This window comes from Pseudomonas sp. UBA6562, assembly GCF_002434265.1.
Lineage (GTDB): Bacteria > Pseudomonadota > Gammaproteobacteria > Pseudomonadales > Pseudomonadaceae > Aquipseudomonas.
The window spans coordinates 288,358-344,509 of the sequence record NZ_DJJS01000006.1 but is presented as its reverse complement, the minus strand read 5'-3'; the positions used below and the strand labels follow the sequence as shown (position 1 = coordinate 344,509).

Annotated in this window: 52 protein-coding genes, 1 pseudogene and 1 riboswitch (2 of these 54 running past the window's edge); of the genes and pseudogenes, 16 read left to right on the top strand and 37 right to left on the bottom strand. The window is 63.8% G+C overall.

Features of this window, described 5'->3' with window-relative positions:
• The 11 genes and pseudogenes from B4M43_RS09085 to ubiE all read right to left on the bottom strand — a co-directional run.
• Positions 1-512, bottom strand: partial view of a HAMP domain-containing methyl-accepting chemotaxis protein gene (locus B4M43_RS09085; protein WP_296266258.1) — the start only. The gene continues 1,441 nt to the left of window position 1, outside the view; 512 of the gene's 1,953 nt are visible here — the first part of the coding sequence; its start codon is at positions 510-512; its stop codon lies beyond the left edge, outside the window.
• A gap of 166 nt (positions 513-678) precedes the next feature.
• A complete protein-coding gene (locus B4M43_RS09080) occupies positions 679-2,595 on the bottom strand; it encodes a methyl-accepting chemotaxis protein (RefSeq protein WP_296266256.1) in 1,917 nt (638 codons plus the stop codon).
• Between the two features lie 103 nt (positions 2,596-2,698).
• On the bottom strand, positions 2,699-3,406 hold the full coding sequence (locus tag B4M43_RS09075; protein ID WP_296266254.1) for a 16S rRNA (uracil(1498)-N(3))-methyltransferase: 708 nt from the start codon (positions 3,404-3,406) through the stop codon (positions 2,699-2,701).
• Positions 3,403-4,188, bottom strand: a complete 786-nt coding sequence (gene tatC, locus B4M43_RS09070) for a twin-arginine translocase subunit TatC (RefSeq protein WP_296266252.1) — start codon at positions 4,186-4,188, stop codon at positions 3,403-3,405. Before tatC ends, B4M43_RS09075 begins: the two co-directional genes overlap by 4 nt.
• Entirely contained in the window at positions 4,185-4,655 is a 471-nt protein-coding gene (gene tatB / locus B4M43_RS09065; protein ID WP_296266249.1) for a Sec-independent protein translocase protein TatB, read from the bottom strand. The genes tatC and tatB overlap by 4 nt, the downstream gene beginning before the upstream one ends.
• A 261-nt stretch (positions 4,656-4,916) precedes the next feature.
• Positions 4,917-5,168: pseudogene (locus tag B4M43_RS09060) on the bottom strand (twin-arginine translocase TatA/TatE family subunit); the annotation flags it as partial.
• Between the two features lie 99 nt (positions 5,169-5,267).
• Positions 5,268-5,603 (bottom strand): phosphoribosyl-ATP diphosphatase, encoded by a 336-nt coding sequence (locus B4M43_RS09055; protein ID WP_296266247.1) that lies wholly within the window; start codon positions 5,601-5,603, stop codon positions 5,268-5,270.
• A 1-nt stretch (position 5,604) separates the two neighbouring features.
• Complete coding sequence (gene hisI / locus B4M43_RS09050; RefSeq protein WP_296266245.1) at positions 5,605-5,997, bottom strand: phosphoribosyl-AMP cyclohydrolase; 393 nt, start codon at positions 5,995-5,997, stop codon at positions 5,605-5,607.
• Between the two features lie 158 nt (positions 5,998-6,155).
• Positions 6,156-7,766, bottom strand: a complete 1,611-nt coding sequence (gene ubiB, locus B4M43_RS09045; protein WP_296266243.1) for a ubiquinone biosynthesis regulatory protein kinase UbiB — start codon at positions 7,764-7,766, stop codon at positions 6,156-6,158.
• Positions 7,763-8,386, bottom strand: a complete 624-nt coding sequence (locus B4M43_RS09040; RefSeq protein ID WP_296266241.1) for a ubiquinone biosynthesis accessory factor UbiJ — start codon at positions 8,384-8,386, stop codon at positions 7,763-7,765. The genes ubiB and B4M43_RS09040 overlap by 4 nt, the downstream gene beginning before the upstream one ends.
• Positions 8,386-9,156: a bifunctional demethylmenaquinone methyltransferase/2-methoxy-6-polyprenyl-1,4-benzoquinol methylase UbiE gene (ubiE, locus tag B4M43_RS09035; RefSeq protein ID WP_296266240.1), complete on the bottom strand. Its 771-nt coding sequence runs from the start codon at positions 9,154-9,156 to the stop codon at positions 8,386-8,388. Before ubiE ends, B4M43_RS09040 begins: the two co-directional genes overlap by 1 nt.
• A gap of 123 nt (positions 9,157-9,279) precedes the next feature.
• Here ubiE and B4M43_RS09030 point away from each other — a divergent pair, with 123 nt between their 5' ends.
• Positions 9,280-9,555 (top strand): polyhydroxyalkanoic acid system family protein, encoded by a 276-nt coding sequence (locus tag B4M43_RS09030; RefSeq protein WP_296266238.1) that lies wholly within the window; start codon positions 9,280-9,282, stop codon positions 9,553-9,555.
• A 12-nt stretch (positions 9,556-9,567) separates the two neighbouring features.
• On the opposite strand, the gene B4M43_RS09025 is transcribed toward B4M43_RS09030, so the two are convergent.
• Positions 9,568-9,945 (bottom strand): DUF971 domain-containing protein, encoded by a 378-nt coding sequence (locus B4M43_RS09025; RefSeq protein ID WP_296266236.1) that lies wholly within the window; start codon positions 9,943-9,945, stop codon positions 9,568-9,570.
• A 284-nt stretch (positions 9,946-10,229) separates the two neighbouring features.
• Between B4M43_RS09025 and B4M43_RS09020 the strand changes: the two genes are divergently transcribed.
• Positions 10,230-10,730 carry a hypothetical protein gene (locus B4M43_RS09020; protein ID WP_296266234.1) on the top strand — a complete coding sequence of 167 codons (501 nt, stop codon included), beginning with the start codon at positions 10,230-10,232 and terminating at the stop codon, positions 10,728-10,730.
• Between the two features lie 178 nt (positions 10,731-10,908).
• Here B4M43_RS09020 and hslU read toward each other — a convergent pair whose 3' ends face one another.
• The 9 genes from hslU to gshB form a co-directional block, all read right to left on the bottom strand.
• Positions 10,909-12,252: an ATP-dependent protease ATPase subunit HslU gene (gene hslU / locus B4M43_RS09015; protein ID WP_296266232.1), complete on the bottom strand. Its 1,344-nt coding sequence runs from the start codon at positions 12,250-12,252 to the stop codon at positions 10,909-10,911.
• A 76-nt stretch (positions 12,253-12,328) separates the two neighbouring features.
• On the bottom strand, positions 12,329-12,859 hold the full coding sequence (gene hslV / locus B4M43_RS09010; protein WP_296266229.1) for an ATP-dependent protease subunit HslV: 531 nt from the start codon (positions 12,857-12,859) through the stop codon (positions 12,329-12,331).
• Between the two features lie 107 nt (positions 12,860-12,966).
• Positions 12,967-14,238, bottom strand: coding sequence for a dihydroorotase (locus B4M43_RS09005; protein ID WP_296266228.1), 1,272 nt, complete (start codon positions 14,236-14,238; stop codon positions 12,967-12,969).
• Entirely contained in the window at positions 14,235-15,239 is a 1,005-nt protein-coding gene (locus tag B4M43_RS09000) for an aspartate carbamoyltransferase catalytic subunit (protein WP_296266226.1), read from the bottom strand. The genes B4M43_RS09005 and B4M43_RS09000 overlap by 4 nt, the downstream gene beginning before the upstream one ends.
• Positions 15,240-15,250: 11 nt before the next feature.
• Complete coding sequence (gene pyrR, locus B4M43_RS08995; RefSeq protein WP_296266224.1) at positions 15,251-15,769, bottom strand: bifunctional pyr operon transcriptional regulator/uracil phosphoribosyltransferase PyrR; 519 nt, start codon at positions 15,767-15,769, stop codon at positions 15,251-15,253.
• Positions 15,770-15,814: 45 nt separating this feature from the next.
• A complete protein-coding gene (ruvX, locus tag B4M43_RS08990; protein WP_296266222.1) occupies positions 15,815-16,240 on the bottom strand; it encodes a Holliday junction resolvase RuvX in 426 nt (141 codons plus the stop codon).
• Positions 16,240-16,809: a YqgE/AlgH family protein gene (locus B4M43_RS08985; protein ID WP_296266220.1), complete on the bottom strand. Its 570-nt coding sequence runs from the start codon at positions 16,807-16,809 to the stop codon at positions 16,240-16,242. Before B4M43_RS08985 ends, ruvX begins: the two co-directional genes overlap by 1 nt.
• Before the next feature lie 61 nt (positions 16,810-16,870).
• A complete protein-coding gene (locus B4M43_RS08980; protein WP_296266219.1) occupies positions 16,871-17,770 on the bottom strand; it encodes an energy transducer TonB in 900 nt (299 codons plus the stop codon).
• Positions 17,771-17,981: 211 nt separating this feature from the next.
• The gene (gene gshB, locus B4M43_RS08975) at positions 17,982-18,944 is read right to left on the bottom strand and encodes a glutathione synthase (protein WP_296266217.1); all 963 of its coding nucleotides are present in this window, start codon (positions 18,942-18,944) and stop codon (positions 17,982-17,984) included.
• 251 nt (positions 18,945-19,195) lie between these two features.
• Between gshB and B4M43_RS08970 the strand changes: the two genes are divergently transcribed.
• The 7 genes from B4M43_RS08970 (at position 19,196) to trhA (ending at position 28,720) form a co-directional block, all read left to right on the top strand.
• Positions 19,196-19,597 (top strand): response regulator, encoded by a 402-nt coding sequence (locus tag B4M43_RS08970; RefSeq protein ID WP_296266215.1) that lies wholly within the window; start codon positions 19,196-19,198, stop codon positions 19,595-19,597.
• Positions 19,598-19,643: 46 nt separating this feature from the next.
• Positions 19,644-20,009, top strand: coding sequence for a twitching motility response regulator PilH (gene pilH, locus B4M43_RS08965; RefSeq protein ID WP_296266213.1), 366 nt, complete (start codon positions 19,644-19,646; stop codon positions 20,007-20,009).
• Positions 20,006-20,560: a chemotaxis protein CheW gene (locus B4M43_RS08960; protein WP_296266211.1), complete on the top strand. Its 555-nt coding sequence runs from the start codon at positions 20,006-20,008 to the stop codon at positions 20,558-20,560. The genes pilH and B4M43_RS08960 overlap by 4 nt, the downstream gene beginning before the upstream one ends.
• A 47-nt stretch (positions 20,561-20,607) precedes the next feature.
• Positions 20,608-22,632, top strand: a complete 2,025-nt coding sequence (locus B4M43_RS08955) for a methyl-accepting chemotaxis protein (protein WP_296267292.1) — start codon at positions 20,608-20,610, stop codon at positions 22,630-22,632.
• 10 nt (positions 22,633-22,642) lie between these two features.
• Positions 22,643-27,556: an Hpt domain-containing protein gene (locus tag B4M43_RS08950; protein ID WP_296266209.1), complete on the top strand. Its 4,914-nt coding sequence runs from the start codon at positions 22,643-22,645 to the stop codon at positions 27,554-27,556.
• A complete protein-coding gene (locus tag B4M43_RS08945) occupies positions 27,549-28,007 on the top strand; it encodes a chemotaxis protein CheW (protein ID WP_296266207.1) in 459 nt (152 codons plus the stop codon). Before B4M43_RS08950 ends, B4M43_RS08945 begins: the two co-directional genes overlap by 8 nt.
• Before the next feature lie 95 nt (positions 28,008-28,102).
• Positions 28,103-28,720, top strand: a complete 618-nt coding sequence (gene trhA, locus B4M43_RS08940) for a PAQR family membrane homeostasis protein TrhA (RefSeq protein ID WP_296266205.1) — start codon at positions 28,103-28,105, stop codon at positions 28,718-28,720.
• Positions 28,721-28,777: 57 nt separating this feature from the next.
• On the opposite strand, the gene B4M43_RS08935 is transcribed toward trhA, so the two are convergent.
• Entirely contained in the window at positions 28,778-29,497 is a 720-nt protein-coding gene (locus B4M43_RS08935) for a 16S rRNA (uracil(1498)-N(3))-methyltransferase (protein ID WP_296266203.1), read from the bottom strand.
• Positions 29,498-29,649: 152 nt separating this feature from the next.
• The gene (locus B4M43_RS08930) at positions 29,650-31,056 is read right to left on the bottom strand and encodes an adenosylmethionine--8-amino-7-oxononanoate transaminase (protein WP_296266201.1); all 1,407 of its coding nucleotides are present in this window, start codon (positions 31,054-31,056) and stop codon (positions 29,650-29,652) included.
• 194 nt (positions 31,057-31,250) lie between these two features.
• Between B4M43_RS08930 and B4M43_RS08925 the strand changes: the two genes are divergently transcribed.
• From B4M43_RS08925 to B4M43_RS08915, 3 genes are all read left to right on the top strand, one after another.
• On the top strand, positions 31,251-33,221 hold the full coding sequence (locus B4M43_RS08925) for a flavin monoamine oxidase family protein (RefSeq protein ID WP_296266200.1): 1,971 nt from the start codon (positions 31,251-31,253) through the stop codon (positions 33,219-33,221).
• A gap of 340 nt (positions 33,222-33,561) precedes the next feature.
• A complete protein-coding gene (locus B4M43_RS08920; protein WP_296266196.1) occupies positions 33,562-34,113 on the top strand; it encodes a cytochrome b in 552 nt (183 codons plus the stop codon).
• 35 nt (positions 34,114-34,148) lie between these two features.
• Entirely contained in the window at positions 34,149-34,727 is a 579-nt protein-coding gene (locus tag B4M43_RS08915; protein ID WP_296266194.1) for a YceI family protein, read from the top strand.
• A gap of 262 nt (positions 34,728-34,989) precedes the next feature.
• Here the strand turns inward: B4M43_RS08915 and B4M43_RS08910 are convergent, their stop codons facing one another.
• From B4M43_RS08910 to ahcY, 4 genes are all read right to left on the bottom strand, one after another.
• Positions 34,990-36,861, bottom strand: a complete 1,872-nt coding sequence (locus B4M43_RS08910; protein WP_296266192.1) for a DEAD/DEAH box helicase — start codon at positions 36,859-36,861, stop codon at positions 34,990-34,992.
• Positions 36,862-37,082: 221 nt separating this feature from the next.
• Complete coding sequence (locus B4M43_RS08905; RefSeq protein WP_296266191.1) at positions 37,083-37,868, bottom strand: substrate-binding periplasmic protein; 786 nt, start codon at positions 37,866-37,868, stop codon at positions 37,083-37,085.
• A gap of 319 nt (positions 37,869-38,187) precedes the next feature.
• Positions 38,188-39,033: a methylenetetrahydrofolate reductase [NAD(P)H] gene (metF, locus tag B4M43_RS08900; RefSeq protein WP_296266188.1), complete on the bottom strand. Its 846-nt coding sequence runs from the start codon at positions 39,031-39,033 to the stop codon at positions 38,188-38,190.
• 155 nt (positions 39,034-39,188) lie between these two features.
• The gene (ahcY, locus tag B4M43_RS08895; RefSeq protein WP_296266186.1) at positions 39,189-40,598 is read right to left on the bottom strand and encodes an adenosylhomocysteinase; all 1,410 of its coding nucleotides are present in this window, start codon (positions 40,596-40,598) and stop codon (positions 39,189-39,191) included.
• A 20-nt stretch (positions 40,599-40,618) separates the two neighbouring features.
• A riboswitch (S-adenosyl-L-homocysteine riboswitch) is annotated at positions 40,619-40,715 on the bottom strand.
• A gap of 187 nt (positions 40,716-40,902) precedes the next feature.
• Here ahcY and B4M43_RS08890 point away from each other — a divergent pair.
• A complete protein-coding gene (locus B4M43_RS08890; RefSeq protein ID WP_296266182.1) occupies positions 40,903-41,304 on the top strand; it encodes an acyl-CoA thioesterase in 402 nt (133 codons plus the stop codon).
• Between the two features lie 396 nt (positions 41,305-41,700).
• Here B4M43_RS08890 and B4M43_RS08885 read toward each other — a convergent pair whose 3' ends face one another.
• From B4M43_RS08885 to B4M43_RS08855, 7 genes are all read right to left on the bottom strand, one after another.
• Positions 41,701-42,426 carry a phosphocholine cytidylyltransferase family protein gene (locus B4M43_RS08885; protein WP_296266180.1) on the bottom strand — a complete coding sequence of 242 codons (726 nt, stop codon included), beginning with the start codon at positions 42,424-42,426 and terminating at the stop codon, positions 41,701-41,703.
• Entirely contained in the window at positions 42,423-43,025 is a 603-nt protein-coding gene (locus B4M43_RS08880; RefSeq protein ID WP_296266177.1) for a gamma-glutamyl-gamma-aminobutyrate hydrolase family protein, read from the bottom strand. Before B4M43_RS08880 ends, B4M43_RS08885 begins: the two co-directional genes overlap by 4 nt.
• Positions 43,022-45,385, bottom strand: a complete 2,364-nt coding sequence (locus B4M43_RS08875; protein ID WP_296266175.1) for a PEP-utilizing enzyme — start codon at positions 45,383-45,385, stop codon at positions 43,022-43,024. The genes B4M43_RS08880 and B4M43_RS08875 overlap by 4 nt, the downstream gene beginning before the upstream one ends.
• Positions 45,386-45,438: 53 nt before the next feature.
• The gene (locus B4M43_RS08870; RefSeq protein WP_296266173.1) at positions 45,439-46,755 is read right to left on the bottom strand and encodes an ATP-grasp domain-containing protein; all 1,317 of its coding nucleotides are present in this window, start codon (positions 46,753-46,755) and stop codon (positions 45,439-45,441) included.
• Positions 46,756-46,769: 14 nt separating this feature from the next.
• Positions 46,770-47,387 (bottom strand): CDP-alcohol phosphatidyltransferase family protein, encoded by a 618-nt coding sequence (locus B4M43_RS08865; RefSeq protein ID WP_296266171.1) that lies wholly within the window; start codon positions 47,385-47,387, stop codon positions 46,770-46,772.
• 34 nt (positions 47,388-47,421) lie between these two features.
• A complete protein-coding gene (locus tag B4M43_RS08860) occupies positions 47,422-48,588 on the bottom strand; it encodes a hypothetical protein (protein WP_296266169.1) in 1,167 nt (388 codons plus the stop codon).
• A 1,147-nt stretch (positions 48,589-49,735) separates the two neighbouring features.
• A complete protein-coding gene (locus B4M43_RS08855) occupies positions 49,736-50,971 on the bottom strand; it encodes a cation:proton antiporter (RefSeq protein ID WP_296266168.1) in 1,236 nt (411 codons plus the stop codon).
• A gap of 215 nt (positions 50,972-51,186) precedes the next feature.
• Here B4M43_RS08855 and B4M43_RS08850 point away from each other — a divergent pair, with 215 nt between their 5' ends.
• Together B4M43_RS08850 and B4M43_RS08845 are read left to right on the top strand one after the other, a co-directional pair.
• Complete coding sequence (locus tag B4M43_RS08850; RefSeq protein WP_296266166.1) at positions 51,187-52,020, top strand: EamA family transporter; 834 nt, start codon at positions 51,187-51,189, stop codon at positions 52,018-52,020.
• Positions 52,021-52,045: 25 nt separating this feature from the next.
• Positions 52,046-52,432: an MAPEG family protein gene (locus B4M43_RS08845; protein ID WP_296266164.1), complete on the top strand. Its 387-nt coding sequence runs from the start codon at positions 52,046-52,048 to the stop codon at positions 52,430-52,432.
• Positions 52,433-52,434: 2 nt separating this feature from the next.
• Here B4M43_RS08845 and B4M43_RS08840 read toward each other — a convergent pair whose 3' ends face one another.
• Complete coding sequence (locus B4M43_RS08840; RefSeq protein WP_296266162.1) at positions 52,435-53,589, bottom strand: murein transglycosylase A; 1,155 nt, start codon at positions 53,587-53,589, stop codon at positions 52,435-52,437.
• 114 nt (positions 53,590-53,703) lie between these two features.
• On the opposite strand from B4M43_RS08840, the gene B4M43_RS08835 reads away from it, so the two are divergent.
• Positions 53,704-54,150 carry a c-type cytochrome gene (locus B4M43_RS08835; protein ID WP_296266160.1) on the top strand — a complete coding sequence of 149 codons (447 nt, stop codon included), beginning with the start codon at positions 53,704-53,706 and terminating at the stop codon, positions 54,148-54,150.
• Between the two features lie 30 nt (positions 54,151-54,180).
• On the opposite strand, the gene B4M43_RS08830 is transcribed toward B4M43_RS08835, so the two are convergent.
• Positions 54,181-54,576: a DUF1090 domain-containing protein gene (locus B4M43_RS08830; RefSeq protein ID WP_296266158.1), complete on the bottom strand. Its 396-nt coding sequence runs from the start codon at positions 54,574-54,576 to the stop codon at positions 54,181-54,183.
• A 133-nt stretch (positions 54,577-54,709) separates the two neighbouring features.
• On the bottom strand, positions 54,710-56,152 hold the 3' portion of the coding sequence (gene ligB / locus B4M43_RS08825; RefSeq protein WP_414707825.1) for an NAD-dependent DNA ligase LigB. 258 nt of this gene lie beyond the right edge of the window; 1,443 of the gene's 1,701 nt are visible here — the last part of the coding sequence; the start codon falls outside the window, past its right edge; the stop codon is at positions 54,710-54,712.

The window sequence follows — 56,152 nt, the reverse complement described above, 5'->3', positions numbered from 1 at the left end:
AAGGCGCTGGGGGCGCTGGACTCGCCCAATAACGTCATCAGGCGTTCGCGCAAGGTATCGAGCCTGGCGGCCAGGCGGTCGGCCTGCTGCGCCTGGTCCTTCTGCAGTTGCTGGCGCTCGGCGACGTGCTGTTGCAGGGTGGCGAAGGCGCTGTGGTAAGCCTGCAGATCCCGTTGCTTATCGGCGATCAGGCGCTGCACTTCGGGGTCGTGGTAGCGCCGTTGCATGTCTTCGGCCAGCGCATCGAGACGCCCCAAGGTGCTGTCGATCTGTTTGCGGCTGACCTCGTCGGCGAGCACCCGGTAGGTGATGCGTTCGCTGCGCAGGTCCTTGCTGTAGTCGCTGAAATGACCGATCTGGATGAGCTTTTCCGAGCTTTCGATGGCGTCGTCCAAGGCCAGCCAGCCGCTGAGGGTGGTGACCAGGGTGAACAGCAGCACCGTGGCGAAGCCCAGGGCGAGCTTGACGCGCACGCTGAGGTTGCCGAGAAATCTGTCCAGTAGTCCTAACATGAGCGCTTCTCCAGGGATGGGTCAGAAGACGCCAGCGATCGGACGTGGCGTCGAGTCTTACTCATCGGCGGGATGCGCGTCAGACTGGACCTGCAAATGCTGTGGGAAATTTCCACTTAGCTTGTAGGAAGCAGGACTGCCTAACGCAGCCCTGCCCCTGTGCGGTCTACAAGCGGAAGCGCGCCACCAACCCCTGCAAATGCGTGCCCAGCCGCGCCAATTCCACGCTGGAACTGGCGGTCTGCTCGCTGGCCGCTGCCGTCTGGTCGGAAATGTCGCGCACGTTCATCACGCTGCGGTTGATCTCTTCGGCCACCGCGCTCTGCTCCTCGGCGGCCGTGGCGATCTGCTGGTTCATCGCCTGGATCGACGATACGGTGCGGGTGATGGTGCCCAGCGCGCCGCCGGCGCGACGGGTCAGCTCGACGCTGCTGTCGGTCAGGCCGCGGCTGGCGTCCATCACGTCGGCCACGCGCTGGGTGCCCTGTTGCAGGTTAGCGATCAGCTCTTCGATCTCTTCGGTGGACTGCTGGGTGCGCTGCGCCAGGCTGCGTACCTCGTCGGCGACCACGGCGAAGCCGCGTCCGGCCTCACCGGCGCGGGCGGCTTCGATGGCGGCATTGAGCGCCAGCAGGTTGGTTTGCTGGGCCACCGACTTGATCACGTCGAGCACGCTGCCGATCTTGTCGCTTTCCTGCTTGAGCTCGCCCATGGCCTCGCTGGAGTTGTTCACTTCATGGGCCAAGCGCTCGATCTGCGCGACGGCTTCGCCAACCACCCGATCACCCTCGCGGGCCTGCTGGTCGGCCATCAACGCCGCCTCCGAGGCCTGCTCGGCATTGCGCGCCACTTCCTGCACGGTGGCGGCCATCTCGTTCATGGCGGTGGCCACCTGGTCGGTCTCGACTTTCTGGCCGTTGACCCCGGCGCTGGTCTGGCCGGTGACCGCCGACAGCTGTTCGGCGGCGCTGGCGATCTGCGTGACGCTGTCGCCGATGCCGCCGATCAATTGCCGCAGGCCTTGGGTCATGTGCTGCATGCTGGCCTGCAACTGGCCCAATTCGTCGCGCCGGGTGACCTGCGCTTGCAGGCTCAGATCGCCATTGGCCACGCGCTCGGCGGCGCTCAGGGTCTCGCGCAGCGGCACGGTGATCTGCCGGGTGATGATCCACGCGGCAATGATGCCCAGCACCACCGCCACCAGTGTGCTGAGGGCCAACAGCAGACGCGCTTGCTGGGCATCCTGGTCGCGCACCTGGGTTTGGGTTTCGGTGAGCTGCCGACTGTTGTCGAACATCACCTGACCTTGGTCGGCCATGCGTTGCAGCGCCTCTTCGCTGGCACTCTGCGCACTGGCCACCTGGTTCACCGCGGCGCGGTAGGTGGCCAGGGCCTGGCCGGCGGCTTGCAAGTCCGCTGCATAGCCGGCGGGCAGGCGCGTGGCAACCTCGCTCAGCACCGCCGAAGCCTTGTCGATGGCCACCAGCGCGGTCTGCTGGCGCTCGGCCTCGCCGCTGTAGGTGTAGCCACGCACTTCGAAGCGGGCGCGTTGCAGCTCCTGACCGGCCAGGACGGCGCTGGCGTATTGGCCGATGTCGCCGGCCTGCTGCAAGCGCTGTTCGAGGGTGGCGAGCAGGGCAGCGGCCTGGTCGGCGCTGTCGCCCAACACGGCACGGCTGCTTTCGCGGCGTTGGGCGGCTTGTTTGAGCTGATCGAAGGCTTGCCGGTACTCGACGACGGCGGCACGTTGGCGCTCGACCCGTTGCAGGTCGGCCGGCTGGGCCAGACGTTCGGACACCCCTTGCAGGCGTTGTTCGAGCTGGTCGAGGGTGGCGTCCATCTGCGTGATGGCGTCCGGGTTGCCTTTGCGTTGGTACTGCTGGCGGGCGATGCGCAGGTCCTGGGTCAGTTGCAGGACTTCGGAAATGTTGCCCAACTTGTCGCCCCGCTCGATGACGTTGCGCAGGCCCATCCAGCCGGTGGCGGCGGCGACCAGGGTCAATAACAGGACCAGGCCGAAGCCCATGGCGAGTTTACGGTTGACGCTGATGTTGCCTAACAGTTGGCTTAAACGTTGATTCATGGCCGATTACCCCTTGTTTATTGGCTGCCGGACGTCCATTGCGGGCTGTCAGGTTCATCGGCCTTGGGGGCATAAACTTTATAGGCACACGGCTTGTAGTGGCTTAGAACAGGCGCGAAAGCAGCGCGGTGACCGCCGTTTCGACCCGCAGGATACGTGCGCCCAGCTGCACGGGCTGCAAGCCTGCCCGGCCGAGCAAGTCGACCTCGTAGGGGATCCAGCCGCCCTCGGGGCCGATCGCCAAGGTCACCGGTTGCTCCACACCGCGCGGGCAGGCCGGGTAATCGCCCGGATGGCCGACCAGACCCAGGGTGCCTTGGGCAATGGCCGGCAGGCGGTCTTCGACGAAGGGCTTGAAGCGCTTTTCGATGATCACCTCGGGCAGCACCGTGTCGCGTGCCTGCTCCAGGCCCAGGATCAGGTTGTCGCGGATGCTCGACGGTTGCAGGAAGGGCGTCTGCCAGAAGCTTTTCTCGACCTTGTAGCTGTTGAGCAGAATCAGCCGCGGCACGCCCAGGGTGGCGACGGTCTGCAACAGGCGGCGCATCATCTTCGGCCGCGGCACGGCCAGCACCAGGGTCAGCGGCAGCTTGGCCGGCGGCGGCTGGTCGAAGCCGACCTGCAGCTCCGCTTCGCGGGCTTCCAGACGCAGCAGGGTGGCGCTGCCCATCAGGCCACCGATACGGCCCACGCGCAGGATATCGCCCACGCAGGCGCGGTGGATCTCTTGCAGGTGGGTCAGGCGCCGGTCGCTCAGCAGCACGCGGTCGGGCGCGACGAAGTCGGCCTCTTCCAGCAGTAACAGGTTCATGGTTGTTTCGCAGGCGGCTGTGGCGCGTCGGCATCACCCTCAGCGGCTACCCGGCGCTTGCGCACCAGGGTGGCGAACAGCACGCCGATCTCGAACAGCAGCCACATCGGCACGGCCAGCAGCGTCTGCGAGAAGATGTCGGGCGGGGTCAGGATCATGCCGACCACGAAACAGCCGATGATCACGTAGGGGCGGATCCCCTTCAGGTACTTCACGTCGACCACGCCGATCCACACCAGCAGCACCACGGCCACTGGAATTTCGAAGGCCGCGCCGAAGGCGAAGAACAGGGTCATGACGAAATCGAGGTAGTTGGCGATGTCGGTCATCATCGACACGCCTTCGGGGGTGGCGGCGGCGAAGAAGCCGAAGATCAGCGGGAACACCAGGAAGTAGGCGAAGGCCATGCCGGCATAGAACAGGAAGATGCTGGAGACCAGCAGGGGAATGGCAATGCGCCTTTCATGGCGGTACAGCCCCGGCGCGATGAACCCCCACACCTGCTGGAGGATGAACGGCATGGCCACGAACAGCGAGACGATCATGGTCAGCTTGAACGGCGTCAGGAACGGCGAGGCCACGTCGGTGGCGATCATCGTGGCGTTGGCCGGCAAGTGGTCGCGCAGCGGCGCCGAGACCAGGGTGTAGATCTGCTGGGCGAAGGAGAACAGACCGATGAAGATCGCGAAGATCACGCCCACGCAGCGCAGCAGGCGGGTACGCAGTTCGGTCAGGTGCGAGACCAGCGGCATGGGCTGGTCGTGGTCCGGGATTTCGCTCATGGGGCTCGTGGTGGCTGTGGCTGGTCGGAGGGCATGGGTGGCGTGGCCGGTGACGCGGGCGCGGGGGGTGTCGGCGCGGCGGTCGAGGTGTCAGGCGCGTGCGAGGCTGCGGCTGCGGGCGGCACGAAGGGCACGCTCTGGTTCGGTGCTGCCGGAGCCGTGGCATCGGCCGGCATCGCAGGCGGTGCGTCGGCAGGCTCGGCCGGTTTGGCCGGGGAAGCCTTGGGGTCGAGGATGCGCCGGGCTTCCTGCTCCATCGACAGAATGTGCTCGTTGTGCAACTGACGGCGGATGTCGTCGGCGCCGATTTCGCGTTCCACTTCCATTTTGATGCTGTTGAAGCTGCGTTTCAGACGGCCGATCCACAGCCCTGCGGTGCGCGCCGCGCCCGGCAGGCGCTCGGGGCCGAGCACCAGCAGAGCCACCAGGCCCACCAGCAGGAGTTCGCCAAAACTGATGCCGAACATGGCTCAGTCTTTCCTCAAAGGGTCTTGAACGGGGGTGGCCTGGCCCTCGAAGGTCTGGCCTGGGGGCAACGGCATGTGGGGCTGGGCCGGTTGGGCGGGTGCTGCCTGGGGCTGCGCAGGGGCTGGCGGGATGGGGCTGGCGTGCGGTTGAGCCGGTGCAGGCTGGGTCGGTGCCGCCTGGGGCTGCGCAGGGGCTGGCTGGGCAGGCGCTACCGGGGTGGGCACCGAGTACGGTTGAGCCGGGGCCGGCGCGGCTGGAACCGCCTGGGGCTGGGCTGGCGCCGATTGAACCGGCGCCACCTGTGGCTGGACCGGTGCAGGCTTCACGGGTTGCGCGGTGTGCACCGGCGCGGTGGGCTCGGCGGGCTTGTGCTCTTCGTCGCTCATGGCTTTGCGAAAGCCCTTGATCGATTCACCCAGGTCGCCGCCGAAGTTCTTCAGCTTCTTGGTGCCGAAGACCAGGACCACCACGATCAGCAGGACGATCCAATGTTTCCAGTCGAAAATACCCATTGCGTACTCCAGGAACAAACGTATCGGTTGTGTCGCGAGAGGCGCATCCGCCCCCTCGCGCTCGCATTCAGACCCGCATGGGCCAGGCCGTTGCCGGTATCAGGCCGACGGCTGGCGCGCGGCCTTTTCCTCGTGCCCGGACAAGCCGAAGCGCCGCTCCAGTTCGTCGAGCACCGCCTGCGGATGCTGGCCCAGCGCGCTGAGCATGACCAGGCTGTGGAACCACAGGTCGGCGGTTTCGTAGATGACGTCGCTGCAATCGTGGCTTATGGCGGCGTCCTTGGCGGCGATGATGGTTTCCACCGACTCTTCGCCGAGCTTTTCCAGGATCTTGTTCAGGCCCTTGTGGTGCAGGCTGGCCACGTAGGAGCTGTCGGGGGCCGCGTGCTTGCGGGCCTCGAGGACTTCGGCCAGGCGGGTGAGGGTGTCGCTCATGTCAGTGTCCTGCGTGGTAGATGGCGTGCGGGTCTTTGAGCACCGGATCGACGATGTGCCATTGGCCGTTTTCGTAGACGCGGTAGAAGCAGCTCTGCCGACCGGTATGGCAGGCGATCTCGCCCAGTTGCTCGACCATCAGGATGATCACGTCGGCATCGCAGTCCAGGCGCATCTCATGCAGTTTCTGCACATGCCCGGATTCCTCGCCCTTGCGCCACAGCTTGCCACGCGAGCGCGACCAGTAGATGGCACGCTGCTCGGCGGCAGTCAGGGCCAGAGCTTCGCGGTTCATCCAGGCCATCATCAGCACGCGCCCGGTCTTGTGGTCCTGGGCGATGGCCGGTACCAGCCCGTCGCTGTTCCAGTTGATCTCGTTCAACCAGTCTTTCATCTCTCACTCCAGAACAGGCCCCAGGGAGACGAGGGGGCCTTGTGCATCGGTCGCGGCGTGTGGGGCGCTCGGGCCGCGACCGCCATCGCGGACAGACCGGAGCACCGCCTTGGCCGCTCCTACAGGCGGGCTAGTGTGCCAGCCGTCGCGGCCTCTGGCTATCGACGCACGATCAGGTACAACCCCGCCGCGAGCATCAGGTACGCCGGCCACACGGCCGGGGCGGTCAGGCTGGCCGCCCCGGCGGCCAGGGTCGCGCCGCCGCCGAGCAGGCCGGCGCCGAGCAGACGCAGGGCCCAGTGGTCGCCGCGGTTGCGCTGGTCGGGCAGGCGCGGGTCCTTGCGGTGCGGCTGCGACAGGCGCTCCAGCAGGTCGCGGGTCATGCCGGCGAGGTGCGGCAGCTGTTCGACCTGGCTGTAGACGTTGCTGAGCACCGCCTTGGGGCTCATACGCTGGCGCATCCAGCGCTCCAGGTACGGCTTGGCGGTGGTCCACAGGTCGAGTTCGGGGTGCAACTGACGGCCCAGGCCTTCGATGTTGAGCAGGGTCTTTTGCAGCAGCACCAGTTGCGGCTGCACTTCCATGTTGAAGCGTCGTGCGGTCTGGAACAGGCGCATCAGTACCTGGCCGAAGGAAATGTCCTTGAGCGGCTTTTCGAAGATCGGCTCGCACACGGTGCGGATCGCCGCCTCGAATTCGTTGACCTTGGTGTGCGCCGGCACCCAGCCCGAATCGATGTGCAACTGCGCCACGCGGCGGTAGTCGCGTTTGAAGAAGGCGATGAGGTTGCGCGCCAGGTAGTCCTGGTCTTCGTCGGTGAGGCTGCCGACGATGCCGCAGTCGATGGCGATGTATTGCGGGCTCCAGGGGCGCACGGTACTGACGAAGATGTTGCCCGGGTGCATGTCGGCATGGAAGAAGCTGTCGCGGAACACCTGGGTGAAGAACACTTCCACACCGCGTTCGGCCAACAGCTTCATGTCGGTGCCCTGGTCGGCCAGGGTCGCCATGTCGGTGACCGGCACGCCATAGATACGCTCCATCACCAGCACCTTGGGCCGGCAGTAGTCCCAGTACACCTGGGGCACGTACATCAGGTCGGAGCCTTCGAAGTTGCGTCGCAACTGGCTGGAGTTGGCGGCTTCGCGCAGCAGGTCGAGCTCGTCGTAGATGGTCTTCTCGTAGTCGCCGACCACGTCTACCGGGTGCAGGCGACGGGCGTCGGCCGACAGCCGCTCGGCGGCCTTGGCGATCAGGAACAGCCAGGCCAGGTCCTGGGCGATCACCGTTTGCAGGCCGGGGCGCACCACCTTGACCACCACTTCCTCGCCCGTCTTGAGCTTGGCCGCGTGCACCTGGGCCACCGAGGCCGAGGCCAGCGGCTCGACGTCGAAGCGGCTGAACACCTGCTCGATGCGCGCGCCCAGCTGGCTTTCGATCAGCTCCACGGCGCGCTTGGGGTCGAACGGCGGCACGCGGTCCTGCAGCAGCATCAGTTCGTCGGCGACATCGGTGGGCAGCAAGTCGCGGCGGGTCGAGAGCAACTGCCCGAACTTGATGAAGATCGGCCCCAGGTCCTGCAGCGCCATGCGCAGGCGCGCACCGCGAGAAACCTCGGCGGGCTTGCGCGGCAGCCAGCGCCAGGGCATCAGCAGGCGCAGGCTCATCAGCCACCAGGGCAGGGGCATGGCGAACAGCAGGTCATCGAGGCGGTAGCGAATCACCACGCGCTGGATGCGAAACAGACGGCGGACGGCGAGCAGCTTCATGCGTTATCGCTGGTATCAAGGGGGCGGGAAAGGCGGCGGATGCGCGCCTCGAGTCGTTCGATGTCGAGCTTCAGCGCATCGAGTTCGCTGAAAGCCGCTTCGGCTTCGCGCTGGCCCACCAGGGTGCGCGATTCTTCGGCCAGGTATTCGGAGAGGTTCTGGCCGAAACGCGCCAGGCCCTGGCGCGTCCAGCCCGCGCGCTGGCGCAGGTGCCCGGCCAGCAGCGAGGTGGCCACCGGGCCGAGCCAGCGCGACAGCTCGTACTCCCAGTCCAGCTCCAGGTCTTGCAGCACGCCGAACAGGTCGAGCAGGGCGGCGCTGTCGCCGTGCAGCTCGACCTCGGGGCTGTGCAGGACGGCGGTCTTGTTGCGGCTCAGGGCCAACCGCGCCAGGCTGCTGGCCGGTGCGCGCAAGGTGCAATGCACGTCGCCCTCCCAATGGCCGGCGAGCATCAGGCCGTCTTCGTCGGGCAGTACGAACACCCGCAGCGCAGGTTGGCGGCAGTCGATGGCGATGACCTTGCCTTCAAGCGCAGCCAGGCGCGGCAGGGCCGTGCTGTCCATGCGCAGCACGCGGTTCAGGCCATGCTCGACGCTGGCGAGCACCCCGGCCAGCAGCATCAGGGCTTGATCCCCCGGTGCACGGCCACGATGCCGCTGGTCATGTTGTGGTAGGTGACGCGGTCGAAGCCGGCCTCGACCATCATGCCCTTGAGGGTTTCCTGGTCGGGGTGCATGCGGATCGATTCGGCGAGATACCGGTAGCTTTCCGAGTCGTTGGTGATCAGCTTGCCGGCCAGCGGCATGAAGGCGAAGGAGTAGGCGTCGTAGGCCTTGGACATCAGCTTGTTGGTGGGCTTGGAGAATTCCAGCACCAGCAGGCGACCGCCGGGTTTGAGCACGCGCAGCATCGAGCGGATGGCGGCGTCCTTGTGGGTGACGTTGCGCAGGCCGAAGGCGATGGTCACGCAGTCGAAGTGGTTGTCCGGGAACGGCAGCTTCTCGGCGTCGGCCTGGACGAACTCGATGTTGCCCGCCACACCGCGGTCGAGCAGGCGGTCGCGACCGACCTTGAGCATCGACTCGTTGATGTCGGCCAGCACCACCTGGCCGGTGGGGCCGACCAGGCGCGAGAACTTGGCGGCCAAGTCGCCGGTGCCGCCGGCGATGTCCAGCACCCGGTTGCCGCTGCGCACGCCCGACAGCTCGATGGTGAAGCGCTTCCACAAGCGGTGCATGCCGCCGGAGAGCACGTCGTTCATCAGGTCGTACTTGGCCGCGACGGAGTGGAAGACCTCGGCGACCTTCTTGGCCTTCTGGCTTTCCGGAACGTCGCTGTAACCGAAATGGGTGGTGGGTTCGGCGGCATCGCCTTTGCGCTGATCGTTCATATCGCTCACCGGGGAAAAATTACCGCCATTCTAGGGCGAACCGGCGGATTTGTCTTGGCGGGGTGTGCCCTCTGGCAGGGGCAGGCATAATGGCCAGCTTGTCTCAGCTTCAGGACCCCACGCATGACCCAGATCAGCGTCGAACGCAAACACAGCCTCGGCCGCGAAGCCGCCCGCGCCAAGGCCGAGGCCCTGGTGGAGAAACTCTCCAGCCAATACGACCTCAAGGCTAACTGGGACGGCGACCGCGTCGACATCGCGCGCAGCGGCGCCAAGGGCAGCGTGCACATCGGCGACGAGTCGATTCGGGTGGATTTGAAGCTGGGCATGATGCTGTCGATGATGAGCGGCACCATCGAGGGGGAGATCGAGCGGGCCTTGGACAAGGCGTTGGCGTGAGGGGCGGGTGCCTCAAAGCATCAGTTTGACCACCGATTCCACCGGGTCACGGCTTTTACCGGCCAGGCGCAGCTGCTCCAGATAGTCCTCCCACAGCGCCTCCTGGCGCAGGCACAACTGCTCCAGGTATTCCCAGGTGAACAGCCCGCTGTCGTGGCCATCGTCGAAGATCAGCTTCAGCGCGTACTGCCCGGCCGGTTCCAGGCCCGTGAGCCCCACGTTGACCTTGCCGAATTGCAGAATCGGCTTGCCATGACCCTGCACCTCGGCCGACGGCGAGTGCACCCGCAGGAACTCCGCCGGCAGGTGGTACACCTCGTCGGGGGCATAGGTCAGTGACAGGGTCTTGGAGGCTTTGTGCAGGTTGATGGCGGTAGGCAGGCGCGGCATGGCGGCGGTCTCTGGGGTAGCGGATGGCCAAGCTTCGGGCTTCGGCCGGGGAGATTCAAGCGGTCGTCTTGGGGCAAAGCCGCCATGCACTGTCGTTGCGGAGAAAAATGTGTAGGCCATGGCCGTAAGATTGGGCTCTGCAAAGAGTGCGAATCCGCCATTGGCCTAGGCGAGCCTTCGCTAGCCGCCGCAACAGTGTTGGAAACCAATTTGCCGACCGATGCCGTATGATCTGCACGGTATGACCCAATCGCAGGCACTCGCCGAACACTAAAAGGACTTCCATGCGCGCTTGCCCTCGTTTCACCGCCAAACACATCGGCATTTCGCTTTTTTCCTTAATTGCATGGCCCCTCGCCCTCACGTTCAGTGGCTCAGCAGTGGCTTCCGATTACGCGTGTGACGGGTTCGTTGGGAACTTCGCCGTCGGGTCCAGGGATGAAGCGACGTTGAAAATTGTGAAAGAAGGCGCTGGTTTTACAGCGATGTTCGAAGGTGACACCCCAGACGATTGGGAGCGCGTATCGCTGAAAATCGGAGTGCCCGAGGATAAAGAAGAGGAGATGCTCGCGGAAGGCGGGAGAATGCGTAAGCAGCTGACGTGCGCGTTATGGGCCGACGGCCTTTTTCTTTTTCAGCTCCGGCCAGGCAGTGCGGATAATCCGTCCGAAAGCGACAGCCGCAACTCTTCCCAGTACCCACGGAAGACCCCCTATCTGATGGTCGTGCGCGCCGGTCCGGCCGTTGGACAGGCCGGCCTTTACCGCGTGGCTGCGCAAGACTGATGGCCGTGAGGGCGGGGCTGCCGGTCCGCTGCTCGAGGGTCGCCGCGGCCATGGGAGTTGTTGCGTAACCGACCGCAAGCGTCGATGAGTCTCATTCCCACAGAAACAGCGCACACAACTTACTCGCCGCGATAAACACCAAGGGCCGCAAAAGCGGCCCTTGGCATCATTACGATACTTACAGGATGTAGCGCGACAGATCTTCGTTCTGCGCCAGATCGCCCAAGTGCGTGTCCACGTAGTCGGCATCGATACGGATCGGCGCCTCGGTGTGGCTGCTGGCCAGATCCCCAGCGCTGAACGACACTTCTTCGAGCAGACGTTCGAGCAGCGTGTGCAGACGACGCGCTCCGATGTTCTCGGTCTTCTCGTTCACCTGGTAAGCGATCTCGGCCAGACGCTTGATGCCCGAATCGACGAACTCGATGTTCAAGCCCTCGGTCTTGAGCAGCTCGCGGTACTGCTCGGTCAGCGACGCATGCGGCTCTTGCAGGATGCGTTCGAAGTCTTCCGGAGTCAGCGCCTTGAGCTCCACGCGGATCGGCAGACGGCCTTGCAGCTCGGGCACCAGGTCGCTCGGCTTGCTCAAGTGGAACGCGCCGGAGGCGATGAACAGGATGTGGTCGGTCTTGACCATGCCCAGTTTGGTGTTGACGGTGCAGCCTTCGATCAGCGGCAGCAGGTCGCGCTGCACGCCTTCGCGGGACACGTCGGCGCCGCCGACGTTACCGCGCTTGGCCACCTTGTCGATCTCGTCGATGAACACGATGCCGTGCTGCTCGACCGACTCCAGGGCCTTGGCCTTGAGCTCTTCCTCGTTGACCAGGCGGCCGGCCTCTTCGTCGCGCACCAGCTTGAGCGCTTCCTTGACCTTGAGTTTGCGCGACTTGCGCTTACCCTTGCCCATGTTGGCGAACAGGTTCTGCAACTGGCTGGTCATCTCTTCCATGCCCGGTGGCGCGGCGATGTCCACACCGGCCGACTCGGCCACTTCGATCTCGATGTCCTTGTCGTCCAGCTCGCCCTGACGCAGGCGCTTGCGGAACAGCTGGCGGGTGTTGGAATCGGTGCTGGTCTGTGCGGCTTCCTCGCTGAAGCTGGTGGCGCGCGCTTGGGGCAGCAGGGCATCGAGGATGCGGTCTTCGGCCGCATCTTCGGCGCGGTGGCGCACACGGACGATCTCCTGCTCGCGCAGCAGTTTCAGCGCGGCGTCGGCCAGATCGCGGATGATCGACTCGACGTCGCGGCCCACATAGCCGACCTCGGTGAACTTGGTGGCCTCGACCTTGATGAACGGGGCGTTGGCCAGCTTGGCCAGGCGCCGGGCGATTTCGGTCTTGCCGACGCCGGTGGGGCCGATCATGAGGATGTTCTTGGGCGTCACTTCCGCGCGCAGCTCGGCCGGCAGCTGCATGCGCCGCCAGCGGTTGCGCAGGGCGATGGCCACGGCGCGCTTGGCGTCGTCCTGGCCGATGATGTGGCGGTTGAGTTCGTGGACGATTTCGCGGGGGGTCATGGACATAAGAATGATGGTCCTCGTGCGCGGTGGTTCAGCGTGGAAAAGCCCAGCCGCCGGGGCTGGGCGCCAGAACAGCTGATCACTCGGCCAGGTCCTGCTCCTCGATGGTCAGGTTGTGGTTGGTGAACACGCAGATGTCGCCGGCGATGTTCAGGGCGGTCTCGGCGATCTCGCGAGCGCCCAATTCGGTCTTGTTCAGCAGCGCGCGGGCTGCCGCCTGGGCAAAGGCACCGCCCGAACCCATGGCGATCAGGCCGTCTTCGGGTTCGACCACGTCGCCGTTGCCGGTAATGATCAGCGAGGCGTCCTTGTTGGCCACGGCCAGCATGGCCTCCAGGCGGCTCAGGGTGCGGTCGGTACGCCATTCCTTGGCCAGCTCGACCGCAGCGCGGATCAGGTGGCCCTGGTGTTTCTCCAACTGGCCTTCGAAGCGCTCGAACAGCGTGAAGGCATCGGCGGTGGCACCCGCGAAGCCGGCGATCACCTGGCCGTGGTACAGGCGACGGACCTTCTTGGCGTTGCCTTTCATCACGGTATTGCCGAGCGACACCTGGCCGTCGCCAGCCATGACGACTTTACCGTGGCGGCGAACTGAAACGATGGTAGTCAAGGGGACGTCTCCATGCAGCGGGGGCGAAAATGCCTGATGGAAACTGATATGGGGATGGGGGGAAGGATTTCAACCGGCAGGAGCGGGTAAACCCGCTCCTATCGGATTCAAACCTCGTGGCAGATGCGCCCATCGACCAGGGTGTAACGCACCGCTCCCGGCAGACAGTGCCCGACGAATGGGCAGTTCTGCCCCTTCGAGAACCATTGCTCGCCCACCACCGTGGACGCCTGCGGATCGAACACCACGACATCCGCCGCACCACCGACCTTCAGCTCACCGGCCGGCAGACGCAGAGCTTGGGCGGGGCCGTGGCCGAGGCGGGCGAGCAGGGTCGGCAGGTCGAGCAAGCCGTCTGCGACCAGGGTCATGGCCAGCGGCAGCAACAGTTCGACGCTGCTGATGCCCGGCTCGGTGGCGCCGAACGGCGCCAGCTTGGCGTCGCGCTCGTGCGGCTGGTGGTGGCTGGAAATGGCCTGGATCACCCCGGCCTTCACCGCGGCGCGCAGGCCGTCACGGTCGGCGGCGGTGCGCAGCGGCGGCTGCACGTGGTAGAGGCTGGAGAAATCGCGCAGCGCCTGGTCGGTCAGAATCAGCTGGTACAGCGCCACGTCCGCCGTCACCGGCAGGCCGCGGGCCTGGGCCTGGGCGATCAGCTCGGCGCCGCGGGCGCTGGTGATCTGGCTGAAGTGGGCGCGCACGCCGGTCTGCTCGACCAGCAGCAGGTTGCGCGCCAGGGCCACGGTTTCGGCGGTCTCGGGGATGCCCGGCAGGCCGAGGAAACTGGCCATCGGGCCTTCGTGGGCCAGCCCGCCCTGGGCCAGGTCGCGGTCCTGGGAGTGGATGACGATGCTCAGGTCGAAGGTGGCGGCGTAGTCCAGGGCGCGGGCCAGGGTGCGGTTACTGGCCAGTTCGTTCAGACCGTTGCCGAAGGCCACGCAGCCGGTGTCGCGCAGGGCCACCAGTTCGGCCAGCTGCTCGCCTTCCAAACCACGGGTCAGGGCGCCGATGGGATAGACCTTGGCGTTGCCGGCGTCGCGTGCGCGGTCCAGCACCAGTTCGGCCACGGCCGAGGTGTCGAGCACCGGGCGCGTCTGCGGTGGGCAGCACAGGCTGGTCACGCCACCGGCGACGGCGGCGCGGGTTTCGCTGGCGATGCTGCCCTTGCGGCTGTAGCCCGGCTCGCGCAGGGCCACGCTGAGGTCGACCAGGCCTGGTGCGGCCACTAGGCCGCTGGCCTGCAAGGTGCGCTCAGGGGTGAAGCCAGCCGGCGCGGCGCCGAGGGCGAGGATGCGTCCCTGGTCGATGTGCAGGTCGCCGACCTGGTCCAGGCCGCTGCTCGGGTCGATCAGCCGGGCGCCAAGAATACTCAGGCTCACAGCGCGTTCTCCTGCTCGAATTGACGTTGCGTGTGCTGGCCGCTCATGGCCATCGACAGCACGGCCATGCGCACGGCGATGCCATAGGTGACCTGGTTGAGGATCACCGAATGGCTGCCGTCGGCCACCGCCGATTCGATCTCCACGCCGCGGTTGATCGGCCCGGGGTGCATGACGATGGCGTCGGGCTTGGCGCCGGCCAGGCGTGCGGTGGTCAGGCCGAACAGGCGGTAGAACTCGCCCTCGCTGGGCAACAGGCCGCCGGTCATGCGTTCGCGTTGCAGGCGCAGCATGATCACCACGTCGACGTCTTTGAGGCCTTCGCTGAGGTCGGTGTAGACCTTGACGCCGTACTGCTCGATGCCTATCGGGATCAGGGTTTTCGGGCCGACCACGCGGATGTCCGGGCAGCCCAGCGCCTTGAGCGCGAGCATGTCCGAGCGCGCCACGCGCGAGTGCAGGATGTCGCCGACGATGGCCACCGAGAGGTTTTCGAAGTTGCCCTTGTGGCGGCGGATGGTGAGCATGTCGAGCATGCCCTGGGTCGGGTGCGCGTGGCGGCCGTCGCCGCCGTTGATCACCGCCACGTGCGGGCAGACATGCTCGGCGATGAAGTGCGCGGCGCCGGAATCGGAGTGGCGCACTACGAACATGTCGGCGGCCATGGCTTCGAGGTTGCGCAGGGTGTCGAACAGCGTCTCGCCCTTGCTGGTCGAGGAGGTCGAGACGTTGAGGCTGATCACGTCGGCCGACAGGCGCTGGGCCGCCAGCTCGAAGGTGGTGCGGGTGCGCGTGGAGTTCTCGAAGAACACGTTGCACACGGTCTTGCCGCGCAGCAGCGGCACTTTCTTGACCGCGCGCGCACCGACTTCGAGGAACGAGTCGGCGGTGTCGAGGATTTCGGTCAACAGCTCGCGGGGCAGGCCGTCCAGCGAAAGGAAATGGCGCAGCTGGCCCTGGTCGTTGAGCTGCAGCGGGCGCTTGGCGTCGAGTGGCGTCATCGCGGGGACTCTCAAAGGGCGGATGCGGTGGTCAGGTTTTGCAGTTCGAGCACGAGCGGCTCGGGGCCGGTCAGTTTGACCCGCTGGTCGGCGGCCAGCGCCAAGGTGGCGCCGAGCACGTTGGGGCGGATCGGCAGCTCGCCGGCGTCCAGGTCGAGCAGGCAGACCAGGGTCACGCTGGCCGGGCGGCCGTAGTCGAACAGCTCATTGAGCGCGGCGCGGATGGTGCGGCCGCTCATCAGCACGTCGTCGACCAGCACCAGGTGCTGGCCTTCGATCTCGAACGGCAGCTCCGAAGGGCGCACCTGTGGGTGCAAGCCGTTCTGGCTGAAGTCGTCGCGGTAGAACGAGACGTCCAGGGTGCCCAACGGGCTGTCGTCGCCCAGTGCCGCTTGCAGAGCCTGGGCCACCCAGACGCCGCCACTGCGGATGCCGATGAAGCGCGGCTCACCGATCTGGCGACGGGCAAGGTGGGCGCCGAGGTCGAGGGCCATCTGCCGAATCAGCGCGGCAGGGTCGGGAAGGCTCATTGCGGACTCCTTGGAAGAGGCCGGACGCAGCCGGCCGTAAAGCGGTCAGGTGTTGGCTTCCAACCAGCCCTGCAAGAGCAGGGCGGCGGCGATGGCGTCGACCGGGTTGTCACGGAAACTGCCGCGCTGGCCGCCCCGGGCCTGGCGTTCGCCCTTGGCCTCGAAGGTGGTCAGGCGTTCGTCGTGGGTGTGCACCGGCAGATTGAAGCGGCCGTTGAGACGGCGGGCGAACTTTTCGGCGCGGGCGCTCATCTCGCTGGGGGTGCCGTCCATGTTCAACGGCAGGCCTACGACGATGGCGTCGGGCTTCCATTCGTCGACCAGCTTTTCCACCTGGGCCCAATCGGGCACGCCGTTCTGCGCCTTGAGGGTGCACAGCTCGCGGGCCTGACCGGTGATGACCTGGCCGACGGCAACGCCGATCTGCTTGGTGCCGTAATCGAAGCCCAACAGCAGGCGCAACTCGGCCATCAGGCGTGGCCCGCCTGGTTGGTGAGCAGGCTGAGGGTCACGCCCAGGCTGGTCGCGGCCACCTCCCGGCGCAACTCGCTGGGCGTGGCGAAGAGGATTTCGGGATCGAACGTGCAGTTGAGCCAGGCGTTGTCGGCCAGCTCCTCTTCCAGCTGGCCGGCTTCCCAACCGGCGTAGCCGAGGGTGATCAGGCTGCGCTGCGGGCCGGTGCCGGCGGCAATGGCGAACAGCACGTCTTGCGAAGTGGTCAGCGACAGGCCGGGCAGCTCGACCGTGGCCTGGTAGCTGCACTCGGGGCTGTGCAGCACGAAGCCGCGGTCGGTCTGCACCGGGCCGCCCAGGTAGATGGGGACGTGGGAGGTGCCGAGCGGCGGCTCCTCGTCCGGGCGCAGTTGCTCGAGAATGTCCGCCAGGCTCAGTTCCTGCGGGCGATTCACCACCAGACCCATCGCGCCATTGGCGTTGTGCTCGACGATGTAGGTCAGGGTCTGGGCAAAGTTCGGGTCGCTCATGTGCGGCATGGCGATCAGGAACTGATGCTTGAGGTAAGTCGGGGTGTGTTTTTTCATGGACGGTAGTGTGGCGCCAGGCAGCGAGGCTGACAAGCCAATCGCGGCCGCCATGGCGCTATCAGTTGCTTGAAAGTCTGTCGCCGCGGGCGAAGCGCCAGGTACGCACGATTTCCAATCGGTCGAATTCGGCCAGGTCGCCGGTGAACGGCGCGAACGGCGCCGACATGCGCACGATGCGCTGCGCCGCCTGGTCGAGCAGCGGTTGCCCGGACGATTCGAGCACCAGCACTTCGTGCAGCGAGCCGTCGCGGTTGATCGACACCATCAGGCGCAGGCTGCCGTACAGCTTCTGGCTGCGCGCCTGCTCGGGGTAGTTGAGGTTGCCGATGCGCTCGATCTTCTTGCGCCAGTCTTCCTTGTACCAGGCGCCCTTGTCGCGCGCGGTGGAGGCGGCGTTGAGGCGGTGGATGCGCGGGCGCTTGGCGTACAGCTGCTGCTCCTGCGACAGCTCCGCCTCCAGGCTGGCGATCTGGCTGGACAGCTGCGAGCTGTCGAATTCGGGCGCAGGCGCCGCCGGCTTGGGTTGCGGCTTGCTCGGCTTGGGCTGCGGCTCGACCTTCTGCGCCTTGGGCGCCTTGGTGCTGACCACGGCCTTGGCCGGCGCGGGCGGCACTTCGGGGCGCGCGGCCGGCGGCGGGGTGATCTTGTTGACCTTGCTGTCCTGGAACGGCGCCACTTCGGTGGTGGTGGGCAAGGCTTTCTTTTCCAGCGTGCCGCTGCCTTGCTGGTTGTCCTGGGCCAGGTAGTCGGCTTTTTCCGGGGCCTTCTCGCTCTTGAAGGTGGACAGGGTGAAGTCCATGGTGTGGCGGATCTGCTTGGGCGTGCTGACGCTGAAGCCCACCCCGAGGATCAGCGCGATGTGCAGCAGGGCCGCCAGGAACAGGGTGAAGCCCAGCCGGTCGACCGGGCGCACGCGCGGTTGCAGCAGATCGGAGGAAAGGTCGGCGGACAGCGTCATCGGGGGTCCAGAAGCGGTAGCGAGCCAGAAGCGGCAATTTTCAAGGGGTTCGGCGCGGGCTGCAAGTGCGCGTCATCCGGCGCCGGGCGAGGGCAGGCGCGTCGGCTATGAACTACGCGTCCAGCGCACGGGCGCTGGCGCGGACATGCGCGGCGGATCGGCGCGGGCTGCGCCAAGGGCAGGCCCGTGCCGAATGGCGCGTAGGAATCGCTTACAGCTTGCCGCCCGTCTCGAGCAGGCGCGCGATGGCGCCCATCAAGCGGCCGCCGATGTCGGTGTCGAACGCGGCGTCGATCTCGCGGATGCAGGTTGGGCTGGTGACGTTGATTTCGGTGAGGCAGTCGCCGATCACGTCCAGGCCGACGAACAGCAGGCCCTTTTCGCGCAGGGTCGGACCGACCTGGGCGGCGATCCAGCGGTCGCGCTCGGTCAGTGGCCGCGCTTCGCCACGGCCGCCGGCGGCCAGGTTGCCACGGGTTTCGCCGCTGGCCGGAATGCGCGCCAGGCAATAGGGCACCGGCTCGCCGTCGATCATCAGGATGCGCTTGTCGCCATCGACGATGGCCGGCAGATAGGCCTGCGCCATGATCTGCTGCTTGCCGTGCTGGGTCAGGGTTTCGAGGATCACCGAGAGGTTCGGGTCGCCCTGGCGGTGGCGGAACACCGAAGCGCCGCCCATGCCGTCGAGCGGCTTGAGGATCACGTCGCCGTGGGTCGCGGCGAACTGGCGCAGGATGTCGGCGCGGCGGCTGACCAGGGTCGGCGCGGTGCACTGCGGGAACAGCGTGGCGAAGAGCTTTTCGTTGCAGTCGCGCAGGCTCTGCGGGCGGTTGACCACCAGCACGCCGTCACGCTCGGCCTGCTCCAGCAGGTAGGTGCTGTAGACGAACTCCATGTCGAAGGGCGGGTCTTTGCGCATCAGCAGCACGTCGAGTTCGGCCAGCGGTGCGTCCTGCTCTTCGCCCAGCTCGAACCAGCGCGCCGGGTCGGCGAACACCTTCAGCGGGCGCATGCGGGCGCGGGCCTTGCCTTCGCCCTGATAGAGGTCGGCCTGCTCCATGTAGAACAGGCTCCAGCCCCGGGCCTGGGCGGCCAGCAGCATGGCCAGCGAACTGTCCTTCTTGTAGGAGATGGACGCGATGGGGTCCATGACAATCCCGAGGCGAACGCTCATGGGGTAGTTCCTCTTGGCGGCGCGCGGCCGCGACGGTTGGAAATGAAAAGGTTGGCAATGAAAAGTCGCTCAGGGTGGCCCCGCGCGCGCCCTCGGTCAAGGGGCGGGCAGATGGAACGGCCTCCTGGAGTGTGCTAAAAATGCCCCCCAGCATCACGTCGCAAGCGCCGAGCTCCGTGCAGGCCCCAAAGGCCTGTGCGACGCGCCCGGCCTTGCGCTCCCTTCGCGAGCCGCCACGGTAGTACAACGTTATGGAACAGCCCCTGAAGGTCATGGTGATCGACGATTCGCGCACGATCCGCCGTACCGCCCAGTTGTTGCTCGGCGAGGCCGGCTGCGAAGTGATCACCGCCAGCGACGGCTTCGATGCCCTGGCCAAGATCGTCGACCACCATCCGCAGATCATCTTCGTCGATGTGCTCATGCCGCGCCTGGACGGCTACCAGACCTGCGCGGTGATCAAGCAGAACAGCACCTTCAAGGACACCCCGGTGATCCTCCTGTCGTCGCGCGATGGCGTGTTCGACAAGGCCCGCGGCCGGGTGGTGGGCTCCGACCAGTTCCTTACCAAACCCTTCAGCAAGCAAGCGTTGCTCGACGCCATCCGCGCCCACGTGCCGGCGTTCGTCGAGCAGCCCCAACACGCCTCCTGAGGCCGCCGAGCATGGCGGCCTCGCCCTTTTCCGACGGGGACACAGCATGGCCCGAGTTCTGATTGTCGACGACTCGCCGACCGAGATGTACAAACTCACCGAATGGCTGGAGCAACACGGCCACGTGGTGTTCAAGGCCAACAACGGTGCCGATGGCGTGGCCCTGGCCCGCCAGGAAAAGCCCGATGCGGTGCTGATGGACATCGTCATGCCCGGCATGAACGGCTTCCAGGCCACCCGCCAATTGAGCAAAGACCCCGAAACCAGCGCCATCCCGGTGATCGTGGTCACCACCAAGGACCAGGAAACCGACCGCATCTGGGCCACCCGCCAGGGCGCCCGGGCCTTCCTCACCAAGCCGGTGGAAGAGGCGGCGCTGATCAGCGTCGTCGACGAAGTGCTGGGCGCTTGACCACCCGGCCCCAAGGCGCGTCGCTGACCGCCTTCGAGCTGCTGCTGGACATCGACCGGCGCTGCCGCCTGCTGGTGGCCGACCAGCCGTTCGACGACGCCCCCTTGCAGGACTGGAGCGGCATCGGCTTTCGCATCGCCGGCCAATGGTTCGTCGCGCCCATGGGCGAGGTGGCCGAGGTGTTGCGCGAGCCGCGCAGCAGCCGCGTGCCGGGCGTACGTCCCTGGGTGGTGGGGGTGGCCAACCTGCGCGGGCGCCTGCTGCCGGTGATGGACCTGTCGCACTTTCTGGGCCTGGGCCCGGTCGCGGCCGGCAAGCAGCGGCGGGTAATGGTGCTCGACCACGACGACCTGTTCGTCGGCCTGTTGGTCGACGAAGTGCTGGGCTTGCAGCACTTTCCCCTGGCCAGCCTGCAAGCGGCGCCCCCGCAGCCGCTGCTGCGCAGCGCCGCGCGTTTCGTCCAGGGGCACTTCCCCGGCGAGCGCACCTGGGCGATCTTCAGCCCATCCGCTCTGGCCCAGGCGCCAGGTTTCATCGACGTGGCGTTGTAGAGGATGCCTTCGTGAGCAAGTCCACCCCAGGCGTCAGTGCCCCCGCGATGACCCAGCGCAGCCGCAGCAGCCTGCAGATCACCGTACTGTTCGTGGTGCTGATCCTGTCGATCGTGCTGCTGTTCGCCAATTCCGCCTACCTCAACACCCAGTCGACCTACGACAAGCAGTACATCGGCCACGCCGGCGAGCTGCGCGTGCTGTCCCAGCGCATCGCCAAGAACGCCACCGAGGCGGCGGCGGGCAAGGCGTTGGCGTTCAAGCTGCTGTCCGATGCGCGCAACGATTTCGAACGGCGCTGGGGCTACCTGCGCCACGGCGACAGTGCCACCGGACTGCCCGCCGCGCCTGCGCGGGTGCATGAGGAAATGGCCGCCGTGCACCAGGACTGGGAAACCCTGCGGCACAACACCGACACCATCCTGGCCAGCGAGCAGACGGTCTTGTCGTTGCACCAGGTGGCCGCGACCCTGGCCGAGACCGTGCCGCAGTTGCAGGTCGAGTACGAAAAGGTGGTGGAAATCCTGCTCAAGCGCGACGCGCCCGCCAGCCAGGTGGCGGTGGCGCAGCGCCAGTTGCTGCTGGCCGAGCGCATCCTCGGGTCGGTCAACACGGTGCTGGCCGGCGATGCCACCACTGCCCAGGCCGCCGCCACCTTCGGCCGCGACGCCAATCGCTTCGGCCAGGTGCTGCAAGGCATGCTCGACGGCAACCCGGCGCTGCAGATCAGCCAGGTCGAAGACGCCGATGCGCGCGCGCGGCTGGCGGACATCGCCGAGCTGTTCCAGTTCGTCGCAGGCTCGGTGGACGAAATCATCGAGACTTCGCCGGAACTGCTGCGCGTCCGTGAGGCGGCGGGCAACATCTTCAGCGGTTCGCAGACCCTGCTCGACGAGGCCTCGCACCTGGCCAACGGTTTCGAGAACCTGGCCGCCAGCCGCCTGTTCAACACCGTGGGCGGTTATGGCCTGGTGCTCTTGGCCCTGGCCTCGATCATCCTCATCGGCTCGATCATGGTCCGCGCCACGCGCCGCCAGTTGCGCGAGACCGCGCAGAAGAACGAGCGCAACCAGCAGGCGATCATGCGCCTGCTCGACGAAATCGAAGAGCTGGCCGACGGCGACCTGACCGTCACCGTGTCGGTCACCGAAGACTTCACCGGGGCCATCGCCGACTCGATCAACTATTCGGTCGACCAATTGCGCGACCTGGTCGCCACCATCAACCACAGCGCCGAGCAGGTCGCCGCCGCCGTGCAGGACACGCAGAACACCTCGCGGCAACTGGTCAAGGCGTCCGAGCACCAGGCCGAGCAGATCACCGAGGCGTCGCTGGCGGTGGGCGACATGGTCGAATCCATCGACCGGGTCTCGGGCCACGCCTACGAATCGGCCAAGGTCGCCGAGCGTTCGGTGGCCATCGCCAACAAGGGCAACGAGGTGGTGAACAACACCATCGAAGGCATGAACAACATCCGCGAGCAGATCCAGGACACCGCCAAACGCATCAAGCGCCTGGGCGAATCGTCCCAGGAGATCGGCGACATCGTCAGCCTGATCGACGACATCGCCGAGCAGACCAACATCCTCGCCTTGAACGCCGCGATCCAGGCCTCGCTGGCCGGCGAAGCCGGGCGCGGTTTCGCTGTGGTGGCCGACGAAGTGCAGCGCCTGGCCGAGCGTTCCTCGTCGGCCACGCGGCAGATCGAAGCGCTGGTGCGCACCATCCAGGCCGACACCAACGAGGCGGTGATCTCCATGGAGCAGACCACCGCCGAAGTGGTGCGCGGCGCGCGCCTGGCGCAGGACGCCGGGGTGTCGCTGGCCGAGATCGAAGGCGTGTCGCAGACCCTGGCCGAGCTGATCCTGAGCATTTCCGACGCTGCGCAGTTGCAGACGTCTTCGGCGGGGCAGATTTCCCACACCATGGCCGTGATCCAGCAGATCACCGCACAGACCTCGGCCGGCTCCACCGCCACCGCCGACAGCATCCGCCACCTGGCGCGCATGGCCAGCGAAATGCGTCGGTCGGTGTCGGGCTTCAACCTGCCTGAACAGGCCGCACGCACATGAGGGGGCGCACATGGCGGCCACGCTGACCCTGCACCGGCACGACACCGTGGCGCTGGCCTGGACCAAGGGCGCGTTGCTCGAGTGCCTCGGCGACGCACGCCAAGCCTTGGAGCAGTTCGCCCGCGAGCCGGGCGAGGCGGCGTCTATGACGGCGTTCGACGAATGTTTGCAGCGCGTGCGCGGTTGCCTGGACATGCTCGAGTTGCGCGGCGCCGCGCACCTGGCCGAGGAGATGCAGCTGCTCGGCGCCGCCATGGCGCGCACTGGCAAGGGCACCGCCGCCGAGCCTTCGCGTGGCGAATGCCTGGGCGTGTTGTTCCGCGCCCTGGAGCAACTGCCCGCCTACCTGGAACGCCTGCGCGGCGCGCGCCACGACCTGCCGCTGGTGATGCTGCCGTTGCTCAACCAACTGCGGCACTGCCGCGGCCTCGAACCCCTGGCCCATGAAAATCCGCTGACCGGGGCCGGGGCGGGGCAGCGCTCGGCGGACCTGGCCGATCTCGACCTGTCGCTGGGCAATTGGCGCGAGCACCTGCAAGCGGGGCAGGGCCACGACGCGCTGCGCTCGGTGGTGATCGCCCTGTGCGACGACCTGATGCGCATCAAGGAACGGCTCGACCATTTCGTGCGCAGCGACCGCCACGACCGCAGTGCCCTCGACAGCGTGGTCACGGCGCTGCGGCAGATCGCCGACACCTTGGCCGTGCTGGGCTTCCAGCAACCGCGGCGGGTGATCGTCGACCAGGTGCTGGCGCTGCAAGGCGTCAGCGAACAGCGTCGGGAGGCCGACGATGCCTTGCTGATGGACGTGGCCGGTGCCCTGCTGTACGTCGAGGCCACGCTCAACGGCATGACCGGCCCACTGGAAGACGGCCCTGCCAGCCTGCCGGGTTCGGACGTGCTGGAAATCCGCCAGCAGGTGTTGGGCGAGTCGCTGTCGGTAGTGCAGCAGGTCAAAGAAACGATCGATGAGTGCCTGGCCACAGATTGGTCCTGGCAACGCCTGCAAGCCGTGCCGGGCCTGCTGCAACAGGTGCGCGGGGCGCTCTGCATGCTGATGCTCTACGACGCCGCTGCGGTCTTCGGCGCCTGCGCACGGTACGCACAGGGTTGGCTCGAACAGATGCCGCAGGCGCCGCAAGGGGCGGCGCTCGAGCAGTTCGCCGAGGCCCTGTGCGCGGCCGAATGTTATGTGCAGTGGCGCCTGGCCGACCCGCTGGCCGATACCGGGTCCTGGCTCGACCAGGCCTGCGCGCGGCTCGCGCAACTGGGCGTGGCCTGCCCGCGCGAAGTTGCGCCTGTCCCTGTCGCCTCCGCCGATGTCGGCGTCGACGACGAACTGCGCACGGTCTTTGTCGCAGAGGCCCACGAACTGTTGCAGACCTGCAAGCGCGAGTGGTTGCGCTGGTGCGCCGATCCTTCGGCACGCCAGGCCCTGGTCGAACTGCGCCGCGCCCTGCACGCGCTCAAGGGCAGCGGCCGCATGGTCCGGGCCGAGGCCTTGGCGGCGCTGGCCTGGGGCGGCGAGCACCTGCTCAACCGCGTACTGCAAGGGCGCATCGAGTTGGGCCACGAGCATCGGGCCGCCTTGCAGCAGGTATTCATGCGCTTGCCGGATGTGCTGGACGATGTCGCGGCCGGACACATGCCACCGCCGCGCGACGTCGAGGCCCTGGCGGCGCATCTGCATGCCCTGGCCGACCGCGCACCTGCCGCACCCAGCGAGGCGGACGGCCTCGATCCGCGTTTGCTGAGCATCTTCGCCGCGGAGGCGACCGGGCATTTGCAACAGCTCGACGCTTTCCTGCAAGCCGCCCAAGGCGCATCCAGCGCGGTCAGCGACGAACTGCAAAGGGCTTTGCATACGCTCAAGGGCAGCGCAGCCATGGCCGGTGTGTTGCCGGTGGCGGAGCTGGCCACGGCGCTGGACCGCCTGGTCCGCGAGCATCAGGCGCATGCCTGGGCCTTGCAGGCCGACGACCTCGCGCACTTGCAGGCGGCGAGCGGTTTGCTACACCAGGCCCTGGCGCGCGTGGAACATGCGCCGTTGCAACCCCTCACAGGCGCCACCGAACTGATCGAAACGCTCGGTCAGGCGCTCGACGCGCGCCTGGCCGATCCACCCGCACCGGCGAACGCTAGCCCCGCCCGCGATGCGCAGGCCACCGGGCAATGGCTCGGCGAGGCCATGGACCGCCTGCTCGAAGCCGAAACCCTGCTTGCCCGTTGGCAGGCGCAGCCGGCGCAGCGCGACGCCCTGGAGGCCTTGCTCGACGAGTTGACCGCCTTGGGCCATGCCGCGCACCTGGCCGATCTGGCCGCGCTGGACGAGGTCTGCGAAGCCTTGCTCGACCTGCTCGGCGCCGTCGAGGAAGGCAGCCTGGCACCGACGCCACGCCTGTTCGCGCTGGCCGAAGAGGGGCTTGCGGCGTCGATGGACATGCTCGACGAACTGGCCGCCGGCCAGGCCATCGCCCCACGCGCCGCCTTGCTCGCCGACCTGCGCGGCGCCCACGACGAAGCGCTCGACCCCGGCAGCCTCGGCGTGGTCGGCGCGCACGGCGTGCGCCCGCTGGCCCCCGTGCCGCCGCCCATCGATTCTGATCCCGAAACGTCGGCTTTGGACGACACCCCGGACGACGCCGCGCTGCTGGAAGTCTTCCTCGAAGAAAGCTCGGACATCGTCGAAAGCGCTGCCACCGCGCTGGCCCGCTGGCAGGCCGAGCCCCGCGACACCACCGAGGCCGAGAACCTGCTACGCGAGCTGCACACCCTCAAGGGCGGCGCGCGCATGGTGCAGATCGGCGCCATCGGCGACCTGGCCCACGAGCTGGAGTCGCTCTATCAACTGCTGGCCGCCGGGCGCCTGCCGCCGAGCCCGGCCTTGTTCAGCCTGTTGCAGAGCTGCCACGACCGTCTGGCACACATGCTCGACGCCGTGCGCCTGGGCCAGCCGCTGCAAGCGGCCACGGCGCTGATCGACTACATCCGCAATTTCTCCAGCGCCGCGCTCCACGACGGTGTGGCCGACGTGTCGGCCAGCGAAGCGGCGCCCACCGAGGTGCCGGTGGCCCCCCAGGAGCGCGCTGCGGGCGACATGGTCAAGGTCGATGCCGAACTGCTCGACGACTTGGGCAACCTGGCCGGCGAGCACGCCATCATCCGTGGGCGCATCGAACAGCAGGTCAACGATGCGCAGATCGCCCTCAACGAAATGGAGACTACGCTCGAGCGCATGCGCGACCAGCTGCTGCGCCTGGACAACGAGACGCAGAGCGGCCTGCTCGGTCGGCACACGGTCGAAGGCGACGCCTACGACGACTTCGACCCGCTGGAGATGGACCGCCATTCGCAATTGCAGCAACTGTCGCGGGCCTTGTTCGAATCGGCTTCGGACCTGCTCGACCTCAAGGACACCCTGGGCCAGCGCGCGCAGCTCACCCATGGCCTGCTGTTGCAGCAGGGGCGCATCAACAGCCAGTTGCAGGAAGGCCTGACCGCCACGCTGATGGTGCCCTTCGAGCGCCTGGTGCCGCGTTTGCAGCGCGTGGTGCGGCAGGTGGCCAGCGAGCTGGGCAAGCAGGTCGAGCTGGTGGTGGGCAACGCCGAGGGCGAGTTGGACCGCAGTGTGCTCGAACGCATGGTGGCGCCGCTGGAGCACATGTTGCGCAACGCCGTCGACCATGGTCTGGAAACCGGCGCGGCACGGCGCGCGGCAGGCAAGCCCGAGCAGGGCACCATCCACCTGAACCTGCTGCACGAAGGCGCCGACATCGTCATCGAGATGAGCGACGACGGTGCCGGCGTGCCCCTCGAAGCGGTGCGCAGGAAAGCCATCAAGCGCGGCCTGCTCGACCCCGAGGCAGCGCTCAGCGACCACGAAGTGTTGCAGTTCATCCTGCGGCCGGGGTTTTCCACCGCCGAGAAGATCACGCAGATTTCCGGGCGCGGGCTGGGCATGGACGTGGTGCACGAAGAGGTCAAGCAACTGGGCGGGGCCATGAGCATCGAGTCCAGCCCCGGCAAGGGTGCGCGCTTCCTGATTCGTCTGCCGTTCACCGTGTCGCTCAACCGCGCACTGATGGTGCACCTGGGCGAGGAGCAGTACGCCATCGGCCTGAACACCATCGAAGGGGTGGTGCGCGTGCCGCCGGCCGAGCTCGACGCCTGCTACCAGCTCGACCCGCCGCGCTACACCTATGCCGGCTTCAGCTACGACCTGCGCTACCTGGGCGAACTGCTGCAAGATGCCCCGCGCCCCAGCCTGCTGGGCCTGAGCGTGCCGCTGCCGGTGCTGCTGGTGCATTCGCAGGAGCGCTCGTTCGCCATCCAGGTCGATGGTCTGTCGCCCAGCCGCGAGATCGTGGTCAAGAGCCTCGGTCCGCAGTTCGCTGCCGTGCCGGGCCTGGCCGGGGCGACCTTGCTCGGCGACGGCCGGGTGGTGTTGATCCTCGACCTGCTCGGCCAGCTGCGCGGCCAGCAGCGACGCCGGGCGCGCCTGCCTTCGGCGGGCCGCATCGCCCCGCAACTGCCGGGGCCGGCGGCGCAGCGGCCGTTACTGGTGATGGTGGTGGACGATTCGGTGACCGTGCGCAAGGTCACCAGCCGCTTGCTGGAGCGCCACGGCATGAGCGTGCTCACGGCCAAGGATGGCGTCGATGCGATGGCGCAGTTGCGCGAGCATCAGCCCGACGTGTTGCTGCTGGACATCGAAATGCCACGCATGGACGGCTTCGAAGTGGCGACCCGCATTCGCCAGGACGAGCGCCTCAAGCACCTGCCGATCATCATGATCACCTCGCGCAGCGGGCAGAAGCACCGCGACCGGGCCATGGCCATCGGCGTCAACGAGTACCTGGGCAAGCCGTACCAGGAGTCGGTTCTGCTCAACAGCATCGCCCATTGGAGCGCGCCCCATGCTTGAACACATCGTCGGCCAGCGCAGCCAGTTGACCGGACTGCTACTGCCCCTGGGCGACCGCACCCTGGTGCTGCCCAACGTGGCGGTCGCCGAACTGGTGGGCCAGCGCCGGCTCAGTTGCGAGCGCGGCGCCGTGGACTGGCACATGGGCTGGCTCGACTGGCGCCAGCACCGGCTGCCGCTGATCGGCTTCGAGGCCGCTTGCGGTGGGCACACGCCTTGCGGCGAGCGGGCGCGCATCGTGGTGCTCAATGCTCTGGGCGATACCGGCCTGCGTTACCTGGCGCTGCTGCTGCAAGGCATCCCGCGCTCGTGCAAGCTCGACAGCCAGCTCAATTACGTGGACGTGCCATTGGCCTCGTTGGAACTGGCCGCCGTCCAGGTGGCCGAACAGGTGGTGCGGGTGCCGGATCTGGCCGGTCTAGAGCGGCTGGTGCGGGATGCGCAGTTGTGATGGGTAGCCCTGTAGGCTGAGAGGGGCTACGGCGCAGTCCATCCAAGCACACACGCACACCTTGGAACACATCCAACCCAGGAGGCCTTCGCTCGATGTATCACGGTGAACGTTTCAACGCCTGGACCCACCTGGTCGGCGCCATGCTGGCCGCGTTGGGCGCGCTTTGGCTGATCATTGCCGCGGGATTGCAGGGCGACCCGTGGAAGATCGTCAGTTTCTCCATCTATGGCTTCACCCTGCTGTTGCTCTACAGCGTCTCGACCGTCTATCACAGCACCCGCGGCCGGGCGAAGGTGATCATGCGCAAGCTCGATCACTTGTCCATCTACCTGCTGATCGCCGGCAGCTACACGCCGTTCTGCCTGGTCAGCCTGCGCGGCCCCTGGGGCTGGAGCCTGTTCGGCGTGGTCTGGGGGCTGGCGCTGATCGGCATGCTGCAAGAGATCAAGCCGCGCTCCGAAGCGCGCGTGCTGTCGATCGTCATCTACGCCTTGATGGGCTGGATCGTGCTGGTGGCGGTCAAACCGCTGCTGGCGACCCTGGGCGCGGCGGGCTTCGCCTGGCTGGCAGCCGGTGGCGTGTTCTACACGGTGGGCATCATCTTCTTCGCCCTGGACCGACGCCTGCGCCATGGGCACGGCATCTGGCACCTGTTCGTCATCGCCGGCAGCCTGCTGCATTTCATCGCGGTGTTCTTCTACGTCCGTTGAAAGCCCGTCCGGCCTACGGCAGTGGCGCGCCGTAGGCCGCGAAGGCTGCGCCCGCGTCTAGAAGTCGCCCCACAACTGCTGCGCCACCGACAGCGCCACCACCGGTGCGGTCTCGGTGCGCAGCACCCGTGGGCCGAGGCGTGCGGCGTGGAAGCCGGCTTCGCTGGCCTGCGCCACTTCGGCATCGTTCAAGCCGCCTTCCGGCCCGATCAGAAACGCCAGGCGCGCAGGCTTGGGGTGGCTGGTCAGCGGCTCGGCCACAGGGTGCAGCACCAGCTTGAGGTCGGCGTCGACGTCGCCCAGCCATTCGGCCAGGGTGCGCGGCGGATGGATCAGCGGCAGGGTCGAGCGCCCGCACTGCTCGCAGGCGCTGATCGCCACCTGGCGCCAGTGGGCCAAACGCTTGTCGGCGCGCTCGTCCTTCAGGCGCACTTCGCAGCGTTCGCTGACGATGGGGGTGATCTCGTTGGCGCCCAGTTCCGTGGCCTTTTGGATCGCCCAGTCCATGCGCTCGCCGCGCGACAGGCCTTGGCCCAGGTGCACGTGCAAGGACGAGTCGGGCTGGCCGGGCAGGGCTTGGTCGAGGCTCACCCGCACGGTCTTCTTGCCGACTTCGAGCAGGTGGCCGAGAAACTCCTGGCCGCCGCCGTCGAACAGTTGCACGGCGTCGCCGGTGGCCATGCGCAGCACACGGCCGATGTAGTGGGCCTGGGCTTCGGGCAGGGTGTGCTCGCCGAGGGAGAGGGGGGCATCGATGAAGAAACGGGACAGGCGCATGTAGGGCTCGGATAAGAAAGGCTTGGACTGTGCTTGGCGCAGGCGGGCGGCGCTGGACTGGCCCGCCGCCGCGCCGCGCTTGGCGAGGCATTGTGGGCGCTACCGCTCACCGCCGCGAACGGCCGTCGCTGCGACGGCGTGTAGCGCAAGCATCAACCCGGATCACGGAAATCGGGATGGAAATCGGCCGGCACGGCCACGCTGACCTGCTCGCGGGTAGCGAGGTCGATGCCTTCGCTGGCCACTTCGGCGAGGAAGTCGATCTGCTCGGGGGTGATCACGTAGGGCGGCAGGAAATACACCACGCTGCCCAGTGGCCGCAGCAAGGCGCCGCGGCTCAAGGCGTGCTCGAACACCTTCAGGCCGCGGCGCTCCTGCCAGGGGTAGGCGGTTTTGCCCGGTCGGTCCTTGACCATCTCGATGGCCAGGGCCATGCCGGTCTGGCGGATCTCCCCGACGTGGGGGTGTTCGGATAGGTGCGCGGTAGCGCTGGCCATGCGGCTGGCCAAGGCCTTGTTGGCCTCGATCACATCGTCTTCGGCGAAGATGTCCAGGGTCGCCAAGGCGGCGGCGCAGGCCAGCGGGTTGCCGGTGTAGCTGTGCGAATGGAGGAAGGCGCGCAGGGTCGGGTAGTCGTCGTAGAAGGCCTGGTAGACCTTGTCGGTGGTCAGGCAGGCGGCCAGCGGCAGATAACCGCCGGTCAGGGCCTTGGACAGGCAGAGGAAGTCCGGGCGGATGCCGGCCTGCTCGCAGGCGAACATTGTGCCGGTACGGCCGAAGCCGACCGCGATCTCGTCGTGGATCAGGTGCACGTCGTAGCGGTCGCAAGCCTCGCGCAGCAGCTTGAGGTACACCGGATGGTACATGCGCATGCCGCCGGCGCCCTGGATCAACGGCTCGACGATCACTGCGCTGATGGTGTCGTGGTGTTCGGCCAGGGTCTGTTCCATGGCGGCGAACAGCGTACGCGAGTGTTCCTCCCAGCTCACGCCCTCGGGACGGTGGTAGCAGTCGGGGCTCGGCACCTTGAGGGTGTCGAGCAGCAGCGCCTTGTAGGTTTCGGTGAACAAGGGCACGTCGCCCACCGACATGGCGGCGATGGTCTCGCCGTGGTAGCTGTTGGTCAGGGTGACGAAGCGTTTCTTCTGCGGCCTGCCGACGTTGTGCCAGTAGTGGAAGCTCATCTTCAATGCCACTTCGATGCACGACGAACCGTTGTCGGCGTAGAACACCCGGTCCAGGCCGTCGGGCGTCAGCGCCACCAGGCGCTCGGAAAGCTCGATCACCGGTTGGTGGCTGAAGCCTGCGAGGATCACGTGCTCGAGCTGATCGACCTGGTCCTTGATGCGCTGGCCGATGCGCGGGTTGGCGTGGCCGAACACGTTGACCCACCAGGAACTGACCGCATCGAGGTAGCGTTTGCCTTCGAAGTCTTCCAGCCAGACGCCTTCGCCGCGCTTGATCGGGATCAGCGGCAGGTGCTCGTGATCTTTCATCTGGGTGCAGGGGTGCCACAGGACCTCGAGGTCACGTTGCATCCACTGTTGATTGAGCCCCATTGGCGGTTCTCCTGGCGGTATGGCGATGTGAGAGCGCGTAAGCCTAAGAGAACCGGGCGGTAGGAACAACCCATGTAAGTGATGCCAGGGTGCTAGCAGGGCAGCCGGGGCTCACGTATTCTAGGCGGCTCTTTGCGCGGGGCAGTCCGCTCCTGCGCGTCTTCACGTTTTTTTCTGATCTGGAGTCTGCCTCGATGGCTGCTGCTTGGGTGCGCGTGTGCGCGGTGATCATGATTGGCCTGTCCAGCGCCGCTGCGCAGGGGCAGGGCAAGGCTCCGACGGCCATCGTCGTCGGTGGCGGCCTGGCCGGCCTGACGGCGGCCTACGAGCTGCAGAACAAAGGCTGGCAGGTGACCTTGCTCGAAGCCAAGGCCAACCTGGGTGGGCGCTCGGGCCTGGCGACCAGCGAATGGATCGGTAGCGACAAGGTGCAGCCGCTGCTCAACCAGTACCTGCAACAGTTCAAACTGCAGACCCTGCCGGCTCCCGAATTCGTGCGTACGCCCGGCTACCTGATCGACGGCGACTACTTCACCGAAGCGGACCTTGCCCTCAAGCAACCGGCCACCGCCGAAGCGCTCAAGCGTTACGAAAAGACCGTCGACGACCTGGCGCGCTCGATCGACGATCCGCTCAATCCGGCGGCCAACAGCACGCTGTTCGCCCTCGACCAGATCAACGTCGCCAACTGGCTCGACCGCCTGCAACTGCCGACCACAGCGCGCCAGTTGATCAACCAGGAAATCCGCAGCCGCTACGACGAGCCGTCGCGCCTGTCGCTGCTCTACTTCGCCCAGCAGAACCGCGTGTACCGCGGCGTCGACGACCGCGATCGGCGTGCGGTGCGCCTGCCGGGTGGCAGCCCGGTGCTGGCCCAGGCCTTCGTCAAGCAGGTCAAGACCATCAAGACCGACGCGGCGGTGACGTCCATCGTGCAGGACAAGAACGGCGTGACGGTCAAAGCCGGCAACGTCGGCTACACGGCCGACTACCTGGTCATGGCCGTGCCGCTGCGCGCCCTGGCCAAGATCCAGATGACGCCTGCGCTGGACAACCAGCACATGGCTGCGATCAAAGGCACCAACTACGGCTGGCGCGACCAGATCATGCTCAAGTTCAAGCAGCCGGTGTGGGAAAGCCGTGCGCGCATGTCGGGTGAGATCTACAGCAACGCCGGTTTGGGCATGCTGTGGATCGAGCCTGCGCTCAAGGGCGGCGCCAACGTGGTGATCAACCTCTCGGGCGACAACGCGCGTCTGCTGCAAGCCTTCGGCGACAAGCAGATGGTCGACCAGGTGCTGATCCGCATGCACGCGTTCTACCCCAAGGCCCGTGGTGCGTTCAGCGGTTATGAGGTGCGTCGCTACAGCACCGATGCCAGCACGGGCGGCGCCTACCTGGCCTACGGGCCGGGGCAGATCAGCAAATACTGGCGGCTGTGGGAGCGGCCGGTGCAACGCGTAGCCTTCGCCGGCGAGCACACCGATGCGCTGTACCCCGGCACCCTGGAAGGCGCCTTGCGCAGCGGCCAGCGCGCCGCCAGCCAGGTGCAGGACCTGGCCGCAGGCAAGTCGTTCGAGCCGGTCAAGTCGGTGGCGGCTACGGCGGCGGCCGGTACTGCCAGTGCTGCCGGTGCGGCGGCGGCGAGCAAGCCGGGCTTCTTCGCCAACCTGTTCGGCAAGGGCGACAAGGCCGAGAAAGCGCAAGCGGCGCCAGAGGCCAAGGCCGAGCAAGGCAAGCCGGGCTTCTTCTCGCGGTTGTTCGGCGGTGCTGACAAGGCCCAGAACGCGCCGGCCAAGCCTGACGACAAAACCCCATCGGCCAGCGCCGAGCCGGCCAAGCCAGGGTTTTTCTCGCGCCTGTTCGGCCGCGGCGAGCCTGAAGCCAAGCCTGCGGCGGTCAGCCAACCGACGCCTGCCGCACCTGCGGTAGCGCCTGCTCCGGCACCGGCTGTGGCCCCTGTCCCGGCACCGGTCGCAGCGCCTACTCCGGCCAAACCTGCGGCCAAACCGGCGCTCAAACCTACGGCCAAGCCTGCTACGCACAAGCCGGCAGCCCACAAGAGCCCACCGGCCCACAAGCCTGCCAAGGCGGCACCGGCCAAAAAGCCGGCAGAGCCTGCGCAGAAGAAGCCAGCGGTCAAGCAGGATCAGGCTGGCGCCTGACGGCGGCTGCTCGGGACCCGTGCGGGTAGCCGGCGCTCCGGTTCACCCGCAGTGGGCAACGGCGCTGTCGCCATCCGGGCGAACCCATGTCGCCTTGCGAATCCGATCGCAACCTTTGGCCCGCTTCGCGGGCCATTGCGCATAAAGGGCGATGCCAGATCGCTGCTGCGCGACTGTCATGGATCACCTATTAAAAAACCATCCAGGGTTAACGTTTCCTTAATAGTGCTTGCAGACAATTACTATCGGTTTATTCGATATTTCAAAGCAGTTTTTTCTGCTTTTATTCGATACGTTAACGGGTAGTCTTGCCACAGCTTCCACGGGGAACGACAGCATCATGCAACTTCGCAATTCATCTTCTCGCTACGGTGCAGTCAGCATCGTATTGCACTGGGGCGTAGCGCTCACCGTCTTCAGCCTGTTCGGGCTGGGCTTGTGGATGGTCGGGTTGGACTACTACGACCCGTGGCGCAAGGCCGGCCCGGACCTGCATAAAAGCATCGGTCTGGTGCTGCTGGCGGTCATGGTCCTGCGGGTGTTGTGGCGCCTGCTCAGTCCACCCCCACCGGCGCTCGCCAGCCATGGTCGCTTCACGCGGATCGCGGCCCACTTGGGCCACCTGGGGTTGTACGCCGGGCTGTTCGCCGTGATGCTCGCCGGCTACCTGATCTCCACCGCCGATGGCGTGGGCATCCCGGTGTTCGGTCTGTTCGAAGTGCCGGCGTTGGTCAGCAACCTGCCCGACCAGGCCGATCTTGCCGGCGAAGTTCATTTCTACCTGGCCTGGGGGCTGGTGATTTTCGCCGGCCTGCATGGTCTGGCTGCACTCAAGCACCATTTCATCGACCGTGACGCCACTTTGCTGCGCATGCTCGGTCGCAAAGCCTGAAACACCCACTCAATCGCAACGGAAGGAATCAAAGGATGTTGAAAAAGACCTTTGCCGCACTGGCGCTCGGTACTGCCCTGTTCGCTGCCGGTCAGGCCATGGCCGCCGACTACAAGATCGACAAGGAAGGCCAGCACGCTTTCGTCGACTGGAAGATCAGCCACCTGGGCTACAGCTTCATCCACGGCACCTTCAAGGACTTTGACGGCAGCTTCACCTGGGACAGCGCCAAGCCCGAAGCCAGCAAGATCAACGTCGATCTGAAAACCGCCAGCCTGTGGTCCAACCACGCCGAGCGTGACAAGCACATCGCCAGCGCCGACTTCCTCGACGTGAAGAAATATCCGGACGCCAAGTTCGTCTCCACCGCCGTCAAATCGACCGGTGACAAGACCGCCGACGTGACCGGCGACCTGACCCTGCACGGCGTGACCAAACCGGTCACCTTCAAAGCCACCTTCAATGGCGAAGGTAAAGATCCATGGGGCGGCGAGCGTGCAGGCTTCAACGCCACCACCACGCTCAACCTGAGCGACTTCGGCATCAAGGGCCCAGGCCCGACTTCGCAGACCCTCGACCTGAACATCAGCCTCGAAGGCGTGAAGCAGAAGTAAGCGTGCCGGCCGTGGCGCCGCCAGGCGCTTGGTCTAGCGCTGAGGTGCTGGTCACGTCGCCGAGCGACTGAGCGGCCCCTGACACCCACGGGTGGAAACAAAAAATCCGCAGCCAGTGATGGCTGCGGATTTTTTTATGGGCTAACCGTAGAAAACGGCTGCACGGCGAACCCGATGACTCAGCGCGTGGCCACTGCGGCGAAGCACATGCCTGCAGTGGCCTCGCGCAGTGGCCTTCACGAACAGGCCAGTACGCGTGAACTCAGCGGTTACGCGTCAACAGCGCCGGGCGTTCGCCACGCGGACGGTTCGGCAGGTCGTCGAGCTGCTCGGGCGTCGGGTAGCGCTCCAGCTTGGACTCCTTGCGGATGATCACTGGCTGGTTCTGTGGCTCGCGCGGGTTGCGCACGGCAGGCTCCTGGCGAGGGCTGTCGTCGCGGCGAGTGCGGCCACCGCCGTCACGACGTGCTCCACCGGCGTTGGCGTTGTTGCGCGGACCTTTGTCGCCGCCGGTGCGTGGGCCGTTGTTGCGCGGTTGACCGGTACCTTGGCTGCGGCCCTGGCCCTGAGTCTGACCACCTGCCGCTGCGCCCGGGCGACGGTTGCGGCCCTGGTTCTTGGCGTTCTGGTAAGGGCTGACGTAGTCGGCGCGGTTGCCGAAGTTGTCCACGTCGTCATCGAGGAAGGCTTCCGGGTCACGGTTGCCGTTGTCAGACGGCTTGCTGGCCTGTGCCGATTGTTGCGTGCGCGGCTTCTGCTGCTCGCGCGGTTTGCGCGGCTGCTGGCCCTGGCGCTGCTCGCCGGACTTGGCCTTTTCCGCAGGCTTATCGGCGCTGGCTTGTCGCGTCTTGCCTTTGTCCTTGCCCTTGTCCTTGCGGCCGCCGCTGCCGGCATTGGCGCCGTCGCCACGGCTCTGGCCGTTGCGCCCGCCGCGTGCGTTGGGCTGGGCGCGCTCGCGCACTTCCGGCTTCTCGACTTCGATCTTGCTGGCGTCGAAGCCCATCCAATCGCCGTCGGCGATCTTCTGCCGGGTGACGCGCTCGATGCTCTTGAGCAGCTTCTCTTCGTCGGGCGCGACCAGCGAGATGGCCTCGCCCGAGCGCCCGGCACGACCGGTACGGCCGATGCGGTGCACGTAGTCTTCTTCGACGTTGGGCAGTTCGAAGTTGACCACGTGGGGCAACTGGTCGATGTCCAGGCCACGGGCGGCGATGTCGGTGGCGACCAGCACGCGTACGGTGTTGGCCTTGAAATCGGCCAGGGCTTTGGTGCGCGCGTTCTGGCTCTTGTTGCCATGGATCGCGGCGGCGGTCAGGCCGTGTTTTTCCAGGTACTCGGCCAGGCGGTTGGCGCCGTGCTTGGTACGGGTGAAGACCAGTACCTGTTCCCAGGCGCCGAGGGTGATCAAGTGCGCCAGCAAGGCGCGCTTATGGCCGGCCGGCAGGCGGTAGATGCGTTGTTCGATACGCTCGACGGTGGTGTTGGGCGGCGTGACCTCGATACGCTCGGGGTTGTGCAGCAGCTTGTCGGCCAGGTCGGTGATGTCTTTGGAGAAGGTCGCCGAGAACAGCAGGTTCTGGCGCTTGGACGGCAGACGCGCGAGGACTTTCTTGACGTCATGGATGAAGCCCATGTCGAGCATGCGGTCGGCTTCGTCGAGCACCAGGATTTCCACGTGGGACAAATCCACGCTGCCCTGGCCGGCCAAGTCGAGCAGTCGGCCCGGGCAGGCGACCAGCACGTCGACACCCTTGGCCATGGCCTGCACCTGGGGGTTCATACCGACACCGCCGAAGATGCAGGTACTGACCAGGCTCAGGTTGCGGGCGTACAGCTTGAAGCTGTCGTGGACCTGGGCAGCCAGTTCGCGGGTGGGCGTGAGCACCAGCACGCGCGGTTGACGCGGGCCGTGGCGCTGGGATTTGTCGGGATGGCCGGCGGGGAACAAACGCTCCAGGATCGGCAGCGCAAAACCACCGGTCTTGCCGGTACCGGTTTGGGCGGCGACCATCAGGTCGCGGCCTTGCAACGCGGCGGGAATGGCCCGCTGTTGCACGGGAGTGGGCTGGGTATAGCCCGCGGCCTCGATAGCGCGGACAAGTGCCTCGGAGAGACCGAGGGAAGCAAAGGACATGGGCAATCCTGTTCTCGTGTGGGCTGAGCCCGATGGGATGATCTGCCTGGCGCGACGGGCATCTGAGGAATGCGATCGCGTCCGGTCCAGCTGGGCATGTACTGCGCATCGTGCGGGCGGCGAAGACGCATGGAGCTGCGTTTTTACCGATCGGGATGCCTGCTACGAGGCCGAGCGTCCGGGCGTGAGCCTGGCGGGAAGGCTCGAGTATAACAGAGCAATCAGCGTGTGCTGACCCCCTGTTGCTCAACGGCAGTGGCAAGGCTCGGATTCTGCTCGCCATAACGGCTCATGATATGGGCGTAGGCCGGTTCGCGCTTGAACGCGCGCAGGGTTTGCGAGAACGCCTCGGCCAGGGCTTCACGGCCGGGCTTACGGGCCAGGCCCAGGTATTGCGGCATGTCGTTGATCACCATCGGCAAGGCTTCGATCTGCTGCTCCAGGCCCAGGCGTTGTAGCAAATAGCGGCCGACGTGGAGATCGGTCACCACGAGGTCCACCCGACCAAGCGCCAGCTTGCCTAGATTGGCGACATGGGTGGGCGCCGATTCCCGACGGAAGTTGGCTGCGGTTTCGAAGGCCGTACCGTAGTCATAGCCCGACGACGTGCCCACCGTGAGCCCGCTCAAGTCTTGCAGCGTAGTGACCGAGTGTGGGCGTGCCAGGGCTTGGAACAGCACGAATTCGACCTGCGACAACGGCTCTTCGGGGTACAGCATGAACGGTTCGCGGGAGGCCAGTTTGAACACGCCCAGAATACCGTCGGCCTGGCCCTGTTCGACCACGGCCAGGCAACGCTTCCACGGCATGAACCCCCACTCCACGTCGATGTGCAGACGCTTGAACACTTCGTTGGCCACCTCGTAGTGCAGGCCGCGAGGCTGGCCGTTTTCCTGATAGATGTAGGGCGCCCAGTCGTCGCTGACGATGCGCAGCCGTTCGGCCTGGGCCAACGGGCTCAGGCAGGTAAGCAGCAAGATGCCGAACAGGGTCAGGAAGATGCGCATGTCGGCAGACTACCTGGGTGCTTCATGGATGAACAGACGCGGGATCTGTGTGAGTGCCAGCGCTGTGAACGGGCCAGCAAATGCGCTCATCCCGCAGCGGCGCAGCCTTGGAAGCAGGGCATACCGCACTGGCGACCCAGGCATGCCGAGGCAGGTTTCGCTGGCTGCATGACCGCACGCGTCGCGGACGTGCGGGAACGGGAGGGCAGGGTGTGTGGGCGGTGGTGCCCCGCTGCACCTGTTCGCGATGGAGGCAGTCGAGGCACGAGCATTCTGCCTGTGCCTCCACTGCCCGCTAAACAGGTGCGAGCCGATGTTTTCAGCGCGGCAGGTTCAGGTTGTTCCAGATCGCCAGGCTCGGCTCGGCCTGGTTCAGCGTGTAGAAGTGCAGGCCCGGCGCGCCGCCGTCCAGCAGCTGCTCGCACATGCGTGTGATCACTTCTTCACCGAAAGCCTGGATGCTGGCGCTGTCGTCGCCATAGGCTTCCAACTGCTTGCGGATCCAGCGCGGCAGTTCGGCGCCGCAGGCGTCGGAGAAGCGCGCCAGCTTGCTGTAGTTGGTGATCGGCATGATGCCGGGCACCAGCGGAATGTCGACGCCCAGCTTCTGCACGCGCTCGACGAAGTGGAAGTAGCTGTCGGCGTTGAAGAAGTATTGGGTGATGGCGCTGTCGGCGCCGGCCTTGGCCTTGGTGGCGAAGTTCTTCAGGTCGGCTTCGAAGCTATGCGCCTGGGGATGCATCTCCGGATAGGCCGCCACTTCCAGGTGGAAGTGGTCGCCGGTTTCCTCACGGATGAACCGCACCAGGTCGCTGGCGTAGCGCAGATCGCCTGCGGCCATGCCCATGCCCGAAGGCAGGTCGCCACGCAGGGCGACGATGCGCTTGATGCCGGCCGCCTTGTATTCGGCGATCAGGGCGCGCAGCTCGGCCTTGGTGTCGCCCACGCACGACAAGTGCGGCGCGGCGGGCACTTGCACTTCGTTTTCCAGTTGCAGCACGGTGTTGAGCGTACGGTCGCGGGTGGAGCCACCGGCGCCATAGGTGCAGGAAAAGAAGTGCGGGTTGTACGTGGCCAATTGGCGGGCAACGGCCATCAGCTTGTCGTGGCCGGCTTCGGTCTTGGTCGGAAAGAATTCGAAACTGTAATTGCGGGGTTTGGACATCGGCTTTTTCCTGAGCAGCGAACCACGCGCTGCTAGTTGCAAGCTGCAAGTAAAAGCCAGGGCGACATGGGTCGGCCTGGCTGAACATCATTCCAATACTGCCTGTACAGCTGCAAGCGGGCGCACCCGAGGGTGCGCCTACCCGCAGTGGCCGCTTAGTAGCGGTAAGCCTCTGGCTTGAACGGACCTTCGACGGTCACGCCGATGTACTCGGCCTGCTGCGGGGTCAGCTGGGTGACCACGCCGCCGAAGCCGCGGACCATTTCCAGGGCCACTTCTTCGTCGAGTTTCTTCGGCAGCACTTCAACGGTCAGACGCTCGGCTTTCTTCGCGGCGTCCAGTTCGGCGTACTTCTGCTCGAACAGGAAGATCTGCGCCAGCACCTGGTTGGCGAATGAGCCGTCCATGATCCGGCTTGGGTGACCGGTAGCATTGCCCAGGTTCACCAGGCGGCCTTCGGCCAGCAGGATCAGATAGTCGTCGTTCTGCGCGTCGAAGCTGCCGGCGCCGGTGCGGTGGATCTTGTGCACCTGCGGCTTGACCTCTTCCCAGGCCCAGTGCTTGCGCATGAAGGCGGTGTCGATCTCGTTGTCGAAGTGGCCGATGTTGCACACTACGGCGCGCTTCTTCAGGGCCTTGAGCATGTTGGCGTCGCAGACGTTGACGTTACCGGTGGTGGTGACGATCAGGTCGATGCGGCCGAGCAGGTCACGGTTGATGCCGTCTTCGGTGCCGGTGTTGATGCCGTCCTTGAACGGCGAGACCACTTCGTAGCCGTCCATGCAGGCCTGCATGGCGCAGATCGGGTCGACTTCGGTGACCTTGACGATCATGCCTTCCTGACGCAGCGACTGCGCCGAGCCCTTGCCCACGTCACCGTAGCCGATGACCAGCGCCTGCTTACCCGACAGCAGGTGGTCGGTGCCGCGCTTGATGGCGTCGCTCAGGCTGTGACGGCAGCCGTACTTGTTGTCGTTCTTGCTCTTGGTGACCGAGTCGTTGACGTTGATCGCCGGGACTTTCAGTTCGCCCTTGGCCAGCATGTCGAGCAGACGATGCACGCCGGTGGTGGTCTCTTCGGTCACGCCGTGGATCTTTTCCAGCATGGCCGGGTATTTCTTGTGCAGGATTTCGGTCAGGTCACCGCCGTCGTCCAGCACCATGTTGGCGTCCCATGGCTGGCCGTCCTTGAGGATGGTCTGCTCGATGCACCACTCGTATTCTTCTTCGGTCTCGCCTTTCCAAGCGAACACCGGGATGCCGGCGGCAGCGATGGCGGCGGCGGCCTGGTCTTGGGTGGAGAAGATGTTGCACGACGACCAGCGCACTTCGGCGCCCAGCACGACCAGGGTTTCGATCAGCACAGCGGTCTGGATGGTCATGTGGATGCAGCCGATGATCTTCGCGCCCTTGAGCGGAAGTTCGCCCTGGTATTTACGGCGCAGGCCCATCAGCGCGGGCATTTCCGATTCGGCGATGATGACTTCCTTGCGACCCCAGTCGGCCAGGGAAATGTCGGCGACTTTGAAATCGGAAAAACCGGCAGGCGTGTTTACAGCGCTCATCAAGAGCCTCCATTCGTCATGTCGAATGGGCGCCGTTGTGCGTTAGGCGTCCGCGAACGCGGACAACGCCCCATCCGAGCCTGACAGGATCGACCTGCTGCAGCGCCCCTCGGACGGGTGGCGGGCATGGCCGCGCAGGGGGCGACCATGTGAAACGGCAGCGATTATAGCCGCGCGGGTGACAGAGCCCAAGGTTTTCTGTCGAATCGTTCGCGACCATGGTCCAAGACGCATGCACGGCCCCCGACCGCTCTGCCATCATGGCCCCATCCCGATCCCGCCCTTTCAGTCACGAGGAGCACCGATGAATTTCCACACTCGCAAATGGGTCAAGCCCGAAGACCTCAACCCCAACGGCACACTGTTCGGCGGCAGCCTGCTGCGCTGGATTGACGAAGAAGCGGCGATCTATGCCATCGTCCAGCTGGGCAACCAGCGCGTGGTGACCAAGTACATGTCGGAGATCAACTTCGTCAGCGCCTCGCGCAAGGGCGACATCATCGAACTGGGCATCACCGCTACGGAGTTCGGTCGGACGTCGATCACCTTGCGCTGTGAGGTGCGCAACAAGATCACGCGCAAAAGCATTTTGACGGTGGATCGCATGGTGTTCGTGAACCTGGGTGAGGATGGACTGCCGGCGGCGCATGGGCGGACGCAGATCAAGTATTTGCAGGATCAGTTTCCGGACAGTGCGGTGGAGTGAATCACAGGGCCGCTCAGGCGGCCCCTGATTTCTCGAGCATCTGGGATTGAGCTAGGATTTCAAATTCATCTACCCGCGCATGAAAAATTGAACTGGGCGTTTGTACCTCGCCTGTACAGCATCGGACCCTGTCCAAAAGCAGACACATAATTGTCGTTGCTGTGGAATATTAAGAATTGTGAGATAGACCGGTTCATGTGAGATCTCTTTTTAGACAGATCGAACTAAAGCGTAAAGACTAGTAAGCTGAGCAGGTACTGCATGTCTCAGATTTACGAAGAAAGGTGTATATCGATAGCTTAATGGAAGCGAGGAGGTTCTTGGCGACGCGTAGGATGTCCAGATTTTTGTGATTTCAAGGCCTTTCAGTAGAGAGGAACTTCAGGAAAATCCATCTCACAATTCAGGGTAAATCCGTTCATATAGTCCTATGTCGCTTGGGCAGTCTACCTCGCCCCATGGAGCATAAGTAGCGACTCCAGCGATGGGGAAGTTGACGTTGATCAGGGCGTTCAGCAAGGAGGTCATGTCGATTTCATCGCGTATTGCGGGCGGCAATAGGTTCAACTGTTCTTTAAGCGCGCGCCACCCCTTAGGTGTTATTTTAAAAATTCCCATGTACTGACCGTTCAAGCGCTCAAGATTCTTCGCACGTTTACCGATGACCCTAACGCGTCCATTCCTTATATAAAAATTTTCCAAATCGGCGAGCGGCTCATCGAAGCGCTGTCGCCATAGGTCTACTGCCGCAGGGTCATAGCCGACTACAATATCGCCGGGGTGCTGGATAAGGTCACTTACCAGACTACTTTCGTAGAAAATATCGCTATAGCTAATTATGCAAGGCTCCTGGCTTAGCCAGCTATCAGCGCATGTTAGCGAAGTCATTATGCCTGTCTGTGCCCAACGAACGTTTTGGAACGATTTGTCTGCAAAGCCTTCAAGCATTGCGCCTCTGTAGCCCACGACGATACCTATCTCGCTTACCTCAGTTCTGCGCAGGGCAGCGATCATGCGTTCCAATAGCGTTGCACCGTTGATAGGCACTAAGGCTTTGGGACATTCAGCGGTAAGCATTTGCAGTCGGCTTCCGCGTCCTGCTGCGAGGATAATGGCCTTCATGGAGCAACTCCGAATGATTGTAATACGCGCTGAATATCCAAAGCATGCGCCGCAGGTGAACGTTCTGGATGCCACATGATTCCGGTGTGGCGTAGCTGAGGGTGGCATACCGCCTCCACCACACCGTCGTCCGACATGGCGAGTACGTCATACCCACTAGGCACGTGGCGAAACCCGTAGTCGTGGAAAGAATTGACCTGTCGATGCTCCTCTGCCTCAACGATCATGTGTTTTCCCACATGATCTGAAACGCTTTCAAGTGTGCCGCCCGCACGTGTCAGCATGACCTGCATACCGCGACATACTCCAAGTACTGGTAGCAGCAGTTCACCTGCGAGATCGAGCAACGCCTGCTCGGTTGTATCGCGGTTATCCAGGGCGCCGGTCACTGCACTACAGTCGCCACCGCCAGTTAGTAGCAGCCCATGGGGACGCAGCTGCTTTACGAGAGCCGTGCTGATATCAGGATCATTCGGTAGATAGAGCGGTGTTAGGCCGCACTGAGTGAGGAATACTGACCAACGCTGGTCCAAGGCGTCGTGCCAGTCTCCGTGTCTTGTGTTTAAGTGTCTGAGCATGGTCAAGCCGATTAGGATCATGCAAGCACCTGAATGCGCCGTTCAGCGCAGTCGAGTCGCAGCCGTTTTGCTTTCGAAAGGATTTTGAAGCGAGCTTCGCCTACGCCAATGGCCGCTGGAATCGAAAATTCTCGGGCTCGAATAGCCATGTGCGAGTTTTCCCCGCCGTAGGCTGTGATGAATCCTGCGATACGGTGTGTAAATATCCAGTCAAAGCCTGGATCCGCGTGCTCAATCAGGACGATACAGTCTTTGATGCCAAACGCTGAATTTTCCGCGCGGACCTCCGCCACGTGCGCATCCCGGAGGCTTCGAGTGATAAAGTTTGGATGTGCTGCTTGCGCGTGATGGCTAAAGATGTCGTGCGGTTTGCTAAGAAGACTGGGCGTACGAATCAACTGTGTCTCCAGCCAACGCTGACGGTTGCTGACGATATGCTCGCGCAACATTGAATGACTAGGCCCGCTGTCACCATATATGAAATCCCTGATGCTGAGAAAACTCAGGTCATCGCGATCCAAACCTTGTAACTCTCCCCAGATGCACAAGGATCGCAAAACTTCAGACACCAAAGCGGAGTAAAGGTATTTAAGCTTTTCGCGCGAAGCAATGGCTAAACGGGAGAATGTCATAAATTGCTGGCCAGACACGGCCAAACCACAGCGTTCGAAGGCGTGTTGAATCACGTTGACTTGGCAAGAGAACGCTTCGATTTGAAGCGATGGCGTGGAAGGACGTTGCAATGGACATTGCCAGTCGAAATAATGCTCGGGGGCTTCGTCGTAACGAGGTACTCGGATATCATAAGTGCCTGGCCTGATATGGCCATGTGTTCTGAGAAAGTCATCTTTGTGCAAGCTTATGAAATCGCTTGCGAGTTCCTGCCCTGCCGTTCTTATATCACCGGTCATTAAGTCAAGGGCGTTGACAGGTATGACCCCCTGTGTTTCTAGAGATTTAATGATCGCAGTAGCTACAAAAGCCGCGCGCGCCGCGCCTGCAAATACTTCCGCAGCGACACTGGCCGCGGACAAAGCACTGCGCATATGTTGTAACGGATCATCTGGCATGCTTTGCATCGTGAGACTTCGCACGTATGCCGCAATGTTTTTTTGGCGGACCAGATCGGAGAAAAAGGGGCCATTGGTGGCTAGTATCAATTCCGTTAACTGGCATAGTCCAGTCAAGTAACCTGTACGCGATTTGACGTCAAGGGCTTCCAAGGCCGGTGCGTGTGTTACCCCGTTATCCGCTAAACACGGGGTGAAGCATGTCGGGATTATTGAAAACTCGATCTTGTCATGTAGGTGTGGGTGCTGGGCCAGAAAATGAGTCGAATGATTGACTACTTGCTCTACCACTGAAGGAGGTGCCGAAGCGGGTATTAAAGACTCAATACTGTGTCTGACGCAAATGTAAGGCGAGCCTCCAAACTGATGCATGAGCGGTTTGCGTCGAAGGTCACGATAGCCGTAACGGAACCGTGCGGACGCCCAATTGAGTTCAGTAATAAGTTCTTTATAAAGCGAGTAGGCCATTGGGCGTGGCTTTGTGCCAATCATTTCAGCGGGATTCCAATCTGGCATCATCCCGAAAAGTACAGGTCTGGAGGGACTGTCTTTAGTATGTTCGAGAAAGCTGTCTTCCAGATGAGCGGCCTCTTGATCAAGTAGGCTATTTAGTTTGATATCAGTAAGCTCATCTTTGGGTGGTGCGCACCTGGCGGTCATTGGCCTTACTTGAAACAAAAGAGGGCCATCAGGTGTGATTGCAAATTCCACATCCAAGGCAGGGTGGCAAGTCAACCTCTGGAGCTCTTCAAGCATACTGAGGAGGCCCCGCAATTCGTTGGGTTCAGAAGCTGATGTTCCGGCGAAGGCAATATAGGTGCGTACAGGGCGCCTGCCAGTGGTGACACTATCTGTAGCGGAACCTACGCTGTAATTTACGACGTGGTAAGGCAGGCCAGTCTCTGGATCGCGGGTCATGGCAACGCCGCTGGCCAGTACACCGCTCGCCATAGGCTGCACCAGCACTTCATCATGCTCTCGAACAATGCCATACGACTCGATCACTGCTTCGATTGCACCTACCAACGCCGGCTCTCCAAACACATCGAGTATCGATTCGTACAGACCCGCTCCGGAGGAACCATCGCGATCTTCAACTGAACAACTTGATCTTACGATCAGCGCCTTTTGACCGAAGACTCGCTGGCACTGCTTGATCACAGACAGGCGATCAGCCCGCCATTGCGCGACCGTCAGTTCAAATATTGGGAGTATCCGCCCTGTCTTTAGCAAAGGCGCTAGGCGCTTCAGCGTGGCGGCTTTGCCTGCAAAATTAAATGTGGATGACGTAGAAAGCTCCATTTCGCACATTGGACATTTCCTTTGATTAATGGCCAAGACTTTAGAAGAGTTGCAGGTGTTGGCTACTGTCGATGCAGTTCCGGACCGGTGTAGGTCGCCAGTTCGAGGCCATACAACAGGGATAACTCCTGAAGGAAGCAATTGCCCGCTGCCGCTGCGGCATAGGGGCATGTGTCTTCAATGATGACATGTCCAATGGTGCCTATATTGCCGCTGTAGCGCTGTACAGCCTGCCCTGGAAAAACGCGAGCTGTGCAAAATTGAATATCGTATTTGCGCAAGAGTGCTGAAAACTCGTTAGGGTCGTAGTGGGCTGAAATGAAGCCACCAAAGCGCGACGCGATGGTGACCACAGACCCTGCGCTTTTCAGTGCTGAGTCGTCGATCTTTATCTCTTCCCCAAGATGCAATCGAATCATTAATTCAAATGGATCGATACCCGTTAGCAGTCGATACATTTGCGGCGAAACGCTGCCCATCATGCGCGCATTGATCTCGACCAAACACGGCCCCGATTCATTGAGTAGCAGTTCGACATGATACAGTCCAAAATTTATTTTCAACGCATCAAAAACAGCCTGGACATAGAGTTTGATGAGGTTGCGCTGAGTCTCATCCAGTCCCGAGGGCATGGTTGAAGTCATTTCTAGGATTTCGTTATAGTCAGCGCGGAATCTAATAGTGGTGGCATAGCATGAGACTTTGCCCTCCTGAACGATGACTTCGGCCGAGTACAAGCTCCCGTCGATGTATTGTTCGATAAGATAGTCGCGACTAACCAGCCGATTGATCATGGGGTCGCTCATTGAGCGCGTCTGACGCAAGCAGTTTAAAAAAACATCGAAATCGCTACGGTGGTGGCAGATGGCGGAAAACTGTTTCGCAAAACCGCGAATTGGTTTCACCACAAACGGCAATGCCACCTGTGGAGCATCGCCTTCTATTAGTTGCTGTTCAGTGAGTACCTCAAAATTTGGAGAGCGTAGCCCATGAGTTTTCAACGTTTCACGTAGACAGTTCTTGAAAACGGCATTACACAGCGCGTCGTAGTCAGGGCAGGGTAGGCCGAGGCGCTGCGCTTCGCGTGCCACTGGCAAGATAGCTGCTTCGGAGGTAGTAACGAGTGCATCGATAGGCCACTGTAGGTGGAGTGTTGAGAGGCATTGACTGAACGCCTCGTCTTGCAGACTATCGACTCGAACATAATTGTCGACATGGTGTAGGTAAGACGCCAACAGAGTTGTATCGTCGCCAAGGGAAATGTTCAAAAATGATGCGTCGCGCTGGTGGATGAATGTGACGCGACAGTCCAGTTTTTTTGCGGCTTCTAAAGCCAGCAATCCACTGACCGTACTGTCGACAAAAACGATATGTCGCATGCGAACCTCGCATTTTAGGTGTGAATGATAAAGGCAGTAATTCCAAATGCTGAGACAAACATAAAGATTGTTGCGGTCGTGCTGTACTTCGGAAGTCTGAGGTTGGATACTTGAAGCAGTGCAGTCGTAGCGACGAGAGCTACAACATACTGTTGGGAGTGCTGTACCCCGGGTAAAATCAAAAGTGCCAGTGAAAATATAAATCCTGAATAGGTGGTTGGAAGACCCTGGTAGTGCTTAGAGTTATCCCTTCCCGGTAGACCAAATAGAGAAAGCCGTAGCACCGCTGTCATCACCAACGTACCTGCTAAAAAACCGCCAAGGGTGGAGGGTACGAGTTGGAATGTGATAAAAGCCGGCGCTATGCTGAAATTGAGCAAGTCAGCAAAGCTGTCTAAATTTTTACCAAAGTCTCGTGCTTGTTTATTAGTAGAAAAGTATTTTCGAGCTAAATGGCCATCGACCACATCCAGTATGGCGGCCAAGCAAATTAACATGGCGCTAAGTAATAATTCTTCTGTGTAGGCACAGTAGATCACGAGCGAAGCGAGAGAAGAGTTAAATAAAGTTGTTATATTGGGCACGTCTAAATGCTTAAGGAAAGGAAACGGGTGCGTGAAATTTTGCATCATTTATGCCTTCAGTAGGGGGTGTTAGATTGTGTGGTTACTTGGTTTTAATTAACCGATCTGCCCATTCGTAGGCTATTGCAAATAGAATGCTCGTGATAAATAGTCCGACCGCATCCGCAAGCAGTGAGCCCAAGAAAATACTTACTATCATGCCTAGATAAACGCCTGCATATTGTACTGATGCCATCAAGGGCATTGCGTGAGCGGGTGTGCAGCGCACCAAGTCAGCTTGCAGTTTGAAAAATGCCATCTCGAAGAAAAAGATGTAGAAAAAATAGGCTGCGTAGCTGGTTTCCAAATTTATAGCGCGGGCAGAGATGATCATGAAGAGGCTGCTGATGACGGGCATGGGGAGCTGTAAAAGCCGAAAGCCGCGCTTGTTCATTTGATAGAACAGCACTGCACCTACCAGCGCCGCAATGCTGTTGACGGCCTGCAATAGGCCGACATATGCTTCGCCCAGACCTAATACATGGGCTGGCAGCAGCACTCGGGAGACGTTGAAAAATCCTTGGAAAAGGCTCACGAAGAGTAAGAACCGTAGCAAGGTGAGTCGCACTGGCGGATAATCGTTCAGCGTAACTGCCAGCGCGCGTATAAGTTTTGGCGTAGCGCGAACAGCGCCTTCCGATTGAATCGAGGCGGGTAACATAATGGCTGCTAGCATGGCGGTAGCGAACAAGATCCCTGTTATTTTCAAGGCCAGGTCAGGCGTCATATCTGCCTTCAATAGCATCATGCTGAGTCCTGCGAGACCGCCGGCGATGAACTGTGCCGTCAATGTCAGTGGCACGGAACTGGCGATTTGCGAGCCCGGAAAGTAGCATTTGATTGCAACGATCCGGCCCACCCGCTGTAGTGCATCCAATGTGCCGATGATAATCGCCCCTCCCACAGCCACTCCTGTGTAATGCGGCAGCGTCTGATACGTGATCCATGCCGAAATCAACGACATCAGATTCGTAGTCCAGAGCAGCGTGCGCGGCGGCAACCAGTCCGACAGGCGATAGATCCACGCCACGAGGATGACCGGCAGGATCATCGGTGCGAAGAGTATCAGCTGAGAAAAAATCAGATTTGCCGTTTGAAGATACACGTAGTAGGAGAGGTAAATGTAGGTCAGTGTCGATGCTGAGATGGCGCACAAGTTGACGGCCCAAAGTAGCGCCATCTCTCGGTGCGAAGAGATGCATGTACTCACGGTGCTCTGCCTTTTCTTGTTTGAGTTATGCGGTTGAAAAAAGTTAGCGCTATTTAACCTTTTCGAGCAAGTAAGGGATTGAGTGGAATTTGCAACAAAAATTTTCAGCCTGTCTAGGGCGGTGGTTGTGAGCTTGTAATTAGTGGTTAGATGTGCCGTTCTAATATTTTTTCAGTCCATAGCGGAGTGGATGGAAGTGTGCAGTTGGATTAATGCCTTTCACTTTTTGTTTGTTCTTAGGCTTAGTTTGTAGGACGCTTCTGTAAGATGGTTCTTGCTTCAGGAGGCGTGATGTACAAGTTGCGGTTTATAGAATGCGATAAATGAAAGTGCGAATCAGCCCCGTTACATTCAGGCTCGCGGTATTGGCGCGGCCCCTCATTTTCCAGGCAACTCATGACCTGGACTTGAAAAATGGAAGCCGCCTACATTTCTTCGCGTCAGCAAAAGGCGGCGCTCGAGGAAGGCGGTGTCATTCTGGGTCCACTTCAGGCGCGGCCTGGAAAGTTAGCGCATTCCTGTCGTCTCGTAAGGCGTCTTTGCGTTAACGAGCGTAGTCGTCGAACCATTTCCGTATATGGCACACGGCTACGCCATCAGCGGATAGGCTAGGCGACGCTTTCGTTCTTGAAGTGATAAAATTCAGCGATTGCGCACAGGGGCTTTTCCAACTCAGGCGGTCCTGGTCAGGATTTCCTCTGCACAATAAGGTGAGTATCTAGCGGCACGGCCATGCCGAACGGCTGAGAAAGCTTCAAGAGCCTTTCACAATCTACACACCTGATCCGCTTTGGTTTTCTTGTGACGCCTATCGGCAGAGTCGCCCACTGCCAGGAGAGCTGATACTGATGAAGAGGCTGAACTTTTCAGGCTTTACAGATTAGTCAGCCCGACAAGTTGGCCTGCGACGATGTTGTTTTTGCGGCTTTCCTTAGCGCGACATCCCAAGCTCGGACGGCTGTCTCGTCAGGATATCGAGTCCGGCAACGACCTGTATCGCCATCGTGAAATACAGCTTTTGGCGAAACGCTCGTCCCCTCTGCCGTCGCCTTGAAATTAAAGAAGTGTGGTGAAAGCTCGCGACCGACAACTGGTCTGAAAAGACAGGCACCGCATGATGCGATGCCTGCATGTCATTGATAACAGTTCACGGCTGCTCACTCACCCGCCGCACCACCCCACCCACCGTCAACCCCTGAATCAGAATCGACGACAACACCACGATGTAAGTGATCGACAACAACAAATCCCGCTCATCGCCAGTCGGCAGCGACAGCGCCAGCGCCACCGAAACGCCGCCACGCAAACCGCCCCAGGTCAGCACGCGGATGGTGCCCTTGGGCACGCTGCGCCAGCGCCGCAGCAACAGGATCGCCGGGGCCACGGTCAGCAGGCGCGCGGCCAGTACCGCCACGGCCAGCACGGTGCCGGCTGCCAGGTGCAGCCAGTTGAACGGCAGCAGCAACAGCTCCAGGCCGATCAGGGCGAACAGCAGGGCGTTGAGCATGTCGTCGATCAGCTCCCAGAAGCCGTCCATGTAGCGGCGGGTCATGTCGTTCATGGCCAGGTTGCGGCCCAGGTTGCCGATGATCAGGCCCGCCACCACCATGGCGATGGGCGCCGAGACGTGCAGTTCGTAGCACATCACCGAGCCGCCGATGACCAGGGCCAGGGTCAGCATGACCTCCACCTGGTACTGCTCGATGCCTTTGATCATGCGGTAGGTGGCGTAACCGATCAGGCCGCCGAACAGCGCGCCACCGACCGCCTCACGCAGGAACAGCACGGCGGTGTCGGCCATGCTCGGCGTCTCACCTAGTTGCGCGATGCCCAGCAGCACGGTGAATACCACTACGGCGGTGCCGTCGTTGAACAGCGATTCGCCGACGATGGTGGTCTTCAGCGGCTTGGGCGCATTGGCCGTACGCAGCGCGCCGAGCACTGCGATGGGGTCGGTGGGCGAGATCAGCGCGCCGAACAGCAGGCAGTAGATCAGGCTGACGTGCCAGCCGAACAGCGCGAACACCCAGTGCGCCAGCAGGCCGATCACCACGGTGGCGATCAATACGCCGACGGTGGCCAGCAGGCCGATGGGCCAGCGATAGCTGCGCAGGTCGCCGAGGTTGACGTGCAAGGCGCCGGCGAACAGCAGGAACGACAACATCCAGTGCATCAGCAGATCGTTGAAGTCGATCTGGTTCATCAGGCCTTCGACGCGCGCTTCCAGGCCTGGAAAGCCCAGCAGGCTCAGGCCCTGGATCATCAGCGAGAAGAGCAAGGCAGTGACCATCACGCCGATGGCGGGCGGCAGGCCGATGAAACGGTAGTTGACGTAGGTGAGTAGGGTGGTCAAGCAGATAAACGCAGCAACGAGTTCAAGCATCCTGAATCCTGTGGCAATGGCTTCCAAGTCGAAACCCGAATGGTTCGGGGCAGTTATTTGATGGGCTGACCGGGCGGTCGGGCACATGCTCTGACCAGAAAACTGCATAACGTTCCTTTTGTGGCGCGCTGGAACCTCGTTTTCTGGTCACGAGCAGGGTAGGGTGCATGACGAAACATTCGCTTACCTTTCATCCCATGCTGGAGCCTCGAACGGTGTTGGCTACCTCGCTCGTCCTGCTCGCCGCGTTGCTGCACGCCACCTGGAACACCCTCATCAAGTTCAGCGGCGAGCGCTCGCTGGTGATCGCCTGCATGGACACGGTCGGCCTGCTGTTCGCCTTATGTGCCCTGCCTTGGGTCGAGATGCCGCCGGCCGGGATCTGGCCGTGGCTGGTCGCTTCGGCGCTGGCCGAGTTGCTGTATCGGGTTTTGCTGATCCAGGCCTATCGGGTAGGCGACCTGGGCCTTATCTACCCGCTGATGCGCGGGACGTCGCCGTTGGTGGTGCTGGTGTTGACGCTGCTGTTCGCCGGGGAGTCGCTGAGCGCCCAGCAGATCGTCGGCATCCTGCTGATTCCGTGCGGCATGGCCTGTCTGCTGTGGCAAGGCGGGGGCGGCGAACGTCTGCCCTGGTCGATGTTGCCGGTGGTGGCGCTGATCGGCCTGTGCATCGGTTGCTACACCTGGCTCGACGGGCAGGCGGTGCAGCGTTGGGGCCAGCCCTGGGACTACCTGGTGTGGCTGACGCTGTGCTGCTCGGTGCCCTTCCCGTTGCTGGCGGGCGTGGCGCGACGGCCGGCCTTCGTGCTGTTCTGGCGCACGCAGTGGCGCTTGGGGCTGGCGGTGGGGGTGTGCGTGCTGCTCAGTTATGCCCTGGTGCTGTTCGCCATGCACCTGGGGTCGATCGCCGAAGCGGCGGCCTTGCGCGAGCTGAGCGTGATCCTGGTGGTGCTGCTGGGCATGCGTTATCTCAAGGAACCCTTCGGCGGCCCGAGACTTCTGGCGTGCGGGCTGGTCTTAGCTGGCGTGCTGGTGATGAAACTCTGACCCATTCGACCTTGGAGGTCCTGCTATGACCGTCGCCCTGTGGTGCATCCTGTTCGCCATGTTGTTGCCGCCGCTCAGCGCCTTGGGCGCCAAAGTCGCCAGCGGCCGTTTCGGTTTTCGCGAAAACCACGACCCGCGCGCCTTCCTCGATACCCTGTCCGGCCTGCCGCGGCGGCTGCATTCGGCCCAGCAGAACGGTTTCGAAACCTTTCCGGCCTTCGCCGCCGCCGTACTGGTGGCCGATGTGGTGGGCAACGCCGAACAGGTGACCCAAGACGTGCTGGCGGTGCTCTACATCACCAGCCGGCTGCTGTTCATCATCTGCTACATGGCCGATTGGGCCGCGCTGCGTTCGTTGATGTACTTCGCCGGGCTGATGCTGATCGTCAGCTTCTTCGTGGTGTCGGTCTGAAATCAGGGCACCCTGGGCACGTCGGGTAGCGGCTGACCTTTGGGCCAGAGCATCCAGATCTGCCCTTGCTGCTTCATGTTGCCGGCCAGCTCGCCCGCTTGCGGCCCAGTGCCCCAGAACAGGTCGGCGCGCACTTCGCCGGTAATCGCTCCGCCGGTGTCCTGCGCGCCCACAGGGCGCACCACCGGGCTGCCGTCGGGGCGGGTGGTGGACAGCCACAGCAGGCTGCCCAGCGGGATCACCTTGCGGTCGATCGCTACGCTGTAGCCGGCGGTCAGCGGCACGTTGAGCGAACCGCGCGGGCCTTCGTTGCTGTCCGGGCGCGCACTGAAGAACACGTAGCTGGGGTTGCTCGCCAGCAGCTCCGGCACCCGCTGCGGATGCGCCTGGGCCCACGCGTGGATGGCACCCATGCTGACCTGGTCTTGGGTCAGCTCACCCTGCTCGATCAACCAGCGACCGATGGGGCGATAGGGATGGCCGTTCTGGTCGGCATAGCCCAGGCGCAGTTGCCGGCCATCGTCTAGTTGTACTCGGCCCGAGCCCTGGATTTGCAGGAACTGCAAGTCCATGGGGTCGGTCAGCCAGGCCAGCACGGGCGCCTTCGCGCCTTCGCGACCGATCACCTCGGCGGTGTCGTAGGGCTTGAGCACGCGCCCTTCGAGGCGGCCGCGCAGGCGCTTGCCCTTGAGTTCGGGGTACACCTCGGCCAGGTCGACCACGATCATGTCGTCGGGGATGCCGTAGACCGGCACCGAGGCCTCGGCGGTCTGTGTCAGGCTGCCGCGATAGACCGGCTCGTAATAGCCGGTGATCAGGCCGTTGGCTTGGTTCTGCGCCGAGCGCAGGCCGTAGACCTGCAAGCGCTCCTGAAGAAAACCACGTACCTGCTGCGGCTCGACCGGCACGGCCTGCGCGGCTTCGCAGGTCGCCGCCCAGACCGGATTGCGCGCGAGCTTTTCACAACCTTGGCGCCAGGCGGCGAAACCTGCCACGAGATCCGCGTCGCTAACGGCGGGCAGGTCCTTCCAGGTGGCGGGGGTGTAGGTGGCGATGGCGTGGGGCGCGGGTTTCTTGTCCTCGTCGCTGCCGTTGCAGCCTGCCAGCAGTGCCAGTGCTGCAAGGGCGCCGGCGAGGCGGCGTAGGGAATGGGTCATGGGGTTGGTGTCCTTGCGGGCGGGCGAGCGCTTGGCCCTGATGTTTGTAAGGGATTGGTCTTTGTCGCGCGGGCGCGGATACTGGCGGCCCTTTTACCTGCCCGAGGGCCGAGGATGTACAAGCGTTTCATCGCCATGCTGTGCGTCGCCGCCGTACTGTGTGGCTGCGAGCGGGCCGACCCGAACTCGCCCTTGAACCTGCGCAAAACGATTTTCAAGGACATGCTGCGCGTCAGCGAGCAGTTGGGCGGCATGCTGCGCGGCAGAGTAGCGTTCGACGAACACGACTTTGCCGAGGGCGCCACGCGTCTCGACGCCTTGGCTCGCCAGCCCTGGCAGCACTTTCCAATGCCCGGCGAGGGGGAGCGGAGCAACGCCAAGCCGGCCGTATGGCAACGCCAGGCGCGCTTCGAAGACCTGGCGAGGCAACTGGAGGCGGCGACGGCTTCATTGCATGGACAAAGCCAGCGTCGGCCCTTGCGTGCGAGCGAGTTGCAAGCCCCAATGGATGCGGTCGAACAGGCGTGCACGGCTTGCCATCGGGCGTTTCGCAACCACTGAAACCACGCCGAACGTTACGGAACGCGAAACTCAGCGCTCGAGCTGGTCGATGGCGTCTTGCAGTTCCTTCTTCGAGTCGGCGAGCTTTTCCTTGCGCTTGTTGATCTTGTCCGCGTCGCCCTTCTTCATGGCCTTGTCCAGGTCTTTGGTGCGTTGGGCCACTTCGTGGCGCGCATCGAGCACCTTCTGCTCGCGCTCTTTGCGCAGGCTGGCGTCGGTGCAGTGCTCGCTGTGTTCCTGCAGCGCTTTTTCGAGCCCGGCGACCTGGCTGGAATTGCCTTTGTCGCGTGCGATCTTCAACTGGTTCTCGATGGCGCTGCGCTTGGCGGCGCAACCGGTGAGGCCGGCATCGGGCTGTGCGGCCTGGGCGCCGGCGGCAGCCAGGAACAGGGTGGTGAACAGGGCGAGGGACGGCAGATGTTTCATGGAAAGCCTCCTAAGCGGGGCGCGGTAGCAAAAAGATGGGGGAAATCCTGCCTTGGTTTCGTGCTTTAAGAAAGCATTGATAACGCTTTGTAGTCATTTATCAGAATTTGCTTACGCGTTATGTGCCCTTTCACTATTGCGTCTCTGATACGGAAGGCGAGGCGAATCCAGGCAAGCGCAACTGCCCTAACCGCTCGGCCACCGCCTGCACCTCTTTGTGGGTGAAAAAGGCATGCAGCTGCTGGGCTTTGCGGGTGCCGACACCTGGCGTCTGCTGCCACTGGGCAATGTCGCGCCCAGCGAGGCTGGCCCAGTCCGGCGCCCAAACCAGCCCTTTGGCGGGCGGTGCACCCAGGGCGCGGACCCAGGCCGAAAAGCCGCGTGTGCGGGCGAGTTCGAAGCTGCGCAACAACCGTTCGGCACGCGCCTCACCGATGCCCGGCACTTGGCGCAAGTCGGCAAGGTCGAGGTCGAGCCAGTCGCCCAGGTGGGTCACCACCCCAGCCTGCACCAGTCGCCGCCAAGTGCCCGCGCCTACACCCGGCATGGCCAGCCCCTGCTTGCCACTGAGCCACGCCAGGCGGGCGACGAACTGCTCGTGGCAACTTTCGCTCGCGTGCCAGCAACTGAGCGCGTGGTACGTCACAGGGTCGGGCACAGGGAGCGTCTGGCGTATGCGGGTGCGGTGCACCACGTTCTCGAAGCGCGGGATGGTCAGCCCGGCCAGGCTGATCTGCACCTGATCGCCCGGACGCACGTCGAGCAGCTGCCAGCGCGCCAGCGAGCCGAGGCTGACCTGGGTGATGCGCTTGTCGTCGAGCTGCACCGGCCGCAGGTGCAGCAGCGGGGTGATGCGGCCACTGCGGCCGATCTTGAACTGCACGGCGCGCACCTCGGCCAGCACTTGGCGCAAGGGGTGCTTCCAGGCGGCAATCCAGTGCGGCGCCTGGGCCTGCCAGCGTGTGGCAGGTGGCCGTCGATCCTGGCGCAGCACCACGCCATCGGTGGCGAAGGGCAACGGCGTGCGATACCAGTGCCGACGCCACTGCGCAACTTGGTCGAAGCTACCCACCGCCTGGCTGAAGCGCTGCGTGTCGGCCAGGCCCAGTTCGGCCAAACGCGCATAGCGCGCCTGCTGGGTGTCCGGCCCTTCGGGCCAATCCCAAACGAACAGTGCGATGCGCTGCCCCTGCACAGGGTCCAGATGCTTGCGCGCCAGCAGCCCGGCTACCGTGCCACGGGCATTCAGGCTGCCTTGTTCGGCTTGCACATGGTCGTCCAGGCGCAGGTACAGCTCGCCATGCAGGATCAGGTCGATGGGTTCGCGCAGGCGCTGAGTGACCTGCCCGAGCGCCGGCAGGTGATGGCTCCAGTCGTGGCCGGAGGCGCCGTTGCCGCGGCTGATCAACTGCCGCAGCCGACCTGCGCGGTAGACCAGCGTCACCGCCACGCCATCCACCTTGGGCTGCACCCATAGCGAGGCTTTGCCGCTCAGCCAGCGCCGTACCTGCTGCGCGTCGGCCAGCTTGGCCAGCCCGGTATGCGGGATGGGGTGCGCCACCGGGCCGCCCGCCGT

Bases quoted from the DNA above. Each gene is read 5' to 3' on its own strand.
- B4M43_RS09080 (WP_296266256.1), bottom strand. From the start codon at position 2,595: ATGAATCAACGTTTAAGCCAACTGTTAGGCAACATCAGCGTCAACCGT.
- B4M43_RS09075 (WP_296266254.1), bottom strand. From the start codon at position 3,406: ATGAACCTGTTACTGCTGGAAGAGGCCGACTTCGTCGCGCCCGACCGC.
- tatC (WP_296266252.1), bottom strand. From the start codon at position 4,188: ATGAGCGAAATCCCGGACCACGACCAGCCCATGCCGCTGGTCTCGCAC.
- tatB (WP_296266249.1), bottom strand. From the start codon at position 4,655: ATGTTCGGCATCAGTTTTGGCGAACTCCTGCTGGTGGGCCTGGTGGCT.
- B4M43_RS09055 (WP_296266247.1), bottom strand. From the start codon at position 5,603: ATGAGCGACACCCTCACCCGCCTGGCCGAAGTCCTCGAGGCCCGCAAG.
- hisI (WP_296266245.1), bottom strand. From the start codon at position 5,997: ATGAAAGACTGGTTGAACGAGATCAACTGGAACAGCGACGGGCTGGTA.
- ubiB (WP_296266243.1), bottom strand. From the start codon at position 7,766: ATGAAGCTGCTCGCCGTCCGCCGTCTGTTTCGCATCCAGCGCGTGGTG.
- B4M43_RS09040 (WP_296266241.1), bottom strand. From the start codon at position 8,386: ATGCTGCTGGCCGGGGTGCTCGCCAGCGTCGAGCATGGCCTGAACCGC.
- ubiE (WP_296266240.1), bottom strand. From the start codon at position 9,156: ATGAACGATCAGCGCAAAGGCGATGCCGCCGAACCCACCACCCATTTC.
- B4M43_RS09030 (WP_296266238.1), top strand. From the start codon at position 9,280: ATGACCCAGATCAGCGTCGAACGCAAACACAGCCTCGGCCGCGAAGCC.
- B4M43_RS09025 (WP_296266236.1), bottom strand. From the start codon at position 9,945: ATGCCGCGCCTGCCTACCGCCATCAACCTGCACAAAGCCTCCAAGACC.
- B4M43_RS09020 (WP_296266234.1), top strand. From the start codon at position 10,230: ATGCGCGCTTGCCCTCGTTTCACCGCCAAACACATCGGCATTTCGCTT.
- hslU (WP_296266232.1), bottom strand. From the start codon at position 12,252: ATGTCCATGACCCCCCGCGAAATCGTCCACGAACTCAACCGCCACATC.
- B4M43_RS09000 (WP_296266226.1), bottom strand. From the start codon at position 15,239: ATGACGCCACTCGACGCCAAGCGCCCGCTGCAGCTCAACGACCAGGGC.
- pyrR (WP_296266224.1), bottom strand. From the start codon at position 15,769: ATGAGCCTTCCCGACCCTGCCGCGCTGATTCGGCAGATGGCCCTCGAC.
- ruvX (WP_296266222.1), bottom strand. From the start codon at position 16,240: ATGGCCGAGTTGCGCCTGCTGTTGGGCTTCGATTACGGCACCAAGCAG.
- B4M43_RS08985 (WP_296266220.1), bottom strand. From the start codon at position 16,809: ATGAAAAAACACACCCCGACTTACCTCAAGCATCAGTTCCTGATCGCC.
- B4M43_RS08980 (WP_296266219.1), bottom strand. From the start codon at position 17,770: ATGACGCTGTCCGCCGACCTTTCCTCCGATCTGCTGCAACCGCGCGTG.
- gshB (WP_296266217.1), bottom strand. From the start codon at position 18,944: ATGAGCGTTCGCCTCGGGATTGTCATGGACCCCATCGCGTCCATCTCC.
- B4M43_RS08970 (WP_296266215.1), top strand. From the start codon at position 19,196: ATGGAACAGCCCCTGAAGGTCATGGTGATCGACGATTCGCGCACGATC.
- pilH (WP_296266213.1), top strand. From the start codon at position 19,644: ATGGCCCGAGTTCTGATTGTCGACGACTCGCCGACCGAGATGTACAAA.
- B4M43_RS08955 (WP_296267292.1), top strand. From the start codon at position 20,608: ATGACCCAGCGCAGCCGCAGCAGCCTGCAGATCACCGTACTGTTCGTG.
- B4M43_RS08950 (WP_296266209.1), top strand. From the start codon at position 22,643: ATGGCGGCCACGCTGACCCTGCACCGGCACGACACCGTGGCGCTGGCC.
- B4M43_RS08945 (WP_296266207.1), top strand. From the start codon at position 27,549: ATGCTTGAACACATCGTCGGCCAGCGCAGCCAGTTGACCGGACTGCTA.
- trhA (WP_296266205.1), top strand. From the start codon at position 28,103: ATGTATCACGGTGAACGTTTCAACGCCTGGACCCACCTGGTCGGCGCC.
- B4M43_RS08935 (WP_296266203.1), bottom strand. From the start codon at position 29,497: ATGCGCCTGTCCCGTTTCTTCATCGATGCCCCCCTCTCCCTCGGCGAG.
- B4M43_RS08930 (WP_296266201.1), bottom strand. From the start codon at position 31,056: ATGGGGCTCAATCAACAGTGGATGCAACGTGACCTCGAGGTCCTGTGG.
- B4M43_RS08925 (WP_296266200.1), top strand. From the start codon at position 31,251: ATGGCTGCTGCTTGGGTGCGCGTGTGCGCGGTGATCATGATTGGCCTG.
- B4M43_RS08920 (WP_296266196.1), top strand. From the start codon at position 33,562: ATGCAACTTCGCAATTCATCTTCTCGCTACGGTGCAGTCAGCATCGTA.
- B4M43_RS08915 (WP_296266194.1), top strand. From the start codon at position 34,149: ATGTTGAAAAAGACCTTTGCCGCACTGGCGCTCGGTACTGCCCTGTTC.
- B4M43_RS08910 (WP_296266192.1), bottom strand. From the start codon at position 36,861: ATGTCCTTTGCTTCCCTCGGTCTCTCCGAGGCACTTGTCCGCGCTATC.
- B4M43_RS08905 (WP_296266191.1), bottom strand. From the start codon at position 37,868: ATGCGCATCTTCCTGACCCTGTTCGGCATCTTGCTGCTTACCTGCCTG.
- metF (WP_296266188.1), bottom strand. From the start codon at position 39,033: ATGTCCAAACCCCGCAATTACAGTTTCGAATTCTTTCCGACCAAGACC.
- ahcY (WP_296266186.1), bottom strand. From the start codon at position 40,598: ATGAGCGCTGTAAACACGCCTGCCGGTTTTTCCGATTTCAAAGTCGCC.
- B4M43_RS08890 (WP_296266182.1), top strand. From the start codon at position 40,903: ATGAATTTCCACACTCGCAAATGGGTCAAGCCCGAAGACCTCAACCCC.
- B4M43_RS08885 (WP_296266180.1), bottom strand. From the start codon at position 42,426: ATGAAGGCCATTATCCTCGCAGCAGGACGCGGAAGCCGACTGCAAATG.
- B4M43_RS08880 (WP_296266177.1), bottom strand. From the start codon at position 43,025: ATGATCCTAATCGGCTTGACCATGCTCAGACACTTAAACACAAGACAC.
- B4M43_RS08875 (WP_296266175.1), bottom strand. From the start codon at position 45,385: ATGTGCGAAATGGAGCTTTCTACGTCATCCACATTTAATTTTGCAGGC.
- B4M43_RS08870 (WP_296266173.1), bottom strand. From the start codon at position 46,755: ATGCGACATATCGTTTTTGTCGACAGTACGGTCAGTGGATTGCTGGCT.
- B4M43_RS08865 (WP_296266171.1), bottom strand. From the start codon at position 47,387: ATGATGCAAAATTTCACGCACCCGTTTCCTTTCCTTAAGCATTTAGAC.
- B4M43_RS08855 (WP_296266168.1), bottom strand. From the start codon at position 50,971: ATGCTTGAACTCGTTGCTGCGTTTATCTGCTTGACCACCCTACTCACC.
- B4M43_RS08845 (WP_296266164.1), top strand. From the start codon at position 52,046: ATGACCGTCGCCCTGTGGTGCATCCTGTTCGCCATGTTGTTGCCGCCG.
- B4M43_RS08840 (WP_296266162.1), bottom strand. From the start codon at position 53,589: ATGACCCATTCCCTACGCCGCCTCGCCGGCGCCCTTGCAGCACTGGCA.
- B4M43_RS08835 (WP_296266160.1), top strand. From the start codon at position 53,704: ATGTACAAGCGTTTCATCGCCATGCTGTGCGTCGCCGCCGTACTGTGT.
- B4M43_RS08830 (WP_296266158.1), bottom strand. From the start codon at position 54,576: ATGAAACATCTGCCGTCCCTCGCCCTGTTCACCACCCTGTTCCTGGCT.